Source organism: Nostoc parmelioides FACHB-3921 (assembly GCF_014696625.1).
Lineage (GTDB): Bacteria > Cyanobacteriota > Cyanobacteriia > Cyanobacteriales > Nostocaceae > Trichormus > Trichormus parmelioides.
This window is the reverse complement of record NZ_JACJQL010000045.1, coordinates 1-47,625: the sequence shown is the minus strand read 5'-3', so window position 1 is coordinate 47,625 and position 47,625 is coordinate 1. Positions and strand designations below refer to the sequence as shown.

The 47,625-nt window shown below is 41.0% G+C and carries 34 protein-coding genes; 21 read left to right on the top strand and 13 right to left on the bottom strand.

Annotated elements, in window-relative coordinates:
• Positions 1-793: 793 nt before the first annotated feature.
• Complete coding sequence (gene cas12k / locus H6G14_RS23300) at positions 794-2,707, bottom strand: type V CRISPR-associated protein Cas12k (protein WP_190570081.1); 1,914 nt, start codon at positions 2,705-2,707, stop codon at positions 794-796.
• Positions 2,708-2,776: 69 nt separating this feature from the next.
• Between cas12k and H6G14_RS23295 the strand changes: the two genes are divergently transcribed.
• The 6 genes from H6G14_RS23295 to darG all read left to right on the top strand — a co-directional run bounded on the left by H6G14_RS23295 (position 2,777) and on the right by darG (position 9,014).
• The gene (locus tag H6G14_RS23295) at positions 2,777-3,205 is read left to right on the top strand and encodes a MerR family transcriptional regulator (RefSeq protein ID WP_190570079.1); all 429 of its coding nucleotides are present in this window, start codon (positions 2,777-2,779) and stop codon (positions 3,203-3,205) included.
• 86 nt (positions 3,206-3,291) lie between these two features.
• Positions 3,292-4,827: a type I restriction-modification system subunit M gene (locus H6G14_RS23290; RefSeq protein WP_190570077.1), complete on the top strand. Its 1,536-nt coding sequence runs from the start codon at positions 3,292-3,294 to the stop codon at positions 4,825-4,827.
• Positions 4,827-5,891, top strand: a complete 1,065-nt coding sequence (locus H6G14_RS23285) for a hypothetical protein (protein WP_190570075.1) — start codon at positions 4,827-4,829, stop codon at positions 5,889-5,891. The genes H6G14_RS23290 and H6G14_RS23285 overlap by 1 nt, the downstream gene beginning before the upstream one ends.
• Positions 5,884-7,215 (top strand): restriction endonuclease subunit S, encoded by a 1,332-nt coding sequence (locus H6G14_RS23280; protein WP_190570073.1) that lies wholly within the window; start codon positions 5,884-5,886, stop codon positions 7,213-7,215. The genes H6G14_RS23285 and H6G14_RS23280 overlap by 8 nt, the downstream gene beginning before the upstream one ends.
• A 44-nt stretch (positions 7,216-7,259) precedes the next feature.
• On the top strand, positions 7,260-7,883 hold the full coding sequence (darT, locus tag H6G14_RS23275; protein ID WP_190570071.1) for a type II toxin-antitoxin system toxin DNA ADP-ribosyl transferase DarT: 624 nt from the start codon (positions 7,260-7,262) through the stop codon (positions 7,881-7,883).
• Positions 7,884-7,949: 66 nt separating this feature from the next.
• A complete protein-coding gene (gene darG / locus H6G14_RS23270; RefSeq protein WP_190570069.1) occupies positions 7,950-9,014 on the top strand; it encodes a type II toxin-antitoxin system antitoxin DNA ADP-ribosyl glycohydrolase DarG in 1,065 nt (354 codons plus the stop codon).
• Here darG and H6G14_RS23265 read toward each other — a convergent pair.
• Positions 9,007-10,512, bottom strand: coding sequence for a reverse transcriptase domain-containing protein (locus H6G14_RS23265; protein WP_190570067.1), 1,506 nt, complete (start codon positions 10,510-10,512; stop codon positions 9,007-9,009). The genes darG and H6G14_RS23265 overlap by 8 nt on opposite strands.
• Positions 10,513-10,935: 423 nt before the next feature.
• Here H6G14_RS23265 and H6G14_RS23260 point away from each other — a divergent pair, with 423 nt between their 5' ends.
• Positions 10,936-14,118, top strand: coding sequence for a type I restriction endonuclease subunit R (locus H6G14_RS23260; protein WP_190570065.1), 3,183 nt, complete (start codon positions 10,936-10,938; stop codon positions 14,116-14,118).
• Complete coding sequence (locus tag H6G14_RS23255; protein WP_190570063.1) at positions 14,115-14,813, top strand: M48 family metallopeptidase; 699 nt, start codon at positions 14,115-14,117, stop codon at positions 14,811-14,813. Before H6G14_RS23260 ends, H6G14_RS23255 begins: the two co-directional genes overlap by 4 nt.
• A gap of 558 nt (positions 14,814-15,371) precedes the next feature.
• Here H6G14_RS23255 and H6G14_RS23250 read toward each other — a convergent pair.
• From H6G14_RS23250 to H6G14_RS23230, 5 genes are all read right to left on the bottom strand, one after another.
• Positions 15,372-16,076 (bottom strand): integrase catalytic domain-containing protein, encoded by a 705-nt coding sequence (locus H6G14_RS23250; RefSeq protein WP_190570061.1) that lies wholly within the window; start codon positions 16,074-16,076, stop codon positions 15,372-15,374.
• Between the two features lie 171 nt (positions 16,077-16,247).
• Positions 16,248-16,787, bottom strand: a complete 540-nt coding sequence (locus H6G14_RS23245) for a TniQ family protein (RefSeq protein WP_190570059.1) — start codon at positions 16,785-16,787, stop codon at positions 16,248-16,250.
• Positions 16,787-17,623, bottom strand: coding sequence for a TniB family NTP-binding protein (locus tag H6G14_RS23240; protein WP_190570057.1), 837 nt, complete (start codon positions 17,621-17,623; stop codon positions 16,787-16,789). The genes H6G14_RS23245 and H6G14_RS23240 overlap by 1 nt, the downstream gene beginning before the upstream one ends.
• A gap of 3 nt (positions 17,624-17,626) precedes the next feature.
• Positions 17,627-19,309: a Mu transposase C-terminal domain-containing protein gene (locus tag H6G14_RS23235; RefSeq protein WP_190570055.1), complete on the bottom strand. Its 1,683-nt coding sequence runs from the start codon at positions 19,307-19,309 to the stop codon at positions 17,627-17,629.
• 652 nt (positions 19,310-19,961) lie between these two features.
• On the bottom strand, positions 19,962-20,312 hold the full coding sequence (locus H6G14_RS23230; RefSeq protein ID WP_190570052.1) for a YkgJ family cysteine cluster protein: 351 nt from the start codon (positions 20,310-20,312) through the stop codon (positions 19,962-19,964).
• A gap of 126 nt (positions 20,313-20,438) precedes the next feature.
• Here H6G14_RS23230 and psb30 point away from each other — a divergent pair, with 126 nt between their 5' ends.
• The gene (gene psb30, locus H6G14_RS23225; protein WP_010999254.1) at positions 20,439-20,561 is read left to right on the top strand and encodes a photosystem II reaction center protein Ycf12/Psb30; all 123 of its coding nucleotides are present in this window, start codon (positions 20,439-20,441) and stop codon (positions 20,559-20,561) included.
• Positions 20,562-20,601: 40 nt separating this feature from the next.
• On the opposite strand, the gene H6G14_RS23220 is transcribed toward psb30, so the two are convergent.
• From H6G14_RS23220 to H6G14_RS23210, 3 genes are all read right to left on the bottom strand, one after another.
• The gene (locus H6G14_RS23220) at positions 20,602-22,752 is read right to left on the bottom strand and encodes a single-stranded-DNA-specific exonuclease RecJ (protein WP_190570050.1); all 2,151 of its coding nucleotides are present in this window, start codon (positions 22,750-22,752) and stop codon (positions 20,602-20,604) included.
• Positions 22,753-22,885: 133 nt separating this feature from the next.
• Positions 22,886-23,749, bottom strand: coding sequence for a fructosamine kinase family protein (locus H6G14_RS23215; RefSeq protein ID WP_190570048.1), 864 nt, complete (start codon positions 23,747-23,749; stop codon positions 22,886-22,888).
• Between the two features lie 139 nt (positions 23,750-23,888).
• Positions 23,889-25,169: a M16 family metallopeptidase gene (locus H6G14_RS23210; RefSeq protein WP_190570046.1), complete on the bottom strand. Its 1,281-nt coding sequence runs from the start codon at positions 25,167-25,169 to the stop codon at positions 23,889-23,891.
• Between the two features lie 166 nt (positions 25,170-25,335).
• Between H6G14_RS23210 and crtD the strand changes: the two genes are divergently transcribed.
• The gene (gene crtD / locus H6G14_RS23205; RefSeq protein ID WP_190570044.1) at positions 25,336-26,841 is read left to right on the top strand and encodes a C-3',4' desaturase CrtD; all 1,506 of its coding nucleotides are present in this window, start codon (positions 25,336-25,338) and stop codon (positions 26,839-26,841) included.
• A gap of 187 nt (positions 26,842-27,028) precedes the next feature.
• Positions 27,029-27,388 (top strand): Dethiobiotin synthetase, encoded by a 360-nt coding sequence (locus tag H6G14_RS23200; protein ID WP_190570043.1) that lies wholly within the window; start codon positions 27,029-27,031, stop codon positions 27,386-27,388.
• Positions 27,389-27,448: 60 nt separating this feature from the next.
• On the opposite strand, the gene H6G14_RS23195 is transcribed toward H6G14_RS23200, so the two are convergent.
• On the bottom strand, positions 27,449-28,060 hold the full coding sequence (locus tag H6G14_RS23195) for a hypothetical protein (protein ID WP_190570041.1): 612 nt from the start codon (positions 28,058-28,060) through the stop codon (positions 27,449-27,451).
• Between the two features lie 119 nt (positions 28,061-28,179).
• A complete protein-coding gene (locus H6G14_RS23190) occupies positions 28,180-29,736 on the bottom strand; it encodes a glycosyltransferase family 39 protein (protein ID WP_190570039.1) in 1,557 nt (518 codons plus the stop codon).
• Between the two features lie 240 nt (positions 29,737-29,976).
• Here H6G14_RS23190 and H6G14_RS23185 point away from each other — a divergent pair, with 240 nt between their 5' ends.
• The 4 genes from H6G14_RS23185 to H6G14_RS23175 are packed head-to-tail and all read left to right on the top strand — an operon-like array spanning position 29,977 to position 33,771.
• Positions 29,977-31,941 carry an ArnT family glycosyltransferase gene (locus H6G14_RS23185; RefSeq protein ID WP_190570037.1) on the top strand — a complete coding sequence of 655 codons (1,965 nt, stop codon included), beginning with the start codon at positions 29,977-29,979 and terminating at the stop codon, positions 31,939-31,941.
• A 22-nt stretch (positions 31,942-31,963) separates the two neighbouring features.
• On the top strand, positions 31,964-32,086 hold the full coding sequence (locus H6G14_RS34070) for a hypothetical protein (RefSeq protein ID WP_277884325.1): 123 nt from the start codon (positions 31,964-31,966) through the stop codon (positions 32,084-32,086).
• Positions 32,087-32,106: 20 nt separating this feature from the next.
• A complete protein-coding gene (locus H6G14_RS23180) occupies positions 32,107-32,769 on the top strand; it encodes a TVP38/TMEM64 family protein (RefSeq protein WP_190570035.1) in 663 nt (220 codons plus the stop codon).
• 12 nt (positions 32,770-32,781) lie between these two features.
• Positions 32,782-33,771: a glycosyltransferase family 2 protein gene (locus H6G14_RS23175; protein WP_190570032.1), complete on the top strand. Its 990-nt coding sequence runs from the start codon at positions 32,782-32,784 to the stop codon at positions 33,769-33,771.
• Positions 33,772-33,810: 39 nt separating this feature from the next.
• Here the strand turns inward: H6G14_RS23175 and H6G14_RS23170 are convergent, their stop codons facing one another.
• Complete coding sequence (locus H6G14_RS23170; RefSeq protein WP_190570031.1) at positions 33,811-34,848, bottom strand: alcohol dehydrogenase catalytic domain-containing protein; 1,038 nt, start codon at positions 34,846-34,848, stop codon at positions 33,811-33,813.
• Positions 34,849-35,046: 198 nt separating this feature from the next.
• On the opposite strand from H6G14_RS23170, the gene H6G14_RS23165 reads away from it, so the two are divergent.
• From H6G14_RS23165 to H6G14_RS23140, 6 genes are all read left to right on the top strand, one after another.
• Positions 35,047-36,813, top strand: a complete 1,767-nt coding sequence (locus H6G14_RS23165) for a ShlB/FhaC/HecB family hemolysin secretion/activation protein (RefSeq protein ID WP_190570029.1) — start codon at positions 35,047-35,049, stop codon at positions 36,811-36,813.
• Positions 36,814-36,866: 53 nt separating this feature from the next.
• Positions 36,867-39,323 (top strand): two-partner secretion domain-containing protein, encoded by a 2,457-nt coding sequence (locus tag H6G14_RS23160; protein WP_190570027.1) that lies wholly within the window; start codon positions 36,867-36,869, stop codon positions 39,321-39,323.
• Positions 39,324-39,409: 86 nt separating this feature from the next.
• A complete protein-coding gene (locus H6G14_RS23155; RefSeq protein ID WP_190570025.1) occupies positions 39,410-42,154 on the top strand; it encodes a two-partner secretion domain-containing protein in 2,745 nt (914 codons plus the stop codon).
• Between the two features lie 63 nt (positions 42,155-42,217).
• The gene (locus tag H6G14_RS23150) at positions 42,218-44,734 is read left to right on the top strand and encodes a beta strand repeat-containing protein (protein WP_190570023.1); all 2,517 of its coding nucleotides are present in this window, start codon (positions 42,218-42,220) and stop codon (positions 44,732-44,734) included.
• Between the two features lie 65 nt (positions 44,735-44,799).
• On the top strand, positions 44,800-47,253 hold the full coding sequence (locus H6G14_RS23145) for a two-partner secretion domain-containing protein (protein ID WP_190570021.1): 2,454 nt from the start codon (positions 44,800-44,802) through the stop codon (positions 47,251-47,253).
• A 122-nt stretch (positions 47,254-47,375) separates the two neighbouring features.
• Complete coding sequence (locus tag H6G14_RS23140; protein ID WP_190570019.1) at positions 47,376-47,540, top strand: hypothetical protein; 165 nt, start codon at positions 47,376-47,378, stop codon at positions 47,538-47,540.
• Positions 47,541-47,625 lie beyond the last annotated feature (85 nt).

Genomic DNA, 47,625 nt, shown 5'->3' with positions numbered 1-47,625 from the left:
TGTGCTGTCGAGGGTTTGCTGATTTCTCTGATTGTTCGATACCTAGTGAGTAGATGATACTTTTTATCAATCCACTCTTTTGCCATTTTGTCAATGCGTAAGTCCTAAAAACTACAAAAGGTGAACTTGATAGATGCTATTCGTCAAGCTTTCAACCCGCCCCAAGCTGTGAGGGGTATTGAAACTCTCGCTTATTCATTGATTACCTATAATTAAATATATCTTTCAACCCGCCCCAAGCTGTGAGGGGTATTGAAACGCTGAAGCAACCCAATGTGTGGATGCTTGGGGCTTCTTTCAACCCGCCCCAAGCTGTGAGGGGTATTGAAACTCAGCGCCTCAAATCCTTCACTAGCAAAGACTTTCAGAAGCATTTTTGTCAGGTCTGCCAAAATCGCCTGTCTGTGAACACTTAAAAAAGTAAATTAACTGACATGATAAAAGCTACAAGCCTTAACCACTAAGCGATTTGAAAGTTTGGCAGCTTCCCAGGGAAATTGACCCCGCTTCGATTCGCCAAAAAAAATAATTAAGGTGGGTTCCTCCTTGATCGGAGGTGATTCGGTAGCCACCACTGCGGTAAACCCGCACCTCTATTACTGGGGGCGCACCTTATTCCTGTCCTCAAGGGACAGCAGCATCAAGGTGGGCAGCTACCAGGGTCAGAAAGCAAGACTGTTTTCCAACAGTCAAACTAACCCACATTTACACAGTACATTGGCTTTAAACAAAGCATGAACTGCGGCGCTATTAGTTATATCTATTCTATTTTCAAGGTTCTGCTTTTTGTCAATTAGGTTCTTTGGCGAGAATTATAAGCAGTGATCGCCAATTCTCTCGCTTTTTCCTGTGGGCTACCTCGAATGGGTTGTTTCGATTCCTCTATCACAATTCCGACTTTAGCTGCCTGACTTTGAATACTTGCAATCAATCGACCATAGCTCCACTGATGGACACTAACTCGGTACTGTTTGGCATATTTTTGTTGAACTTCTATCAAGTCCGATTTTTGTTCGGCTTTTGCTTGAATTTCACTTTGTACCTGTTCTCGCATATCGCCCAATTTAGGCAGGACAATAGAGCCAGCTTTATATGTTTGGGCGATCGCTACAATTTCTTTAGCTAGTAATCTGTCTACATACTGCCCTAACTCTGATTCCCCAAATTGATTAGGTGCAGCCTCTATTTGAGCTACTTGGCGTTGGTGGGATAAGGTGTGTTTTTGTTGTCGCTGTCTATTTAGCAGTCTGTAATTATCACCCAGTAATTGTTTAATGCTGCGGTAGGTAATGACTTTACTTGTAGTGCCGTCTACTACTGCTACTGTTGTAGGTTTCTCAAGACCAAGGCTGACACCAACCAGAATATGAGATTGACCTTTATATAATGGCTTGGTGGGACGGGGAAAGGGGTTATTAATTCTGGCTAGAGAAGAGTTTTTCCGTTTTATATGAGCTTGTTGTTTATCGTTGAGTTCGCCTTTGGCTTTTGTTTGGGTGATAGTTTTAGCAATTTCTTCTGCTTTTTCTTCTCTGACTAGATTTGTTCCTTCAGCCGTCCACAGGCGAGTATCTACAGAACAGTAAAGGATTAAGCGGTTAACTTTCCAAGGTTCGCTTTTACCTTCCTCTTCTTGCCAAGTAATACGTCCACTGCGGAGAGTGAATAGGCTGCTAGAGTGTTGGTTTTTGCTGTTGTGCTTAATTTGTTGGTCTTCTAAAAAGCGTTGAAACCAGTGTAAATGGCGAGTATCACAGTAGACTTGGAAGCTATGCTCACTTAATCCATTGAATTTCACACAAATACGTCCACGCTCGTTTTTAAACCAAGTCATGTCTTCGTTAGTTTCATAAGCAACTGGGAAAGGTATTTTGCTCGATTTTTTTAGAAGACTGTCTTGCCAAAATTTCGCCTCCACTTCATTTTCAGGAACATTATGAGTGGCAAGCAAAAGAGTTTCTAACCATTTGCCATCTGTTAAATCTCGACCTTTGGGAATTCGTGCCTCTAGCTGTTCTCTCAGGCGTTCAATCTGAATCTCAAGCTTACGACGGCGTTTAGCAAACTTTTGAGTGTCTTCCTCTTTATCATTCATTTTGCACCCATTCTTGAGAAGATAGCTAATTGCACAATAAGTCAAAATATCTTCTGTGTCGCGGTAAGACTCAAACAAAGTTTTAGAGATACTGCGATCGCGATCTGAATTTTTTGATTTTTTGGTTTTCTTACGCTTCTTTCCTTTCGCTGGTTGTGCCTCAACTGTATCTGTCTGGGGAGCAAATTGAGCCAGTATTTCAGCAGCTTTACGACGAAGACTCTCTAAAGTAACTCCACTAGCTTCTACTAATTCGGTATCGCTTTTGAGCATTTCCAACCAGCGCATTTTACCTTCTAGTTGGGATTGCGATCGCTTCATCAATGCAAACCAAGATTTGTAGATGTAATTCACTGTGGCAATCGCACTCGTGTAAAATCGCCCTGGTTGACCGATGAAACGAGGGTCAGTTTTCAAAGGCTGACATAGTTCTTTGACAATACCAGTCGGGTGTTTGCCCTTTTGTCGCCAAGTTTCAAACTCAGGATGTTGAGCTACTTGAACCAATAATTCATTAATCAGTGGCGTATTTAAATCTGCCATCAACTTCCATAGTTGATGACGTGATGGCTCAGAAGCTACAAGACGACACTGAATAGTGATTTGGCTCATAAATTCTCTAACATATATGTCTAATAATACCATAAATGTTTAATTAGCTGGTGTGCCTACAATGATTTCATGCAAGAAACGTTTTTTACGAGTAAACAAGCTGCTGAAATCACGGGCTGCACTCTGCGCCAGCTTCAATATTGGCGAGAAAAGGGTGTAGTTATGCCTGTTATCGGTGAGACTGGAACAGGGCGTAGTATTTATTACTCAAAGCCGAATTTAATAGAACTGGCAGCAATGTTGTATTTTTTGTCTATGGGGCTAAATTTTGATATTGCTAGCACTACGCTGAAAATATTGAAAGACAAGGAACCAGAATTATTTGAATCTGGTAAAGGTACACGATGGATGCTCAGAAGGGTCAATCACAAGCGATCGCTCGAACTTGTAGAGTTTGAATTAGAACAAGCGATCGCCCAAATAAAAGCAGGTCAACCTGTAATTCCAGTATGGTTAGATACGATATACGAGCGTATAGCCAGCAAATTGAAAAATTAGACTTCAGCAATTTGGAAGTGTGTTGGAGTGTCTCTCAACAAGAGATATACTGGCAAAGCATTAGTGTCGCAATCTCAGCATCTACTATGGGCAAACTCACGCTGCCGCAACTAGAACGTCATCTTTTTTCTGCTGCGGATATTCTGCGCGGCAAGATGGACGCTTCGGAGTTCAAAGAATACATCTTCGGGATGCTTTTTTTAAAACGCGCCTCAGATGTGTTTGAGCAGCAGTATGAGCAAATTTTGCAGCAGAATTTGCAAAGGGGACGGACACAAGAAGAAGCAAACATGAGGGCAGAAAATCCCACCACTTACAAAGAAACTTTTTTTGTACCAGAAAAAGCGCGGTGGAAATATATTCGTGATGAGCTACATAAAAATGTAGGTCAAGGGCTAAATGATGCTTTGACAGCATTTGAGGACAGTAACAAAACGCTGACAGGCGTATTAAAACATATTGATTTTAATCGTCAAGCCGGTAAAAATCGGATTCCTGATGTTAAGTTGCGGGAACTGATTAAACACTTCAGTAAATATCCTTTGCGAAATGAAGATTTTGTATTTCCTGATTTGTTGGGTGCTGCTTACGAATACCTAATTAAAGAGTTTGCAGATTCAGCCGGGAAGAAAGGGGGTGAGTTTTATACTCCCCGTGAAGTCGTGCAACTGATGGTGCGGTTGCTTAAACCCCAAGCCGGAATGTCAGTTTATGATCCCTGCTGTGGTTCAGGTGGAATGCTAATTCAGGCGAAGCAATATGTAGAAGAATGCGGTGGTGATGCCCGAAATTTAGCTTTATCTGGTCAGGATAATAACGGTGGCGTATGGGCAATTTGCAAAATTAATATGCTGCTGCACGGCATTCGAGATGCTGATATCCACAATGACGACACTCTATTTAATCCCCTGCATACTGCTAACGGTGAATTGACACGCTTTGATAGAGTAATCAGTAATCCGCCTTTTTCGCAAAACTATACCCGTGAGGGAATTGCATTCCCTGATCGCTTTACACATGGGTATTGTCCTGAGACGGGTAAAAAAGCAGATTTGATGTTTGCCCAGCATATGTTAGCTGTTCTCAAAACTGATGGGATGATGGCGACAGTAATGCCGCACGGGGTGCTGTTTCGCGGCGGAGAAGAAAAGAAAATTCGGGAGAGTTTTATTACAAATGATCAATTAGAGGCTGTGATAGGCTTACCACCCAATTTGTTTTATGGTACAGGTATCCCCGCCTGTATTTTGGTGATGTGTCCCCAAGGAGCGAAACCTGTAGAACGTCAGGGAAAAGTTTTGTTTATTAATGCTGATGCAGAATATTATGCAGGTCGCGCTCAAAATTATTTGCGTCCTGAGCATATTGAAAAGATTTGCTGGGTGTTTGAAAATTTTGTGGCTTTACCTGGGTATTCGGCTGTAGTCTCTCAAGAACAATTAAAAGACAACGATTACAACTGTAATATCCGCCGCTATGCTGATAATGCGCCGCCACCAGAACCACAAGATGTAAAAGCGCATTTATTTGGGGGAATACCCAAGGCTGAGGTCGAAGCGAAGCGCGAATTATTAGCAGCACATGGGTTTGACCCAAGTAGAATTTTAGCGGAGAGGAATTAGTGGATTATTTGGATTTTATTTCTGCAATTAGCGATAGAGGGCAGATTAAAAGTTTTATAAAATCTGATGCTGGTGTGAAGCAGCAAGAAAGCAAACTTTATAGTGTGTTTGCTGCATGGTGGCAAATACACGCACCTAGTTTGAGTGAGTTGCCTAAAACTAAAAAGGTGATGGAACTCCGCGCTGAATTTTTGACTTCTTTTGTGGATAGTTTGCTACCTGTGGGATTACTTGACCGCTTTAAAGTTACGGGTGTAGTTGCTAGTTGGTGGAATGAACAGAGGTATGAACTGAGAACTTTATCAGAGTCAGATTTTGGTGCTTTAGTTAATAGTTGGATAGATACAATTAAAGATGCTTTAGAGCAAGATGAGGATGAGAAGAAAAAGCAGGCAAAATTTGACCCTCTAAATCATAAATTGGTGGGTCGGTTGATGCCGGATTATCTACAAGATATTGCTGAGGCTGAGGCGAAAATTGCAGAATTGGAACAGCAAAAGGAAGCTTTTGAGCAGGGTGAGGAAGCTGAGGCGGATGCTGAAGAAGGGGAAGAATCAGAAGCAGTTAATATTGTCAAGGATTTAGAAACAAAGCTTAAATATCTTAAAAATTCGATTAAAGAGCCGAAGAAGGAACTCAAGATTTTAAAGAAGTCACCGTTATTAACTAAGGATAAAATTGCTGAACTTGAGGTTTTTATTCAAGAGAATGAAGCGGAAATTGCCGAGATAGAAGCTCAATTAGAACCCTATAAGGAAATTGCCAAGCAGTTGCGGGAAGCGAAGGCAGAATTAAAGATTTTAAAGGATGAATTAGTGAAGCGTTTGGAAGCTGCGCGGGCTGCTTTAAATGATGAAGATTGTCGAGATTTGGTGTTAGCAATTTTCAAAGATGGGTTAATTGCTGAATTGGAGCGATATGTCACCGCGCACCGTCAGCAGGTGATTACTGCGGTAGAAAATTGGTGGGATAAGTATCAGGTGACGTTGCAGGATATTGAGACGGAACGGGATGCAGCAGCGAAGAAGTTGAATAAGTTTTTGCAAGGGTTGGGTTATGCGTGAGGTTTTGGTTAAAAATGAGGAGTTTAAAGATTCGCCTCTGGGGATAATTCCAAAGGATTGGGATGTTGTTTCCATTGATGAAATTGCTGTTCATGTAGGTAGTGGTATAACTCCCAGAGGCGGAAGCAATGTATATACAAAAGAAGGAATATTATTTATTCGTAGCCAAAATGTCACCTTTAGTGGATTGTTATTAGATGAAGTTGCATATATAAATTTAAGAACACATGAAAGTATGAAACGCAGCGAGATATTCGCGCATGATGTTCTTATCAATATTACTGGTGCATCAATAGGTCGCTGCTGTCCTGTGCCTCAAGGACTTGGTACAACTAACGTTAATCAGCACGTTTGTGCAATTCGGCTATTTAATCCCAACCGTCAAGACGCAATTTTTTTGTCATCTGTACTTGCATCTCATATTGGACAATCTCAGATTGATCGACTAAATGCAGGTGGAAACCGTGAAGGTTTAAATTACCAGCAGCTTCGCTCTTTTATTATTCCTTTTCCTCCGCCAGAGGAGCGTGCTTGTATTGCTGAAATTTTGGATACGGTGGATGAAGCGATCGCCCGCACATCTTCCCTTATTATAAAACTTAAACAAACCAAAGCCGGACTACTGCAAGACTTACTCACACGCGGCTTAGATGAAGATGGCAAATTGAGAGATCCACAGGCGCATCCTGAACAGTTCAAAGACTCGCCACTAGGAAAAATTCCGAAGGATTGGCAAACTCCTACTTTCGAGGAAGTTACAGTTGATGATGCACCTATTTGTTACGGGATTGTTCAACCAGGAACTTATGTTGATTCGGGTGTACCTGTTATTGCAATTCAAAATTTAAATACTGACTATCAGAATAATATTCATAAAAGCGCACAAATAATTGAAAATCGCTATATTCGCAGTAGAGTTATTCATAATGATGTACTAATTTCTGTGAAAGGCACTATAGGACGTGTTGGTATTGTGCCTTTTTGGTTCAAAGGCAATATTAGCCGTGATGTTGCACGTATTAGATTAAAATCTTGTGCTTTACCAACTTATGTACGTCAAATGTTACTTGCTCCCAGTTCACAGAAATGGCTAGAGAAAGCTGTAGTTGGTACAACAAGAGCAGAAATATCTATTGGAATCTTAAAGAAACTTAGGTTATTACTTCCACCTAAATCAGAACAGGAACTCATAGCCGATATATTAGAGACTCATGACAACTGTATTCGCACAGAAGAAGCCTACCTTAACAAGCTCAAACTTCAAAAACAGGGGCTAATGCAAGATTTATTAACTGGCAAAGTGCGAGTTAAGAGCATTAAATAATCTGACTATAAAGTATTTACTACTCTTGATAACAAAATTAATCTATGCCTACGCCGATTTATCACATTACCCACATTGATAACTTGCCATCAATTCTAAAATCAGGTGGATTGGTTGCAAATAGTAGGCTCAAAAAAACTGATTATGTTGATATTGCTCATGGACACATCCAAGATAGAAGGCGCATAATCCGCGTTCCTTGTAGTGTTGGTGGATGTTTGCACGATTATATACCTTTTTATTTCGCTCCACGTTCTCCTATGCTATATGCAATTTCCAAAGGACAGGTACAAAAATATAAAGATGGGCAAAATAAAGTAATTTATTTAGTTTCTCAAGCAGAAATTATAGCGAGTAATAAATTAGATTTTGCGTTTACTGATGGTCATGCTGCGGTCGTGGCTTTATCAGAATTTTACGATAACCTAGATGATTTCTTTAAAATTGATTGGAACATAATGAAAGCAACTTACTGGGCAAATAATGAGGAAGATAATGATAGAACGCGCCGTAGACAAGCGGAGTTCTTAGTGCATCAATTTTGTCCTTGGTCACTGATTACAGAAATTGGTGTGATAGATAGCACTATAGAACAACAGCTTAGAAACATACTACAAAATTTTAATGTCCAAACTCCTGTTAAGATTAACCCTAGTTGGTACTACTAAACATTATTAAATAGTAAAATACTAAAGTTAGATAGTACATTTGTACGTCATGGGCGGCATTGGGAGATGATTGAGTTTAAGCAGGGCAACCTATTAGAAGAAAAAGCCGAAGCCTTAGTAAACACCGTTAATTGTGTCGGTGTCATGGGCAAAGGTATCGCCTTGCAATTTAAGCAAGCTTATCCTGAAAACTTCCGCCACTATGAGAAAGCCTGTAAAGCTAGTGAAGTCCAGCCAGGGCGGATGTTTACCATAGCAACAGGTAGTCTATTTAATCCCAGATACATAATTAACTTCCCCACTAAGCGTCACTGGAAAGGTAAGTCCAAAATAGAAGATATTAAAAGTGGACTGGTGGCTTTAGTTACAGAAGTGCAGAAATTAGGTATTACTTCAATTGCTATTCCACCTTTAGGATGCGGAAACGGTGGTTTAGATTGGTTTGAGGTCAAGCCTTTGATAGAATCAGCCTTTGCTCAACTGCCAAATGTCCAGGTAATTATCTTTGAACCCACAGGCGCACCAGCTGCCGAAAAAATGCCTGTTGCGACCGAAAAGCCGAAAATGACACGCGCTCGTGCTTTATTTATCCGTGTACTGGAACTGTACGGGCTTCCAGGTTATGAGTTGACTAAACTAGAAGTTCAAAAACTCCCCTATTTTTTACAAGAAGCCGGAGAGCCTTTAAGGCTGCGTTATGTTAGCCATAGATATGGCCCCTACGCTGATAACCTCAATCAAGTCTTGAAACGCCTAGAAGGGCATTACATTCGTGGCTATGGTGATGGTACTAGCAAAGCCGACAGTGCTGAAATATATGTATTGCCTGAAGGTAGAGAAACAGCACAAGCTTTTCTGGAAACAGAACCAGATGCCCAGGAGCGTTTAGAGCGAGTTGGCAACCTCATATATGGCTTTGAAACACCTTACGGTATGGAACTGCTAGCCACAGTTCATTGGGTTGCAACCAAAGAACCTAACCCAGCACAAGATAGTGAGCAGGCGATCGCCTTGGTGCATCAATGGAGCGATCGTAAACGCAAGCTATTTAAACCTGAACATATTCGCAAAGCTTGGCAGCGTTTGTATGAGCAAAACTGGCTAAACATCAAAGAGGAAATAACTATTTGAATATTTTCTTAAAAATATTCAAAATAAAATTCCAACATAGAGGTTGCCTTACCCCTGTATCCTGTACAGGGTTATTGTCATTTATTGCACCTGAAGAAGAATTACATTTTTCGCATGAACAGCTTTTTCGTTTATGAAGTCTGTAATACTCCTGCTCAAGAGTAATTAATCCTGCCTTTTTAAATTCCGATTTTTTTAGACGGAGTTTGTATTCTTTGTAAAAGTGTTGGCTGACTTCTTTACGAATCCATTTATCCAATTCACGTATTTGTTGGATGTCGGTAATAACCATAAAAAATCCCATCCAACTTTTTACTCTTTCTCCAACCACACCACCACATACATTACATATTTGCTCACCACGCCCAGTTACTTTTCTATTAATTACATATTTAATAAAAAATCTAAATCTACGCTTAGGAATTTCCCCAGTTTTATAAGAAGGCTCTTTATTAATTTTTTCTATAATCCTTTCTTGGAATCTTAAAATATTTGCTGGTTTAACTTTGATATGCTCAAGAGTAAATTGGAAACCAACAAATTCCAGAAAATCTTGAGCTATATCAACATATTTGGTTTTACTTTCATTCGTATGTAACTCCAGTTTTATATCTTGTAGCTTTTGAGCCACTTCTTGATGTACTAAGGCAATTAATTCTTGTTGTTTTAAAAGTATTACAAAATCATCTGCATAGCGGACGTATCTCAAAGGATATTTTTTCGACAAATCATTGATAACCCAACAATCAAATTCATGTAAATATAAATTTGCAAGCATTCCCGAAAGTACGCCACCTTGAGGAATACCCTGAGTTCTTATAATCCTTTGATTATTTAGAATAGGCTTGTGATGATGAAAAAAACGGTATCCGTATGTTTTGCCACGTTGATTTTTATGTGGAAGTCCACCAGCTTTGATAAACCGTTTCAATAATTTACTAGCTAGAGTATCCTGACCAAACTTTTTCTCTATAATTCTAAACAGATATTCATGAGACAACCTATCAAAAAATTTGACTATATCAGCATCTAAGGCAAATATAAAACCTTGTTTGATATAAACATGAATCAAGTTTGCTGCATAGGGTGCAGACTTTCCCTTTCTATATGCACAAGAAACTTTATCTAGTCTAGATGTCGCTTGAAAATCTTTTTCTATCTCTTTATAAATAGCATCATACAAGACTTTTTGAACGATAACATCACGTATAGTAGCAATCGATAAAATGCGCTTTCCACCAGATGGCTTAGGAATTTCTATTTCTCGGAAAGAATAAAACTGATATGTACCTTTAAGTAATCTACTTGATAGAAGCTGACAACGTAAATCAAGTTCCTTTTTAAAGGTTTGGTAAGAAATACCATCTACCCCCATCTGAACTTTTGGCTCACCCTGCTGCAAGAAATCAGTTTTTTGTCGTTCGTAAGCTTCAAAGGCAGCCTTTAGCTTCTCAGGCTGAAAATACTCAGTGAGTATATCGTCCAACAACTTGGACATATTTATTTTTACTATTTTAGTAATTATTGAATAATTTAAAAGTGCCTACTGCTAAGGCGGACAGGGAACGCAAGGCACTTTATCAACCTGTCTCCTCTACTCTGGTGTAGAGTATAACCATTACCTATTATTTCTAATAGGTATAAAGAAACTCCTGGTTAGGTGGATCTTTATTATTTCTTCCTCTGCTATAGTTTAGCATAGCTTGGAACAGCTACCCACTTGGGATAAGAGGCTTTTAAGCATCTCACGGCAGGTTCAAAGACCTAACCTAGCATTATTAGAGAGCATATCACGATATATTAATCAATTGATTATGACTACAATTTTCTATACCAGAAAAATATAAATTAAGTATGATCACGCTATGGCCAATAGAGTGGATTCATCAAAATCATACTAGAAGACTTGTCAAAATAATTTATGTCCCAACAAACTCCTGAGTATATTCATGTAGAACTGCCTACCATTCAACAACTCATCAGCATCGGTTGGCAGTACATTGAAGGAGATTGGGACAATGCCAAAGTTACCGAACGAGAAAACTTCAAGCAAGTTCTACTAACAGAACGCCTCAAAGCCGCCATCAAACGCATCAACTTAGACGAAAACGGCAACCCTTGGCTAGATGACATACAAGTTCAAACCGCAGTCAGTCAGTTAGAACGCCTGGGTGCAAATAGATTAATGGAAGCTAACCAAGCCGCCACAGAATTACTACTTAAAGGCACTACAGTTTTAGGGCAAGACGGTAAACAGCACACCGTGCATTTTATTGAATTTAATCCTGAACATTGCGATCGCAACGATTTTCTCGCCATCAATCAATACAGAGTAGACCCGCCTTGGGCAACAGGTAATCGAGGATTTATCGTCCCAGACATCGTACTACTTGTTAACGGCATCCCTTTAGTAGTGATTGAATGCAAAAGCCCCAATTTAGATAACCCAATAACCGAAGCAATTCAAGACTTATTAAAATACTCCAATCAACGAGGTAGCAGCCAACCAGAAGGCGCAGAAAAATTATTCCACTACAATTTGCTGATGATAGCAGCCTCTAGAGGACGGGCAGCAGCCGGAACCATCGGCGCAAATTATGAACATTATGTTGAGTGGAAAGATACCATTCCCAGCCCCCAAGCGGAAATTGCTGCACAATTACGCATTGCGGAATTAAATTCACGCCAAACCCTCATCGCCGGGATGTTGAACCCAGCTAATCTTATCGACATCCTGCATAATTTCACTTTATTTAAAACCAGTGGCGGACGCACTATCAAAATTGTCCCCCGTTACCAGCAATATCGGGCAGTTTATAAAGCCTTACACCGACTTCAACACAATCAAACCCGCGACCAACATGGCACAGATGACCAACGCGGCGGAATTATCTGGCATACCCAAGGTTCAGGTAAAAGCCTGACAATGGTTTACTTAATTCGGAAAATTCGTGCTATTCCAGAATTACGCCGCTTTAAAATTGTAGTCGTCACTGACCGCCGAGACTTAGAAAAACAACTTGCAGATACCGCAGTCCTCACAGGAGAACCATTACAAAAAGCGAAAAAAGTTAGAACACTAGAACAATACCTGCAACAACCAGGTGCTGGCTTAGTCTTCGGAATGATTCAAAAATTTAAAGGCGGGGAAGATTCTGAGGAAGAAGCAGAAATTGAACCAATTCCCAAAAACCTCAATCCTTCCGAAAATATCTTAGTGCTAATTGACGAAGCACACCGTTCTCACGCCAAAACTCTCCACACCAACTTATTAGAAGCATTACCTAACTGTGTCCGTATTGGCTTTACTGGTACACCCATCATCAAAGCTGCCAAAAAAACCACCCTGCAAATTTTTGGTTCATTTATCGACGAATACAATATTCGCAAATCCCAAGAAGATAAAGTCACTTTACCTATTATCTACGAAGGATTAGAAGCTAGAGGGACTATTACCCAAGGTGATGACCTCGACCAACTTTTTGAAATTATCTTTGCTGATAAAACCCCGGAAGAGCGATCGCAAATTAAAGCCAAATACGCAACTAAAACCCAAGTTGGCGAAGCACGGGAACTAATTAAAGCCAAAGCTAAAAGTATGTTGCGTCATTATATTGAGCGCATTTTAGCCGGAGGCTTTAAGGCGCAAGTTGTCGCCTCTACGCGTCTGGCCGCAGTCCGTTACCAAGAAGCATTTGTGGAAGCACAACGGGAAATAGTACAGCAACTAGAACAACGCGCCCCCATTCTGCAAAGTCTTGACGCAGAGGCTTTAGAATTGCGTGATGCCGAAACTCGTTTTTTTGCTCAAGCACTCCCACATCTTGAAATTATCCGCAAATTAGAATTTGCTACTGTGATTTCTGGTGATAAGGGAGACGATCCTAGTTGGAAAAAGTGGACAGATAAAAGTCAACAAGAAATTAATATTGAGAAATTTAAAAAACCTTTAGAGCAAGACAGTTTAGCGATTTTAATCGTAAAAAATATGCTCTTAACGGGATTTGATGCGCCGTTAGAACAAGTTTTATATTTAGATAGGTCATTAAAAGAATACGAATTGCTGCAAGCGATCGCTCGTGTTAACCGAGTGTATAATGACAAAAAAACAGAGGGCTTAGTAGTAGATTATTACGGTGTCGATATCGCTGCTGCTCTTTCAGTTTACGAGAATGTTGATACAGAATCTGCTTTGTTTGATATTCGTGCAGAATTGCCAAAATTGCGCGAGAGGCATCAGCGAGTTATTGCTCTATTCACTGAAAAGGGATACACAATTGATGATGTAGATGCTTGCGTAGACTTGCTCAGAGATGAACGGCTGAGAATCGAATTTAATGAGTGTTTTCAAGACTTTCTCAACACTCTCGATACAATATTGCCACGACCAGAAGCACGTCAACCTTACAATTTTGTTCGAGATGCCAAAAAACTTGGCTTTATTAAAAAAGCTGTTGCTGACCTCTACAGAGATGAAAAACTTAACATTGTTAGTGCCAAAGAGAAAGTTAGGGCATTAATAGACCAATATATTGAATCTCAAGGTATTGACCCGAAAGTGCCACCGATTGATATCATGTCCTTAGATTTTAAAACCCATGTCCAGCGCCATCGCTCGATTAAAGCACAAGCCGCAGAAATGGAATTCGCTGCACGTCACCATATCAGCGTAAATTATGAAGAAGACCCAGTTTACTACAAAAACTTAAGTGAAAAACTCACAGAAATTTTAGAAACTTTAGCTGATAACTGGGAAGAAAAAGTCGAGGCATTGCAGAAGTATATAGAACAAATCCAAGCTGGTCGTAGTCAAGATGAGACTGGATTAGATCCCAAAACTCAAATGCCGTTTCTCAATATTTTAGGTGAACATTCACAAAAACAACTCCCCAAACTTGCTCAAGCAACTGTAGAAATTGTTGAACACATCCGTCAACAAGTGCTGCGGGTAAATTGGAGTAGCCAAATTATCCAAGATGACTTAAGAAAGTGGATAGCAGGTTACTTGGATGATCATGATTTAGTAAGTTATGCCCAAATAGAAGAAGTCGCAGATAAACTAGTGCAACTAGCACGGAGAAATCGTGATAATTTAATGGCATGACAACTATCACCTTTGGCGAACTGAGTTTTGAAATTCGCCACAGTTCCAAACGCCGTACAGTAGGAATTACCGTCGAGCGTGACGGTAAATTAGTCTTGGCTTCTCCTCCAGAAGTACCAATAGAAACATTAGAAAAAATTGTTAGTGATAAACGTTATTGGATTTATAGTAAACTTCTAAAAAAAGAGTTATTTAACCCACAAGTTAAGCTTAAAGAATACGTCTCAGGTGAAGGTTTCTATTATTTAGGACGTAGTTATCGTCTCAAAATAGTCGATGAGGTTCAAACACAACCAATCTTAAGACTATATCAAAGCCGCTTTGAATTACAGAGACACTCACAATCTCAAGGTCGAGAAAACTTTATTCAGTGGTATCGCCAACATCTTCAGGCAATACTAGAACAACAAATTGCGACACTAATTAAACGAGTTAGTGCTTCACCTCGTTCTATCCAAGTACGCGAATTAGGTAATCATTGGGGTTCTTGCGGACACAAAGGAGATTTATATTTTCACTGGCGAGTGGCGATGCTACCGCGAACGATGATTGAGTATTTGGCAGTTCATGAGTTAGTGCATCTAATTGAACCAAATCACAGCAGTGCATTTTGGGAGAGAGTTGAACGAATTGTGCCAAATTATCAAGAACGTAAACAGTGGTTAGCAGAGAATGGAGCAATTTATAATCTATAGAAATCTTGGAATAATGGGAGCAATCGCATTTAGACACAGTTGAAATAATGCCTCAAATCATCCGTCTGCGCTTCTTTAATCGCCCATTTCAGCATTAAAATTGCCATTGGCGACAAAGAACTCACCTCTGCATCTGCTAGTTGTTGAAGAACGCTTTGCTAACGCATTTTAATCAAATATTATTTATTCAGACAACAAGCAATTGCCTCAAGGATGTTTTGAGTCCTTAATGTCTTATTTTCTCCTAACAGCATTAACTTCAAAACATATCCCCTCTTGATTTCTTAGAAAATAAAGGCTAGCAAGAGGGGAGAGGGGATTATATTTTGATGACACTGCCAAAAGCGTTATTGAATTGCGCTGTTTTGTTAGTCAACAATACTTCTGACAATCTACCATTTCATCAAAAGTCATAGCTGAATTAGTAAAACTATAAAAATCTCACAAAGGTACAAAGAGAAATCGTGAGTTCTCGTATTCTTTGTTCAGGATTAGGAATAAGTTATTACTCAAATTCAGCAATGTTTAATTGCACGAACTAATTATGCTTTTTAAAGCCTAATTCTGCAAGTAGATATCTAAGCCTTGCTCATTAAATATAACTGGTTGAGTAGATAGTCCTGATTCCCATCTTTGGAGCCTTGTCTGGGTTCCTTGTGTAGCATCAAGCTGTTGATTGTAAATATCAACAATGTAGCGAACTAGCCGTAAGTTTAGTTCCTGCAAAGTCAGATAAGCTTCTTCCTCTGCTATATTTAGGCTGGACTGGGCCTGAATGTTGGAATTTATATATCCAGGTAAAGCAGCCAGAAACTCCGTATTAATCCTCCGGAAAATACGTTCTGCAAATCCACCTTGACTGAGGTGATCATCGCGCAGACGATAATTAATACCTAACTGCAAACAAATCTGTCCTAAGCGTTGAGAGCGAAAATCTCTGCTAGCATCACCGCAAAGAATTTCAGGAACACCATATGTTACCCATTCGCCATTAAGTTGATATTCTTTTCCATACTGCTTTGGCAAAATAGCATGACGTAATGCTAAGAAAATGGAATGAGAACTAGGTCTATCAAAGCCTAGATGAAATCCCATAATACAGCGCGAATAACTGTCTATAATCAATGTTAAATAAGGAAGAGTTACAGATTCACCATGTTTGTCTACCAGTAGGATATCTAACTTACTATGGTCACATTGCCAAACTTGATTGCTATAGTCTACATTTACAGTCTGCCTTTCAAAAGTTTTATGGATCATCATTTTTCTCCATTCTAAATTACCTACGTTTATTCACCTTTAATCAGATGAAAATTACCGGCATTACAGTACAGAAATGCACTCTTTAGTACATAAATACTATAAAAGCATAACTTACCACTCTTGAAATCAAAAATCAATAATTACTTCATAAAAGAGCAAAAATTGATTATTTTATTTTTCATGCTTAGAAATAGGTTTTTGAAAGACAATCATCTCCTCAAAAGGCAGAAAACAACGCTGACACCAATTATCTGCCCACAAAGATGGAACTTTGAACCTTGCCCCACAGTTGGGGCATTCTGACAACAAAGTTCTTTTGTGCCTCGCGCACCCTTGCGTTACCTTAAGCTGCCATTCAATCTTGTGACAAGGGGACTGGGCATAGCAAGCAGCACATAACCGAATAGGCTCCATTTTCATCTCTACCCCAGTCGGTGGTAACATCTGCGCTAACCGATCAGCGTCAAAACCCACAACCCTAGCCAAAGCCTCCAACTGCTGGCGAGACGGTGGGGGATTAAACCGAAATTTTTCCCAACGGGCGATGGCTCCGCCCGCCGCAGGCATCGCACCCCCAAGTCCTACTGCTTTACCCAACCCAGTAGGCGTTAAATCATTTGCCCGTCGAAAGCGTCCTAAAAAGTGACTCAGACTTTCTCCATCTAAAGGTTTTATTTGAAATAACCAAGGTTGAATGTTTGGAACTTCCATTATTTGTACTCTGTTGCTACTTCCTTGAGAGTTGCCAAATCCACCTTCTGTAATCCTTTCTTCAATGCCCGGATGGCTGATTCTCTGAGTATCATGTCGAGCAAACCAATATAACCTCCCGTTGCCTCACCTAAAGTCTTCAGCATAGTCTTACTGGACAAATTGGAAGCAACTGGCAACTGCAAAACCTTCTTTTCCCAAATTTCTATAGTTCGCTTAAACTCTTCTCCTGAGAATTTACCAAATCTATGGCAAGCTCGAAAACGATTGTAAACCTGCTCATCCCTCTTAATTACTGCATCCAGGCGATCTGTTCCTACTAAGACAACAGATATCTCTAATTCTTCACCAATATCCCGAACATCTTTAAATGTATTCGGCTTCAAGCGGTCAGCCTCATCAATAATTAATGTCTCTACACCACAGCCTTTAAGAACCCGCCGAGTCCGCTCTCGAATTTCAGCTACTGTTCCCTTAGTCATTTGATACTTCAGATGCTCAATAATTAGCGTAAACAAATCCTTAGAACTACATTCTGGCGGAACTAAGATGTAAGCAACAGGAACTATTGGAGGTTTACCTTGCTGTTGTATTGGCTTATGTCTTAACCTGTAAGCATCACAAGCAATGGTTTTACCAGTGCGTGACTCTCCAACAATTCGACAGCATTGACGAGCTTGACGCTTGCCCTCTAGCCATTCATGGAGAATCTGCACTTGCTCCAAGGGGATAAAACTCTTTCGGTTCAATCGTTGAATTTCTGCTTGTAATTTTTCATTATTGTGTGGAATATTACCTAATTGTTGAGCAAATTCTTGGGCTTGTTTTGAAGTCATTTTCTACCACCCGTAATCTTCACGCATTTGTTCGTAATCAAATACTTCCGGCATCTGGTATTCTGGTTCATTGTCAACAGATGCCACTTCAATTTCTTCCTCTGGTTCAACAGGCACAGGTTTTTTAGCCTTTTGAACTACAACCTGTTCTGCTTTTTGGCGTTCCTTCTTGGTTTTCTTGTGGTTGACGAAGGTGTCGCGATCGCGTACCTCTGCCAAAATAGAACGATTGCTAATAGCCTTACCTGCTTGCCGAATCCGGCGACTCATAGCTTTTGCTTCATCCAAAGACAATTCCTCTGTCTCCAAATCTTGAGCATAAGCACGAGCTAGAAATTCTTCTTTATTACCCTTTTGGCGGTAAACCAACAAAGTGGTAATGTCTTTAGGGTCATAACGCAGTACAACATTTTCACCCGCATAACCTGCCAAATGTTCTCCCCGATAACTCAGATTTTCAAATTGCACATACCCACCCCTGTAAATTGAGCGTCGGGTTTGCTTCATCAAGCAGATACGTAATTCTTCTTCTGAGATTAAATTAGGCTCAACGATTAATCCTGCTTCCCAACGTTGATAACGAGTTTGGTCGCCTAATCGCGCATCAATACTTTGGTTGTATTTATCCACGATGTAACGTACCAGCAGACGTTCTAATTCCCTCAAAGTAATACAAGCTTCTTTCTCAGCTTGCTGTGGACGTTCCTGTACATTTGAGCCTGTGTATCCAGGCAAGGTAGAAAATAAATCGGTGTTAAAAGTGCCAAAAGGACGCTCAACAATACCACCTTCACTTGGGCGATCGCGTAAATGACAAACAAATCCCAACTGCACACCTATCTGTTGCAAATGGTTGGAGCGAAAATCTTTACCGCCATCCGTATAAAAATGCTCTGGTTTACCATAGGTTCCCCATTCTTCATGGAGTCCATATTCTGACCCATACTGCTTTGGCAAAATTGCATGACGTAGTGCTAATGCAACTACCTGAGAACTTGGAGCATCAAAACCCAAGTTGATTCCCATGATGCAACGAGAGTAAGTATCTACAACTGTTGTCAACCAAGGACGACCCAAAAGTTCGCCGTGCTGATCTACCAGCAATAGGTCTACAAGAGTATGGTCGCACTGCCAAACATGGTTGCTGTGTTCTACTGATAAGTCTTTGCCATCACGAGTTTTGACTGATAATCGAGAACCACTCCAACCCCGACTTCTGATATTGGCTTTTTGCTCTTGCTGCTCAATAATCGGCTGTAGGACTCGATACACAGTCCTATAACTGGGATATTTTTCTTGACCTAATTCAGCAGCCCTGGCTTGTACTCTAATCGCAACTTGTTGGGGAGTAATACGCTTACTCCCTTTATTACCTTCTTTATATGTATTGATAATGAACTGCTGCCAGTCAGAATCTATTCGATGTTTACCTTTATCGGCCCGTGCCGTAGTTTGAAGTGCGGGTAAACCTTGCTCTTCCCATTTTTTGACCAGCCGCCTTACTGTCCGCACAGACTTACCTAGTTTAGCTGCAACCTCCCTTTGTCTTTCTCCATAGGTGATGCGATCGCACGGTTCTAGAAGTTTCTGAATCATTTCCAACAAATGCCTATCATCTGCTGATATTTCAGTTACTATCTCATTCGTTTCTGGCTCTTGATCGCCCTTGTGAGGATCATCCAGCATATTTACATTTATGTTTAATACAAACGTAGTTGTATTGTACTATTAAGCAGACATTATTTTGTCAATTTTGGTAAAAATGTTAGCTTAAGCCATTTTTCAAACAAGGACAGATATTTTGGCAGTTTTTCAAAAGAGGACAGCTATTTTGGCAATAAATTTAAACTTGTGTATGTTGAGCCTAAAATAATAAAACCCTTGCCACGCAAGGGTTTTGAGAGAAATATTTTCAAAAACATTAATTTGTCAAGTGGTCAAATAATTTGGCAATCGACAGTTAACGAGTAGATGCTTTGTTTGTTTTTCCTCCGTTTGTGCTGTGTCTTCAGTCTCAAATCCTGAAAAAGGTTGACTGGTAGACTTTCTGGGCATAATCTGTACCTAAAAAATATGACATCATTTACTTTAAAATTTTAGAGTATTTATGACATCATTTGATTTAAAAGTAACCAGAGAATAATCATGGGCTGAAAATCGCCATAATCCTTCATACATAATGGTTATGGCGATTTAGATGTGGTTTGCAGAGATGACAATAATTCTTTAAAGTGGACAATAATTATTTAATGGACAAATGGTGTCCATTAAATAATTATTGTCAGTTTTAAAGAATTATTTAATAGACATCTCAGATTAAAACTAGCTTCACATAAATTTACATCCCCACAGCTTTATCAAAACGTAGCATTTCTAAACTTCTGTCACCATACACCCCCTCAATTTGTTGGCGACAGCACTCAATAGCAAAATCATTCAGTTCTTCTGATTCAATACCATACATATCCTGAAATATATCTGGCTCTACGCGGCAGAAGCGGGGACGCGTTGAGTAGATGCGACATTCTCTTGTGGTATGGTCAAAGTTAACGCACCATCCGCCTTCGCCTACCATGCTGAAGTAAAGTTCCAGTTCATCTGGTGTGAGATAGTCTTCTATTTCCGGGCGTTCTGCTGGGTCAAGATTGCAGCAGGCTCCACATTGTTTGACGCATTGCCAGTTTGCCATTTTATGTTTTTTCCTATACTTTTATTAAGTAAATTAAATATTGCAGGCGATCGCCGGATATGATCTAATACGGGTTTTGCAACTGCAACTGAGTAATTCTAAGACAATTGGGAGGAATAGAGACAAATGTTTGACGCTTTAGCCAACATCAATTGGGAAGTTATTTTCCAGCTAACCTCTGTTGCACTAATAATCATTGCTGGGCCTGCTGTGATTTTTGTGCTGGCATTCCGCAACGGCAACCTATAAGAGTAATGAGCGCTGAGTGATGGTGAAATTAATTTATTACTCAGCACTCAGTACTCAGCATTGATAATGCTTGTATAGCAGCTTGAATAATAGAATCGTATTGGGGTAAGGTTAGGTCAATTTCTAGGGCATCTTCACGACTAGTTCCTAGTAATCCAATTGTACTTCCTGGCTGCATCACTAGAACTTTGCCATCTGAATTTTTGATTCTTAGTTCGGTAAGAGAATTATTTTGATAAACCCCGCAAGTATATTGACGTTGATTGTGCTTGAAGGCGGTTTTTAAAGGTTTGGGAGAAGCTTGATAAAAAAGTTGTAACTGGTTGGACTGCGCCTCAAGTTGTTTCTGTGCCAGTCTTACACCTATTAATTCCAACTCCAGGCTAGTATTGCCATTAAAGTTATTTTCGCGCAATTTATAAGCTATATCTAATCTTGCTGGTAAGGGGTAATAATCACGCCAACGCCAAGCGATCGCTTTAAATTGATATTGTTGACCGTTTATAGTTTGGCTGAGTGTGACTTTAATATGGCCTTTGCCAACTATTTGCTGTTCTACAACTTGAACGTTGGGTGTCCAAAAAACCGGATCGGGGTTATCAATACCGCAAGGGTGGAGAGAATTTAGCTGTTGGTAAAGTTCCTGATGGATTTGATTAAAGTTAGCCTCAACATCAATTTGCAATAACGGCTTGAGGTGCTGGGGTTGCAAACATTGATTAGCAAACTCACACAGACGCGATCGCAACTTCTGTAAATTACTAGCTGGGAAAGAAAATCCACCTGCTGCTTTATGACCACCATATTTACCCAGCAAGTCGTGACAATATTCTAAAGCAGCAAATATATTAAATTCTGGGATACCCCTCGCTGAACCGCGAATTAGTTCTTCATCTTCATAAGTACCAATAAAGACGGGAACGCCGTAACGTTCCACCAAGCGGGAGGCGACAATACCTATTACACCATGATGCCAATGGGGTTGGATGACAACTAATACCCGGTCTTGCTGTAGAGATGTTGCGTACAAATCTTCTACGTGGGCGATCGCTTGTTGTTCGATTTCTTCGCACATTTGCTGACGACTAGTATTAGCCTGTTCGCACTGCATAGCGCGTTCCAACGCCAGCCCCTCATCATCCGTTGTCAGTAATTCGATGACTGTCAAAGGGTCGCCAATCCTCCCCACCGCATTGATACGCGGCCCCAAACGAAAGCCGATATCTTCTGGTTTGAGAGTTTTAGGGGTGGTAACTGGGGATTGGACGGGGAGTATTAGTTTGTCTTTCCCTACACCCTTAGACCCCTGCACCCCTACACCCTCACCTGTGGCTTGTACTCCCGCAACTTGAATTAACGCCTGTACCCCTGGTAATTGGGATTTAGGTAATAGCTTTAAACCGCGTTTTACCCAGCGACGGTTGACACCACTTAAGGGGGCTAAATCTGCGATCGTTCCTAAGGTGAACAGTGCTAACATCGGCTGAATTAAGCCTTTGGTTTTGTCTAGCTTTTGTGCCAAGGATACTGCCAAAATATAGGCAACACCAACACCAGCTACACCCCGATATGGTGAAGATTCAGCGATGAGTTTCGGGTTGAGGATTGCATCGGCTGGTGGTAGTTTTTGGGGAATGTCGTGATGGTCGGTGATAATCACATTTAAACCCAGTTCTTTGGCTCTAGCGATTGGTTCAAATGCAGAAATCCCATTATCAACAGTGAGAATTAATCTGACACCTTCACTATGAAATTCTTCTACAATCCGCTTATTGATGCCATAACCTTCGTGCATCCGGCTAGGAATAGCATAATCTACTTGAGCGCCTAAACTGCGAAGACTACGCAAGAGTAAAGCGGTGCTAGTCATCCCATCTGCATCATAATCACCGCAAATTGCTATTTTACTTTGGCAAGCGATCGCCTGTTGTAATAACTCCACACTCATCGCCAAGTCTGGAAATTCTGCTAATGGCGAGGGTAAATTTAAGGATTCAGGCTCTAAAAATGCTTGTGCTTGTTCTGGTGTTTCAATACCCCGATTAATCAATAACTGACAAACAATAGACGAAAGATTTGTTACATCTGCCAGTTTTTGAGCTAGGTCTGTTTTTTGTAAGTGAATTTGCCAACGCTGATTAGGTAAGCGCCGCCGAGGTTTTGATACTTCCGTAGGAAATCGGTCTAGCATTTAAATACTATAGCTGTTGACGGTTGACCGTTAACAGTCAACAGTTAACAGCCTTGATGAATAGTTATGGGATTTAGGGGCGCATTAGCTTACTAACGAAACCAAATATATCGTAATTGATGCGATCGCCAATTCAATGCAAAATCTGCTCAATCATTCGATTGGCTTGGGAAGCATAACCACCACCAAATAAATTGAAGTGATTGAGGATGTGATACAGGTTATAGAGTGTTTTCCGTTTTTCATAGCCAGCATCTAAAGGAAATACTTGGTTATAACCTTTGTAAAAAGCTGCGGGGAAACCGCCAAAAAGTTCTGTCATGGCAATATCAACTTCTCTATCCCCAAAATAAGTGGCTGGATCAAATATCACGGGTTCCCCTGAAACTGTACATCCAGCATTTCCACCCCATAAATCACCGTGTACTAAGGCTGGTTGTACTTGATGATCTGCCAATAGTTCTGGAAGCGCACCTAGTAACTCATCTTGTTTAGGAAAACTACCACCCCGTCGCCTAGCTAACTGAAATTGATAACCAAGGCGATGTTTGCTATAAAATTCCGTCCAATCTTCCGTCCAAGTGTTGATTTGGGGTGTGGAACCGATAGTGTTATTGATGTCCCAGCCGTATCCTTTCTGGCTGGTAGCTTGGTGCATTTTCGCCAAATTGCGTCCCATCTCTTCCCAGGAATTGGTGTTACCGCCTCCCATTTCTAGCCATTCCAAAACAATGTAGCCAGAGTTACCCGCAATCCCCCAACAAATCGGTTTGGGGACACGGATGCTATTGGTCGCCAACATTTGCTCTAACCCCAGGGCTTCCGCCTCAAACATGGCAACTTGAGATGCTTGGTTGAGTTTGACAAAGTACGTCAATTTACCATCAGAAACAGCATAGCCCTGGTTAATACATCCACCACTAACCGATCGCCTCTGCTGACTCTGAAACTTTTCGCCAGTCACCCTGCTAATTTGCGTATCTATTTCATTCCACATTGTTAATTAGGGGTATAGGGGTATAGGGGTATAGGGGTTAGGAGAAGAATAGTATTTATGAGGTATCTTGATTTAATTAAATTATCATCTGTTCCCTTAAACCCCTACACCCTTAAACCCTTAAACCCCTACACCCAATCTACGCTGGTTTCATGACAACTACACCATAAGCCTCTGGGCAAAGATACTGGTTAGCAGCCAAGAGTAAATCTGGTGCTTCTTGGGTTTGAATATGGGCTGGGTAGTTAAAGGCTGGTTCTAAATCTCCTACCAGTGATTGATAGAATCCATATAATCCAGCGCGATCGCTTGGTGTTTCGTTACCAAAAATAAATCTGTTGGCTACACGCTTACGGACACGAGCGATTTCTTTTTCTGTGACTAACTCTGTTTGTAGTTTACGGATATGTTGGGCGATCGCTTCCTCTACGGCTTGTAAATCTTCTATCGCACACTTAGCGGAAATATAAAACGTTCCTTGCAAACGATTACTCATATTGCTGACAGAAATCGAAGTCACAAGTCCTCGTTCTTCCCGTAAATCCTGCACTAACCTTGATGTTCTTCCATGTGCCAAAATACCCGCCAAAACATCTAAGCCATAAGTCTGTTCTAGTTGGTTCAACCCAGGAACTCGCCAAACCATGATTAGTCTTGCTTGCTGAAGACTTTCATCCACAAATTCCCGACGCACAATTTCTGTAAATGCAGGTTCGAGATTGAGGGGGCGGGGAGTAGGGAGTGGGGAGTGGGAAGTTTTTTCGAGTTGGTTAAATCCTTCGACAATAGTTTCAATTAACTGTTCTTCCGGTAAATTACCTACAGCCACAGCCGTGATTGACTGGGGTTGATACCAACTAGCGTGAAAATCTCGCATCTGTTGGGGTGTCAGTTGGGAAATCACCGATTCTGGCCCCAATACTGGACGACGGTAGGGTAACTCTGCAAATGCTGTTTCCATTGCCCGGCGGAAGGTGCGACGGCGGGGGTTATCTTCAGAACGTTTGATTTCTTCCAAGACTACAAAGCGCTCGCGTTCAAAGGCTTCATCAGGAATACTGGCATTTAAAACTACATCTATTTGTAATGGCGCTAATTTGGCAAAGTCTTGAGGAGCAGTATTTATATAGTAATGAGTATAGTCTTGGCTAGTAGCGGCATTAGTTACAGCGCCCCGCTCTTCTATGTGACGTTCAAACTCACCACTAGCCAGGCGCTCAGTTCCTTTGAAAATCATGTGTTCTAAGAAATGAGCCATGCCGTTAATGGCATCAGGTTCTACAGATGAGCCAACATCAATCCACAAGCTGAGATTCACGGCTTCAACTGGCATTTGCTCCACTATGATGGTCAAACCATTGGGTAGTGTATGTAGCTTTGGGGCATTAAGTCGGGGCAGTTTCCGCAGGGTTGAGGTCATGGGTAGTGGGGAGTTAACAGATCTGTTACTTCATATTATCCGCCACGAGATTAGGGTATGGGCATTTTCTTTGTCTCATAGAAAAACAACGGACAACTAACAACTGACCATTGACACCCATAGAGCATTAAAATTATGAGTAGTAATATTAATTTTTGTAAACTAAATGTCTAATATTGTTAAGCAAAATAAACCCCGTGTAGTTGTGATTGGTGCGGGAATTGGTGGGTTGACGGCTGGTGCATTATTAGCTCATCGTGGTTACAGCGTCCTGATCTTAGACCAAGCCCTCGTTCCTGGGGGTTGTGCTTCTACATTTAAACGCCAAGGATTCACCTTTGATGTGGGTGCAACTCAGGTTGCAGGGTTAGAACCGGGGGGAATCCATCACCGCATCTTTTCCGAACTGGAAATAGATTTACCAGATGCAACACCTTGTGACCCTGCTTGTGCAGTTTATTTACCTGGGGAAAATACACCTATCAATGTCTGGCGTGATCCTGAGAAGTGGCAAGAAGAACGCCAAAGACAATTTCCTGGGAGTGAACCATTTTGGCAATTGATGGCTACTTTATTTGATGCCAGTTGGGAGTTTCAAGGACGTGACCCAGTTTTACCGCCCCGTAATTTATGGGATTTGTGGCAGTTAACCCAGGCGGTACGTCCCAGTACCTTAGTTACTGTACCCTTCACATTATTTACCGTGGGTGATGCTTTAAGGTTGTGTGGGTTGGGAAATGACCACCGACTGAGGACGTTTTTGGATTTGCAACTCAAGCTATATTCTCAAGTCAACGCTGAAGAGACAGCTTTACTTTATGCTGCAACGGCGTTGAGTGTGTCCCAACTACCACAGGGATTATTTCACCTAGAAGGTAGTATGCAGGTATTGAGCGATCGCCTAGTCGAAGCCTTAGAAAGAGATGGCGGTAAATTATTGATGCGCCATACTGTTGAACAAATCAAGGTAGAAAACGGTAAAGCCTCTGCTGTCGTTATCAGAAACCAAAAAACCGGCGAAGTGTGGACAGAAACAGCAGACCATGTAGTTGCTAACGTGACTGTGCAGAACTTAGTGCAGCTATTAGGCGACAAGGTTCCATCAGGCTATAAACAACGCGTCAATAAACTTCCCCAAGCATCAGGGGCGTTTGTTGTGTATTTGGGTGTAGATGCTAGCGCTATCCCGCCCGAATGTCCCCCCCATTTGCAGTTTTTGTATGATGCTGATGGCCCCATTGGGGAGAATAACTCTTTGTTTGTGTCTGTCAGTCATGCTGGTGATGGACGCGCGCCAGCAGGACAAGCTACAATCATCGCCTCATCCTTTGTAGACCCCCAACAGTGGTGGAGTACTGAAGATTACCCAGGGTTGAAACAGAAATTTACCCAAGAAGCGATCGCCAAATTAGCTCAATACTTTTATCTCAAACCGGAAACGATTATTTATCAAGAAGCTGCTACACCGCGCACCTTCGCCCATTACACCGGACGCGATCGCGGTATAGTCGGCGGTATTGGTCAAAGAATCCCCACATTTGGCCCCTTTGGTTTTGCGAATCGTACACCCATTGACCATCTGTGGTTAGTTGGTGACTCCACCCACCCTGGAGAAGGGACAGCCGGTGTCAGCTACTCGGCCTTAACTGTAGTTAGGCAAATTAGTCATTAGTCCATAGTCCATAGTCCAAAATCTTGCAATGTTGACCGTTGACTGTTGACTCAATCAGCAATTTATGAAACCTGTGTAACTCCTAACAGATAAGGATATATTTATCCTAGACTTACACTTTAGATAGTAATAAATTTCGCGTAACATAAGTATCTAATTGTGTAAACATCTACACTAGGCTGGATAGATGAATTACGAGATAGCTCACAAACTCCTAGTAGGACAGACAATAGCAAGTGAGGAAAACCCTGATGCCTTGTTGATGCGAATGAGACATGGAAAACCGCCAGTGCCTGGTCAAATTACCTCAATTTTATTAGCGTTGAAAGTAGTATTTGAGGCGCTGAAAGATTCCCCTAGTCTGGACAAAGAATTAGTTTTTGCACTTTATCAGTTAACCGTTAAGGCTCAACAGCTATTTGTGGCAGGACGTAGAGCCGGTGTAGATTGGCCGCCACTACTCAAAGAAGATTTGCTACGAATAGCTTTAGCTACTGAAAGTATTTTCTCTGGTGTTTGGCAAACCCCACCCCCTGGAAGTTTTTAACAGAGATATCCCCGATTTTTCTAGAAAACCGGGGATATAGATATCACTGCCATATCCTAGCTAACGATTTCGCAGTTCTGCTTCTAACTTGTCTAAGTCATTCTTGAGTAAAACAGTCATTTGCCCGGTGAAGGCCTTGCCGTTTCTAGGTTGGGCGACTTCTACCCAATAAGCGTAGCGATCGCCTACCCGTAATTCTCCCTTCAAAGCTTCCCTGATAGGAGTTTTCGCCAACCGCGCTGAGTTAATGGCGCTTTCGTTGGGATATTCATAAAGCACTTGGGCGCGTTTAAAGTCTTGATAAATATCTAAACCATAAATCACCCGCAAGGATTCTTGTAAACGCTGCAAGCTCATACCGTTAATAGCATCATACATAGCAATGCGTTCAGTCCGAATTACGCTCCGGTCTTTGGTGAATCCTACTTTACCAGGAGGTAATACGGATGCTTGAAAAGTGAATCGTTGGGCTGCTGTATCACTCTTCTGAATCAATAATTTTTCTCCAGCCCTGGGACGGAGGGTGGGATGGGCTTGAATCCAAGTACCCACTTCTTCCGTACTTTGTCCTGGTAACGCATCAGCTTGGGAGTTAGTCAATATTCCTACACACAACCAGGAAATTAGAGAAAAGGGCAAAATCAAAAAGTTTAGCCGAAATTTTTTTACCATTGTCCTATTGGGAACTAAGAGAGAATTTCTCTACTGTGTGTCAACAACACAGTCAATATAGTTTTCCCATTTAGTAGAATAATTTATTCATTAAGTTTGAATTTATTTTTGATCAGATCCTATTTTCTTACCAGTTCCCACAGTATAGTTCTCGTACTGTTTACTGGTGATGTTTGTCGATACCAGATATATTTTTCTTTAATTTGGAGATCAGTTTGTGTTTCAAGCAATCTTTCTAGATTTCCCTGATTCTGATATAAAAACACATTACTAAAATCTTTACCAACTGACTTTACATCTTTTAGTAAACGTATTTCTTGTAAAGTTACATGAGGAGAAAATGAATGAGCAAGAGTGCGAATATCAAACCAATTAGCTATAACTAGAGGTTTTTTAGCTTGATTGACAACTGCCGCGACTTCAGAATGATAATATTCTCTTTGCTTACTCCACCAAGTATTTTCGTGAGTGATTAATCCACAAGATAATATTCCTACTGCAATTATTGTAAATGTTGTTATTTGCCAAAATTTCTGCCGCCAATCTTGTTTACTTTTAGCTAAGATGATTTTGCTAGATATCAAATAAGCCGCTACAATTTCAATAGCTAAACAAGCAGGTATAAAATAACGGATTGGAGTAGATCGTCTTCCTCCTAATATTATATCTGGTGTTGCTAATAAAATAAAAGGAATTATTATCATTAAACCGAGAAATAGCCAGGTTCGTTGTTGGCTATGACCTTTGAGGTGATATATAGCATAAATTATTAAACTTAAATTTAACAAATAAAAAAATAAATTCGTGGATTCAAAAGTTTGATTGAAATCCCAAAAAAGCCGACTAAAATTTAGCATCCAAGTCTTAATTAAAACTACTACAGAAGTAGGTTCTTTAGTCCAGCTTGGAGACTGGTCTTTATGGAAATTGACATTGGCAGCAACAACTAATAACCAAGGTGTAAAAAGCAAGAATGATATCACAGAAGATATTAAATAAGCTACTAATGTTTTACTTAAACGGAAACCTTCTTGAAGGAATATATAAATACTATATGTGAGTATAACTATCACAGAAAGCAAATGAGTATAAAGCATCAGAGTTAAGGTAACAATATAAAGTATCCAACTCCAGATGGTTTGAAAACGCATTGCTCGTAGCAAAGTTAAACTTGTCAGCAAAATGAGGGAGATCCAGAGAGTATATTGTCTAGCTTCTTGAGCATATAGTAAATGGAACGGAGAAACAGCTACCAACGTCATTGCCATCCATCCAACAACGGATGACTGGAATAATTCCACACAAAGCCAATAAATACAAGGAAATACTAAAAGACTAATCACTCCGGCTAAACTTCTAGCAGTCATTAAATCAGAACTCTGAAATCCCATCCACAATCGAGCCAACAAATAGAAAATTGGTGCGTGTTCATAATAGATTATTTGGTAGGTGTCGATTAAATTAGTACCAGGGTATGGACTTTGATAGCTTAGGACTTCTCTTACACTCATTTCTTGTCCCCGAAAAGCCAGGTCTTTAAAGTCTGCTCGACCAGAAATCCAACTCAAACTATCAACCTCATCTCCCCAGTATGGTTTCTGCTCGACATTGACAAATCGAAATAATATTCCAACAGTTAACAAGAGTATAGATATAAAGACTGTTGATTTTTTCATGATTAGCGATCTTGTGATAGAAAAGCGGTTACTTCGTGAGCTATTTGTTTTCCAAACATCGGTTGCATGGTTTAATCAGTGTGTGTATGCCTATGAAAAACTCTCAGGAAAGGATTTAGCTCTTTTAACAATACGTAAGTATTCACTGAAATATACACAAAATTCATTTATAAATATCCGAATTTTTACATAATTTTAGAAGTACAGGTATTAGCTTGGTAGATATGTGAGGTTTGTATTATGCTGGTTGGACTAGTCTTATTATCCTTAGTGACTCTTTGGCTGATTTTTCACAATTCTGAGCGAGATTGGCGTAGTGCTGTGTTATCAGCAGCAGTTTCCTGGGGTGTTCTAGTCACGATTTCTACGGAAGTTTTCAGCCTTTTGCGAATTATCACCTTTGCTTGGGTATTAGCTTTGTGGTTGTTGACTAATCTTGCTTTGGGATGGATTTACTACCGCCTTATTAAAACAGGAAAGCGTACGCTGTTTTCCCCAAAACTTCCCTCCATCACTCCCGTATCCTTAGTATTATTGGGTGGTGTAGCTTTTATTATTGCCACCATTACTATAATTGCGATCGCCTCTCCGCCAAATAATTGGGATTCCATGACTTATCACATGGCGCGGGTGGTGCATTGGATACAAAACCGTAGTCTGGCTCATTATCCTACTTACTACTCAGCCCAATTAGTTCATCCACCTTTTGCAGAGGTGGTGATTTTACATCTGCAAATTCTGAGTGGGGGCGATCGCTTTGCCAATTTAGTACAAGTGTTTAGTATGATTGGTAGCATCATCGGCGTATCATTAATTGCCCAGCAATTAGGAGCAGATAAGCGAGGACAGATTTTTGCTACGGTGTTTTGTGCTACTCTCCCGATGGGTATTTTGCAAAGTTCTAGCACTCAAAACGATTATGCAGTTTGTTTTTGGCTCGTTTGTTTAGCTCATTTTGTTTTGTTGACTTTACCTCATAAAAATCCTCCCACTCACTTAGTTTTAAGTATTGGTGCAAGTTGTGGATTGGCCGTGTATACCAAGAGTTCTGGTTATATCTTTGCTTTTCCCTTCATGGTTTGGTTATTTATCTGGTATGTCAACTCAATGCGCTGGAAAATGTGGAAATCAGGAGCCATCGTAGCTGCTATTTTCTTCACTTTAAATATCGGGCATTATTTACGTAATTTTGATTTATACGGTAATCCTATATCAGCAGCAGAATACTCCAAAGAATACAGAATAGAAATATATAGCTTACCTACATGGATTTCTAATATCATTCGTAATTTGTCTTTGCATACTGATATTGTTAGACACTTAGGTTTGCAAAAAATAATAGAACCATTAACAGGTAAATTAACTAAAATAATTACTATAATTCATAGCTTTTTAGGGGTGGATATGACCGACTCGCGAATAACTCATCCCCCCAACTCTTACAATGGTGTACCAGGGCTGTCTTTTGATGAAAATGTTGCGGGTAATCCTTTACATTTGCTACTGATTTTAATAGCTATAGCCATATTTATCTTTCATAAAAGATTGAGGAGCAATAAAGAATTACTAGCTTATGTCTTATCTTTGGTTGCTGGCTTTTTACTGTTATGTTGGATGCTAAAATTGCAGCCATATCAAAGTCGTCATCATCTTTCTTTATTCGTGCTGTTCTCTGCTTTTGTCGGCTTAGTTTTCTGTCAAGTCTGGAATCGTTATTTTGTCACATTCTTAGCAACGATTCTTTTAGTAACATCCATGCAGTTTGTATTTATCAATAAATTTAGACCTATAGCAGCAGAAAATAATATTTTTAATACTAGCAGAAACGAACTTTACTTTACTAATCGACCTCATCTGATCAATTCATATTTTGAGGCAACTAATTTTGTAAAAACTACACAATGTAAAAATATTGGACTTTCCTTAGGAACCGAACAAACTCCCTCTGCCCGTTATTGGGAATATCCATTTTGGGTTCTATTAAATAATCAACAGCAGCGAGTAATTAAGTTTGCACATATCTTAAACCCTACTAATTTTACTGCTGTGAAATCTCAAGTGTATCCACATAATAAATTTCAACCTTGTGGTATTATTGCCGTGAGAAGAGACGAAGAACCGCCAGTAGAGTCAATGATTTTTAAAAATGTAAAATATACGAAAAAACTATTTTCTAAACCAGTGACTGTGTTAATGAAAGACTAGAGGTAGTGATGTTATCGAATGAATGAATCAAAAATTTATGCAGCAGATTTTTCATGTTCTCAAAATCAAAACGGTATTAGCGATCGCCTTCCTTAGTCAAAAACAGATCGACGAACGGGACTCCGCTCATCAGATGTCAGGTTGAACAACTAGGAGTTTTAATTGATGCTGAATGCTAAAACCAGTTTCGCCTTATTGATGGCTGTGTGTCTCATAGCCACGGGAGTTACAGGATATCTTCTGGGGGGAATTAATCCAGAGTTAATTCAAGCTTGGTTAAAAGCTGCGGGAATTTGGGCCCCTGTTACTTATGTAGCTGTATACGTGGTGGCGACTATTTTGATTTTGCCATCAACGGCATTGAATTTAACTGGTGGAGCGATTTTCGGCCCCTGGATGGGGACATTCTGGACAAGTGTAGGCGCAATTATTGCGGCGATCGCTGCCTTTATTTTTGCACGGACGGTAGGACGGGAAATTGTGGCTCAAAGATTGGCTGGACGTTGGCAAGCTATCGATGCCGAAGTTAGACAAGGAGCCATTTTTTATATGTTTGCTATCCGGCTGATGCCCATCCTACCCTATGGATTAGTAAATTTTGCTGCCGGTTTGACATCAATCAGCTTTAAGGATTATCTAATTGGTACAGCCTTGGGAACAGTACCCGGAATTTTGCCGTTTGTCCTCTTGGGGAGTTCTGGCTTAAAAGCCATCCGTACTGGTGAAGTTCTACCATTATTTGGTGCTTTGGCATTGATTGGAATGCTAGTTGGTGGTTCCACTTGGTATCGTCGTCGTCGCTCTTTTCCCACTCGTAAAAAACCCTAACACATCTCAACTATGCCACCTAAATATTCTTTTATCGTCCCAATTTACAACGAAGAAGAAACCATCACAGAAATGTATCGCCGCATTTCCCAGGTAATGGATCAGATGGATGGTTCAGTCGAATTGTGTTTAGTTAATGACGGTAGCCGCGATCGCTCTCTAAAAATGATGCGAGAATTACATCAAAAAGATCCGCGTGTTGTCTACTTAAGTCTTGCCAGAAATTTTGGTCATCAAATCGCCGTCACCGCAGGTTTAAATTTTGCCCGTGGACAAGTAGTTGTCATTCTCGATGCCGATTTACAAGATCCACCAGAATTGATCGCGGAAATGGTGGAACTATGGCGGCAAGGATATCATATAGTTTATGCCCAAAGAATCAAACGCCGCCAAGAAGGCTGGTTTAAGCGCTTCACCGCCTACGCTTTTTATCGGATTCTCAAACAGTTGGCAGATGTTGATATTCCTACAGATACGGGAGACTTTTGTTTATTAGATAGGCAAGTTGTCGATGTACTCAATGCCATGCCAGAGCGAAATCGTTACATTCGCGGCTTGCGTTCTTGGGTAGGTTTTAACCAAACAGCCGTTAAATTTGAACGAGATCCGCGTTTTGCCGGCGATGTCAAATATACATTTCGTAAATCCTTCGCATTGGCAATTAATGGCATAGTTTCCTTTTCTAAGGTGCCATTAAGGCTTTCAACTTATTTAGGACTGTTTGCAGCAATAGCCTCATTATTAATGTGTCTGTTAGTTTTGTACTGGCGGATTTTCACACCCCATTCCCCCCTAACTGGAATCGCAATTATTCTTATAGCTATCTTCTTTTTGGGAGCAGTACAACTTGTCAGTATTGGTATTTTAGGTGAGTATGTGGGGCGGATTTATGAAGAGGTTAAACAAAGACCACTTTATACATTGTCAGAAGTTAGCGGTTTTGAGCAGCAATATCCTGAGGTGCAACAATCATTAGATACTTCCTCATCTTCATCAAATTAAAGGGTTTCAAGTCAACAGTCAACAGTCAACAATCAACCGTCAACAGTTAACGGTACTACAAACCATTGCCACCTTAATTACTTTCCGCGCTTTCATATCATTAAATACTTGCTCTAAATCTTTTAATAGACGCTGTTCACTGATTAATAATTCAAAAGGGATTTTACGGCTAGCTATGAGAGCCAGCGCCGCGCGGACATATTCAGGGGTGTTGTGAAAAACGCCTTTGAGCGTCAGTTCACTGTAGTGCAGTTGTTCTGTATTGACTGTAATTGTTGTATCTCGTGGGCAACCACCAAATAAATTAACAGTAGCACCAGGACGAGCGCAGGCGATCGCTGTTTCCCAAACGCTGGGTACACCAGTGGCTTCAATCACTACATCTGCACCCCAGCCTTGGGTAAGGTCTTTCACCGTACCAGGAATATCTGGATTTTGATGATAATTAAAGGTTTTCGTCGCTCCCAACTTTTGACCAATTTCTAGCCGTTGGTCGTTACCACCCCACAATAATACCTCAACCTTATCAGCCAAAGCTGCCACAAACATTAACCCAATTGCCCCATCCCCCAAGACAACAACCCTATCTTGAGGTTTTATCTGAGAACGAGCTACCCCATGCAGGACGCAAGCTAAGGGTTCAGTCATAGCTGCTAATGGTAACGGCAACTCATCAGGAACCTGCAATAAATTATGCTGTACTATGAGTGCGGGAATTTTTAAGTATTCGGCAAATGTGCCATTATTCCAAATCAAATTGGGACATAGGGAATATTCTTGACGTTGACAAAAAAAACATTTCATGCAGGGTGCAGAATTATTGGCAACTACGCGATCGCCTATTTGCCAACCAGTAACACCCGCACCCACTGCCACAATTTCCCCGGCGGCTTCATGACCAAATAAAGTAGGCAATTTTAACATCTTGGCATGACCACCACGCCGCCAGACTTTTAAATCTGTGCCACAAGTTGTTGCTGCTCCCACTTTAATTACCACTTCTCCAACATCTGGAGATGGGTCAGCAACTTGTTCTAAGCGTAAATCTTCCTGACCATAAAGCAAGGCTGCTAACACAGCTTTAACCCATAAAACTTAGTTTTCCATGATTGTATCAGGAGAAGTAGACATCGGTGAGAGGTGAAAGTAATCACACTTTTGTCATGGACTATCTTGGCAGAAAAGCAGTATTTATTCTGATGTTCAATGTAAAAAATATAGACATGATTTGTAATTAAACATACCCGTTAAGCCAAAGTATCGGGATTTAAATATATGAATGTCAAGTCAGAATTATTAGTTCAATATACAGAAAATTTCATTATTAAACTTAAATTTATAAAATATGCTTTTGTGATAGGAGCAGTGTTGTGCGATTATCATCAGGCGATCGCCCAAACTCCTGACCCTAGCTCCTTGCCAAAGGATCGTTTAGAAGATATTCCTACTAGGACTTTACCGTCGGAAGTATTACAAAAACCATCAGATCAAGAGCAATTGCCTGCTCCCACGGATCTACTAGAACAGGAAAATCCAGTACAAAATGATACTAATGCCAAATTTAGAGTTGATCGTATTGAAGTTGTTGGTAGTAAAGTTTTCCCACCAGAAAAATTTGCCTCTATTACAGATGCCTATGTGGGTCGAGAAGTATCATTTGCAGAACTGTTGCAAGTTAGAGATGCTATCACCAAACTCTACACTGATAACGGCTATGTAACGACAGGGGCTGTAATTACACCCCAGACAGTAGAAGCTGGAGTGATTCAAATTCAGATAGTAGAAGGCGGTTTGCAGGAAATTAAAATTGTCGGCAATCGGCGACTGCGTAGTCAATACATTCGCGATCGCATCCAACTAGGTGCTAGTAAACCCCTGAACGTACCACGCTTAATAGAAAAGCTGCAACTACTGCGCCTCGATCCGCGTATTCAAAATTTGTCCGCCGAGTTGCAAATGGGTGTAGAACCCGGAACTAACATCTTGCAAGTTGAGGTACAAGAAGCCGATACCTCCTCATTGACAGCAACTTTAGATAATGGGCGATCGCCAAGTGTGGGTAGTTTTCGCCGGGGGATAAATCTGCAAGAGGGAAATTTACTAGGTTTAGGCGACACTCTTAGCGTAGGGTATAACAATACAGATGGCAGTAATGCCATTAATTTAAATTACCAACTGCCAATTAATGCTCACAATGGTACTGTATCCTTCGGTTTTAACCAGGGATGGAATCGTGTAATTGAAGACCCATTCAGCGTCCTAGATATTCAATCAAATACGACCTCTTATGAATTCGGTTATCGACAACCACTAATCCAAAAGCCAACCCAGGAATTAGCCGTGGGGCTATCCTTCTCGCGCCAAGAAAGCCAAACTGAATTAGGGCTGGATAATATTGGTGGGTTTCCTTTATCACCTGGTGCAGATGCAGAAGGAAGAACTAAGATTTCTGCCTTCCGCTTTACCCAGGAGTACACCCAACGCAGTAATGAGCAAGTTTTTGCAGCGCGATCGCAATTTAGCTTGGGCGTAAATTGGTTCGATGCTAATGTGAATCAGGATGAACCAGATAGCCGCTTTTTTGCCTGGCGGGGACAGGCGCAGTGGGTGAGACAGTTAGCACCAGACACTCTATTTTTAGCCAGAGGCGATATCCAACTAGCCTCAACCTCCCTAGTACCCTTGGAACAATTTGGTCTTGGTGGTCAGCAAAGTGTCCGGGGTTATCGCCAAGATACATTACTTACAGATAATGGTTTATTGTTGTCTGGAGAATTGAGGTTACCAATTTTCCGTGCTGCCAAATTGGGAGGTGTGCTACAACTAACACCATTTATTGACGTAGGTACAGGCTGGAATACCCAAAGTAATAATCCATCACCAAGTACCTTTGTGGGTACTGGGTTAGGACTACTTTGGAAACAAGGGGATACTTTCTCAGCCAGGCTAGATTGGGGTATTCCTCTAACATCTGTAGATGGTGAAAAGCGCAGTCTGCAAGAAAATGGTTTGTACTTTTCATTACAGTATTCGCCGTTTTAATCACCTGCCTTTGCGTGAAATCCACATCTTGAGGAAAAATTACAGATAAGTTGATGAAATTAACTATTGTTGGCTTGGTCTTCATCGGCGCAATTCTGACATCTGCTATTGACAACACTGATGTTCACGCTCAGGTAATTCCTGATGGATCTCTCAAAACTGCTGTGACTGGCAGTAATCATTACAGAATCACTGAAGGTAGCCGTGTCGGCAATAATTTATTTCATAGCTTTAGCCAATTTTCTATTCCCAGCAATGGCTCGGCAGTTTTTAATAATGTCGCAGAAATCCAAAATATATTTAGTCGTGTAACTGGCGGCCATATTTCCCATATTGATGGTTTAATTCAAGCTAATGGGAATGCCAACTTCTTCTTACTTAACCCCGCAGGGATTATTTTTGGGCAAAGTGCCAGCTTAAATATTGGTGGTTCATTTGTCGGCACAACTGCCAACAGCATCAAATTCAGTGATGGTAAAGAATTTAGTCTTACCAGTCCCAACGATTCAAATCTTTTGAGTATTAATGTCCCTATAGGCTTGCAGTTTGGCTCAAATCCCAGAGAAATCCAGGTACAGGGAACAGGAAACAATCTCACATCCAGTAATCTCGTATTTGGATTTTATCGGTCATCATCACCTACTGGGGGTTTACAAGTAGGAACTCCAGCAACCTTGGCACTCATTGGAGGAGACATCATCATTCCAGGGGGTATACTCACCGCGCCACAGGGATCAATTACCTTGGGAAGCATTGGACAAAATAACACATCGGCAGTTGTGGGGATGCAAACTACACCCCAAGGTTGGAAATTTAATTATGAGCAGATTTCAGTATTTGGTGATATCAATCTTAGTCAAGCAGCTTTGCTCGATGCTAGTAGTGGCGGTGCAATTACCCTCACAGGTCGAAATATTTCCCTAGCCAATGGCTCTCTAGCACTGATTCAAAATAGAGGTAGTAATACTGCTGGTGACATTCAAGTCAATGCCTCTGGATTACTATCACTGATTGGTCTATCAGCAAATAGGCAAGTCCGCAGTGGTTTAGAAAATCAAACACTCAGTAATGGTAACGCGGGAAATATTCAGATAAAGGCGGCTGATATTCAAATTATAGGTAGTGCGGGTATTCTCTCCCGCAGTTTCAGCACTGGTATTACAGGTAAAATTGACATCAATGTCACTAATCATATTCAATTAAGGGAAGTTGCAGAAAACGTTAATGGTAGTAGTATTATTGGGACTTTAGTATTTGGCTCTGGAAATGCAGGTGATATCCAAGTCAAAGCCAATCAAATCACGCTTTTATCAGGCGGTAATATTAATTCTTCTTCTTTGGGTCTAGGTAATGGCGGCAATTTAATGGTGGATGTAGCCGATACCATTAGCATCGCTGGTGTTAACCCACTTACTCAAAGTGCATCTTCCATTGGTTCTGTGAGTTTTAGTAGAGGTAACTCCGGTTCAGTGGTTGTCAATGCCAGTCAATTGCGACTGCGCGATCGCGGACGGGTGACTACAGGTGGTTTTGCTCAAGGAAATGCTGGTAGTGTTGTCGTCAATACCACAGAATCCATTGATATTTCTGATGCTTTGAGTGTGATAGACTCTTCTATTGACATTCTCCCCGCCGTCACTAGAGCCAATTTTCGTCTCCCTGATGTTCCCAGTGGCAATGCAGGAAGCGTCACAATTGATACTAAAAATCTCAGAATTAGTAACCAAGGGCAAGTTTCTGTCAGGAACGATGGATTAGAAAATGCAGGAGTTCTCAAAATCCGTGCTAACAATATCCAACTATTTAACAATGGTAGTATTGCAGCCCTGACTAAAGCAGGTGAAGGCGGAAATATCAACCTCCAGACACAAAACCTCACACTCCAGCAAGACAGCTTTATTTCCGCCACCTCTGGGGGCAAAGGAAATAGTGGTAATATCACCATTGATTCTGCAATCATTTTAGGCAGGGGCAACAGTGATATTATTGCCAACGCTTCCCAAGGCCGTGGTGGCAATATCAATATCATCACCCAAGGGATAATTGGTTTAGAGTTCCGCAATACCCTTTCTCCCAGAACCGACTCTACAAACGACATCACAGCCAGTTCTGAGTTTAACGTCAATGGTCAAGTGGAAATCAATAATATTGGTGTTGATCCCAATTCCGCTTTAGTGGAACTAGCCGCAAATCTCGCTGATTCATCTCAGCAAATAGCCAGTGGTTGTACTGACAATAGTGGTAGCAGTTTTGTTGCAACAGGAAGAGGTGGAATACCGCAAAATCCCAATCAGGAAGTGAGGAGCGATCGCTCTTGGTCAGACATCCGCGATATCTCTGCGTTCCACGCCAAACAACCAGCACAAGCACTAATACCAAAATCTCCACAAACTCTTGTGCAAGCAACTGGTTGGCATCGTCATGCTCAAGGTAAAGTGGAACTAGTTGCCATCTCATCTATCACATCCAACCCATTACCATTAAACTGTACTGCTATTTCTCAAAGGTAATTTGCTTACGCATATTTTCTCATCACAAATGTTCAAAATTACAGGAGCCTGGGAATAATAAACTGGGTATAAATAGAGACTATGTAATGAAACAACTATCTGTTTGCTTAGATTTTGTGACTCGAATCTCAACAGGAATCATGCTATTACCATCGGTATTCATCTTGCTGTGGAATGGTTGTGCTAGCGCTCAAATCGCTCCAGATGGCAGCTTCCAGACCAATGTCACCCAAGATGGGAATCAATTTACCATTACTCATGGTAGTCAAGCAGGCAGTAATTTATTTCACAGTTTTAGTCAATTTTCCATTCTTACCAATGGTTTAGCAAAATTTGACTTAACCAATACAACAAATATTACCACTATATTTAGTCGAGTTACTGGTGGTAACATTTCTCATATTGATGGCAAAATTCAAATTATTCCAGCAGGCAGCAACGCTGTTAGTCTGTTTCTTCTCAATCCTAGTGGGATAGTTTTTGGATCTCAAGCCAGTCTCAATATAAGCGGGTCATTTGTGGCTACTACTGCCGACAGTATTAGATTCGCTGACGGCTTTAAGTTTGATGCTACCCAAACTACCACACCACCCTTATTAACCATGAGTGTGCCTGTAGGGCTACAATTAGGCAGTAATGCTGGCACAATTCGTACCCAAGGCACACCAGCATTCAATTTCTTAGCTCGCACCCCACAAAATTTTCAGGCTCAAACAGTGGCCTTAGTGGGTAGTGAAATTGATATGAATCAAAGCAGCATTAATAATCCCGATGGCAGAGTGGAATTATGGGCATTGCGGAATGCAGAGGTGGGATTGAATAATCAAACAGGATTGCAACTAATTAGCCCTGCAACAGCCGACTGGGGACTAATTTCCCTCAGACAAGCCTCATATATCGATACCAGTGGAGTAAATGGGGGAGCTATTAATATCCGTGGCCGCGGTTTAACATTAAAGGAAGGTTCGGGGATTACTTCGGCTACAGGAGCATTTGGGCAAGGACAAGGAATCACCGTTAAAACCACGGAATTTATTGATTTGTTAGGGGTGTCAGATCCACAAAATTATGACACCCCTGGATTATTCACTACTGTATCTGGAAGTGGTGCCAAGGCGGGAGATATTACCATCGAGACAGAAAGTTTACGGATTCAGAATGGAGCATGGTTGCAATCTATCAACAATGGTTTTGCCTTCGATTCCTCAACTTTCACAGCTGCTCCCATCAACGATACTACTACAGGCAACATTACCGTTCTTGCTAAGGATGTGGAAGTGAGTGGGTATAACCCATTTCCCAATCCTTTTACTGGAGTTGCTAATTTTAGACCTAGTGCTATTACCACCTTAGTTAATAGTGGCAAAAGAAATAATAGTGGCACTATCACCATTGAAGCTAATCAAGTTCGTCTGCTGAACGGTGGACGTATTAGTGCCAGTATAATAGGTTTCCCATTTGCTGGTTTAGACTCAATCACTGTTGGTAATTCTGGAGATATCTTTATTCAAGCTAGGGAGTCTCTAGAAATTAATGGAACTACGGCTGGGGGATTAACTGGTGCTATCACAAGTTCAATTCAAGCTTTTGCTCAAGGTGAAGCTGGCAATATTACTATTAACACAGGAAATTTGCGCGTCACAGATGGTGGAGCGATCGCTAGTGAGCTATCAGGTACTGGCAATGCTGGGAATATAGCGATTCAAGCTCAAAATGTAGAAGTCAGTAAACCAAAGCTCGATAGTTTTAGTAATACAGTTAGTGGTATTACTGTGGCAGTGAATAAAAATGCGGTTGGTAATGGTGGCAATATTAGTCTACAAGCTGAACGCCTACGCGTGTTCCAAGGAGGTCAGATCACTTCATCTAGCTTAGGTCAAGGATCTGCTGGTAGTGTGAATTTACGGGTTAATGATATTGATGTGCAGGGTTTTTCTGAACCTTTACGCGATGGTCGCATATTGCCTAGTAGTATCACAGCATCCGCAGCCAATAACTTTACTGCTCGGTCAGTTAATATTAATGCTAGCCAATTGAGTGTGCGGGATGGGGCAGAAATTACCGTGAGCAATCTTGGTTCTGGGGATGCAGGTAACTTAAATATTAATGCTAGCCAGATATTTTTAGATAATGGCGGTAGCTTACGAGCCGAAGTGAATGGAGGTAGTCGCGGTAACATCCGACTCAATGCCAGTGACTTTGTTCTCCTCAGAAATGGTAGTAGTATTGTCACCAATGCTCGTGGTACTTCCACAGGGGGCAATATTAACATTAGTGCAGAGTCAATTATTGCTGTCCCCGCAGAAAACAGTGATATTGCTGCTAATGCCGTTTTAGGACAAGGTGGTAACATTCAAATTACCACTCAAGGCCTTTTAGGGTTGCAGTTCGGAGACCAACCCACACCCGATAGTGATATTACTGCCAGTTCCCAGTTTGGGCTAAGTGGTACGGTGCAAGTCAATACAGTTGGTGTTGCTCCTAATGCAGGTTTAGTAGAATTACCTGCCAATGTCACCGATCCATCCAAACAAATAGCTAGTGGATGTACAGATACTAGTGGTAGTAGTTTTGTCGCTACAGGACGGGGTGGAATACCGCAAAATCCCACACAGGAGATAAGGAGCGATCGCCCTTGGTCAGACATCCGCAATATATCTGCATTCCACAAAATACAACCAGCACCAGCCCAAACATCACAATCACCAAAAACGCTTGTCTCGGCTACTTCTTGGCGACGTAACGCCCAGGGGAAAGTTGAACTGATTGCCAATAACTATTCTCATCAGATGCAAGCATCACTAACCTGTACTGCTGTTAATCAAATTTAATTATGTTATCTTTCATACCTTTACGGGAACTCTAAATTTAATGAATTTAATCATGTATTAGCAATGGAGATATTTGACGAGTTTAATCATGTCTTAGCAAGAAAAAGTAATTACAAACTATTAAATCTGGGGTGTCGATTATTGTTAACAGCACTGACACCTGGATTTTTGATTTCAGGTATATCGTCACCAGTCTTAGCTCAGGTGATATCCGATGGTACTACTCTCACTCATGTCGAGAGCCAAGGTGATAATTTCCAGATTATCAATGGCAGTATTGAAGGTAGTAATTTATTTCATAGCTTCAGTAAATTTTCTATTCCCAACAACGGTTCTGCTAACTTCAGCAGTCCTTCTGGTATCCACAACATTTTTAGTCGGGTGACTGGTGGTGATGTTTCTTATATTCATGGTTCCATCAAAACTAATAGTGGCGTGAATCTATTTTTGCTCAACCCCGCCGGGATAATATTTGGTGCTGATGCTCGCTTAAATTTGGGTGGTTCCTTTGTAGCGACGACCGCCAATAGTATTCAATTTGCTGATGGTAGAGAGTTTAGTGCAACCAAGCTCAGTCAATTGCCATTGTTCACTATGAGTGTACCCATTGGCTTACAGTTTGGTCAAAACACGGGAAAGATTGCCTTACAAGGAACTGGACATCATCTCACTTCTCAAAATCCACTGATTACTCCCTATGCTCCTACGGTATTAGAGGCTAATTTGGCTGTGACACCGGGACAGACATTAGCGCTTTTGGGTTCTTCTATTGACCTGAATGGTGGGATTTTGCTTGCTCCCCAGGGACGAGTTGAACTCGGTGGTGTAGTTGAAGGTGAAGTTACACTCAATAAAGTTGGTCAAGGATTTAACCTGGATTATCAAAACATTTCTACATTTGGTGATATTAATCTTGCAGGGCGATCGCTGGTAAACGTCAATGGTATTAATGCAGGTTCTATTCAAGTACAAGGTCGCACAGTTAGCCTTACAGATGGCTCTGTATTATGGGTGCAAAACCGAGGAATTCAAAAAGCTGGAGATATTTATGTTTTCGCCTCTGATACTCTGAAATTGTCTGGTGCAACCACTGATCTGAAAATTCGTAGCAGTATTATCAACGAGACCGTCAACAGTGGTAGGAGTGGTAATATTAGCGTTATCACACCAAATTTAAGCGTTAGCAACGGTGCGGTAGTGGGTAACCGTAATTATAGATCTGCCGATAGTGGTTATATCAACATCATAACCTCTAATTTGAATGTTAATGGTTACATTTCTAGCGACCCTTCAGCTTATGCAGCAATCGGAACACTCACATCCTCCACAGGAAAGGCTGGTGATGTGAAAGTCACAACACAGAATTTATCTGTGTTAGATGGTGCTTATCTCGGTTCTACAACCTTTGGACTGGGTACGAGTGGTGCAGTTACAATTGATGCCGATAGCATTAACGTCATTGGCGCAACTCCCATAAGTATTGCTAGCGTCATTGCTAATACGACTATTGGTCATGGTGGTAATGCTGGGAAACTGAGACTGAATACTCGCACACTCACAATCAAGGAAAGTGGTAGTGTAACAACTGCGAGTCTTGGGGTAGGTAATGCTGGTGATTTGACTGTGAATGCGACGGAATCAATTAATTTAAGTGGACGATCGCCAAATATTACCTATGGTAGTAATATTTCTTCAACTGTTAGCTTTTTGAGCGCTGATTATTATACCCAATTATTAAATTTGAGCGAAATTCCTAGAGGTTCTTCGGGACAGGTGAGTGTTAATACTCCTATCCTTAAAATTAGCGACGAAGCCAGAATTAATACTGGTAACTATGGGATTGGGAATGCAGGCGCACTGAACATTAATACGGAAATGGTGGAGTTAAATAAGGGCTTTTTAGCGAGTTTTACAGCTTCAGGACAAGGTGGTGATATGAATATCCACACAAACGCGCTCATTCTTCGAGATCAGAGCTTGATTATAGGAACTGCTTTAGGTTCAGGAGATGGCGGCAATATTATGATTAATTCGCCAGTTATCGTCGGATTTAACAACAGTGACGTTATGGCTAACGCAGTCACAGGTCGCGGTGGTAACATTCAAATCACAACTCAAGGTATGTTTGGACTGAAGTTTCGCCCCCAACTTACTCCAGAAAATGACATTACAGCCAGTTCTCAATTTGGTGTTAACGGTACAGTACAAATCAATCATGTTGGTGTTGACCCCAACTCTGGTTTAGTTGAACTACCTGCAAATATTACTGACCCGTCACAGCAAATTGCTACAGGATGTGCAGATACTAGTGGTAGTAGTTTTGTCGCTACTGGTAGAGGTGGAATACCACAAAATCCCATGCAGGAAGTGAGGAGCGATCGCACTTGGTCAGACATCCGCGATATCTCTGCATTCCACACAACGAAACCAACACAAGTGCAAATACCAGAATTACCTAAAACACTTGTCCAAGCAACTAGCTGGCGACGTAACCCTCAAGGCAAAATTGAATTAATTGTCGCTAGATCTTCTTCGCAGATGTCACAAGCCTTAACCTGTGCAGCCGCAGTTGAAAATTAACTACCGTTAAACAATTTATTGTCTTGGGAAAGATAAATATGGAATAGAACACAAGAAATAGATTCATGAAATTAACTTTTGCTAGTTTGGGCTTAATAGGTGTAATTTTGATGTTTGCTATTTACCATAGTGATGTTCATGCTCAGGTAACTCCTGATGGAACTCTCGACACTGATGTGAGTGGTAGTAATAATTACACCATTACTAATGGTAGCCGTGTTGGTAATAATTTATTTCATAGTTTCAGCCAATTTTCTGTTCCTAGCAATGGTTCCGTGGCCTTTAATAATGACGCAGACATCCAAAATATTTTTAGTCGAGTGACTGGGGGTAATATTTCTCATATAGATGGTGCCATTAATGCCAAGGGTAGCGCCAACTTATTCTTACTCAACCCATCTGGGATTATTTTTGGGAAAGATGCTAGCTTAAATATTGGTGGTTCATTTGTAGCAACAACAGCCAATAGCATTAGATTTGTCGAGGGAGCAGAATTTAGTGCGGTAAATCCCACCGCTAAACCCCTATTAACAATGACTGTACCCATCGGCTTGCAAATGGGTAATTATCCTGCATCGATACAAGTCCAAGGGACAGGACATAGCCTCAATACCAACAATACTTTTTCTCCTATAATTCGCAATCCTAGCCTAACCAAACTACAAGTACAGTCAGGAAAAACCTTAGCATTGGTGGGTGGAAATATCACTTTGGATGGTGCTACCCTGAGTGCAGCAACGGGTCACATAGAATTAGGGAGTCTGGGAGGCGCAGGATTAGTTAGTTTAGTAACGACTACTCAGGGTTATCAATTGCAGTATGAGCAGGGACAAAGCTTTGCTGATATTCAACTAGCACAAAAGTCACTATTAGATGTAAGTGGGTTTAACTCAGGCGCAGTCCAGATCCAGGGAAGAAATATAGAATTTACTGATGGTTCGTTAATTTTCTCCCAGAATTACGGCACTCTTCCCAGTGGAAATATTAATGTGCAAGCATCGGAGGCGATCGCACTTATTGGTACTACACCCGATGCGAAAATTCGCAGTTGGATTCGTTCAGAAGCCTTGGGAGCAGGATCTGGTGCCAATATCAGTATTATTACTCCCCGTTTAACACTCAAAGAAGGTTCAGGAATTAATACTTTAACTTACGGAACTGCTAATAGTGGCAATCTTCAGATTAAAGCAACAGATATTGAGTTATCAGGTTTTTCACCCCTGAATCCTATTGGAGTGACAGCTATTACCACTAGCACCTATGGAAAAGGTTCCACTGGTGATATCTTGATTAATGGGAATAATTTACTAATTTCTGGCGGAGCTTCATTATCATCAGTGACATTTGGTAGTGGTTCTAGTGGTCGTGTGATCATTCACAATCAAAATACCACCGTCATGGGTGAAAATCCTTCTGGACTGTATAGCAATATTAGTATCACTAAATTCGCTGATGGCAATGCCCAAGATTTGACATTAGATACTGGGACTCTGCAAATATTGAATGGTGGAACAATTGGTTCATCTGCATTCCTTGTCGGTAATGGCGGCAATGTGCAAGTCAAGGCTAGCGAAGCGATCGCCATTAGTGGCAGCAGTAGTAACAATAACAGTAATATCAACTCTTCTACTATCCGTTTAAGTCCACAGTTACGCCAGCTATTCAACTTACCAGATATACTGACGGCAAATGCGGGTAATGTGAACATTCATACACCCAAACTCACGCTCACAGATGGTGGAACAGTCAGTGTTACTAGTCAAGGTACTGGGAACGCAGGAAATCTGCAAATTATTGCCAATCAGATCCAATTAAAAAATCAAGCTTTAATTCAGGCGCAAACAGAATCAGGTAATGGTGGTGATATTAGCTTGCAAGTAAAAGATTCGCTCTTAATGCGCGATCGCAGTAAAATTACGACTACAGCAGGCGTTACGGGTAATGGCGGGAATATTAACATTAATTCACCCACGATTGTCGGCTTAGAAAACAGCGACATCACGGCTAATGCTGTTCGAGGTCAAGGTGGTAATATTAACATCACCACTCAGGGAATTATCGGTTTAGAATATGCCTCGCAACTGACATCAGAAAATAATATTACAGCCAGTTCAGAGTTTGGGGTAAATGGTACAGTACAAGTCAATACCATCGGTGTAGATCCGAATTCGGGTTTAGTGGCATTGCCAACAAATTTTACCAATTCATCCCAAAAAATTGCTAGTGGCTGTGCAGATACCAGTGGTAGTAGTTTTGTCGCCACAGGGCGAGGTGGAATACCGCAAAATCCTACTCAGGAAACGAGGAGCGATCGCACATGGTCTGATATCCGCAATCTTGCAGCATTCCGCAAAACACCAGCTTTACAAGCCCAACTATCAAAATCTCCACCAGCGCTTCTCCATGCTACTGCTTGGCATCGTCGCCCTGATGGCAAAGTGGAGTTAATCGCTACTCAACCCAGGTATATGCAACCATCTTTAACCTGCGCTAATGTCGCTGCGGGGAGTAGTAAGTAGGTCGGCGTAAATAATTATTGTTTTGATTGCACTGACTTACTTAACTTGTTTGAAAATAATGTCATATATGTTACTGTTACATTAACGGTGGGCATCCTAATACTATTGCATACAATGTAAGGATGAACGCTGTGAGATTGATGTGCAAAGCTACCAGCAAGAAGTTGAATGCTAGTCTGGCAAGGGTAGCTACAGGGTTATACGCCTTAGGATTTGGCTTACCTTGCTTTGCCCAGGTGACATCAGATGGCACTACTAGCACCATTAGACTTGTCTACAAAAGATAAAAAGCTTACTGTGAAGGGATTATAGGAGATATAACTGAGATAAGATAGTTATCATTGCTGAACGTAAAAATCACGGTTTAAGGAT

What these genes read in the sequence shown, in the direction of transcription:
- cas12k (WP_190570081.1), bottom strand. Translation starts at nt 2,707, where the DNA reads ATGAGCCAAATCACTATTCAGTGTCGTCTTGTAGCTTCTGAGCCATCA.
- H6G14_RS23295 (WP_190570079.1), top strand. Translation starts at nt 2,777, where the DNA reads ATGCAAGAAACGTTTTTTACGAGTAAACAAGCTGCTGAAATCACGGGC.
- H6G14_RS23290 (WP_190570077.1), top strand. Translation starts at nt 3,292, where the DNA reads ATGGGCAAACTCACGCTGCCGCAACTAGAACGTCATCTTTTTTCTGCT.
- H6G14_RS23280 (WP_190570073.1), top strand. Translation starts at nt 5,884, where the DNA reads ATGCGTGAGGTTTTGGTTAAAAATGAGGAGTTTAAAGATTCGCCTCTG.
- darT (WP_190570071.1), top strand. Translation starts at nt 7,260, where the DNA reads ATGCCTACGCCGATTTATCACATTACCCACATTGATAACTTGCCATCA.
- darG (WP_190570069.1), top strand. Translation starts at nt 7,950, where the DNA reads ATGATTGAGTTTAAGCAGGGCAACCTATTAGAAGAAAAAGCCGAAGCC.
- H6G14_RS23265 (WP_190570067.1), bottom strand. Translation starts at nt 10,512, where the DNA reads ATGTCCAAGTTGTTGGACGATATACTCACTGAGTATTTTCAGCCTGAG.
- H6G14_RS23260 (WP_190570065.1), top strand. Translation starts at nt 10,936, where the DNA reads ATGTCCCAACAAACTCCTGAGTATATTCATGTAGAACTGCCTACCATT.
- H6G14_RS23255 (WP_190570063.1), top strand. Translation starts at nt 14,115, where the DNA reads ATGACAACTATCACCTTTGGCGAACTGAGTTTTGAAATTCGCCACAGT.
- H6G14_RS23250 (WP_190570061.1), bottom strand. Translation starts at nt 16,076, where the DNA reads ATGATGATCCATAAAACTTTTGAAAGGCAGACTGTAAATGTAGACTAT.
- H6G14_RS23245 (WP_190570059.1), bottom strand. Translation starts at nt 16,787, where the DNA reads ATGGAAGTTCCAAACATTCAACCTTGGTTATTTCAAATAAAACCTTTA.
- H6G14_RS23240 (WP_190570057.1), bottom strand. Translation starts at nt 17,623, where the DNA reads ATGACTTCAAAACAAGCCCAAGAATTTGCTCAACAATTAGGTAATATT.
- H6G14_RS23235 (WP_190570055.1), bottom strand. Translation starts at nt 19,309, where the DNA reads ATGCTGGATGATCCTCACAAGGGCGATCAAGAGCCAGAAACGAATGAG.
- H6G14_RS23230 (WP_190570052.1), bottom strand. Translation starts at nt 20,312, where the DNA reads ATGGCAAACTGGCAATGCGTCAAACAATGTGGAGCCTGCTGCAATCTT.
- psb30 (WP_010999254.1), top strand. Translation starts at nt 20,439, where the DNA reads ATGTTTGACGCTTTAGCCAACATCAATTGGGAAGTTATTTTCCAGCTA.
- H6G14_RS23220 (WP_190570050.1), bottom strand. Translation starts at nt 22,752, where the DNA reads ATGCTAGACCGATTTCCTACGGAAGTATCAAAACCTCGGCGGCGCTTA.
- H6G14_RS23215 (WP_190570048.1), bottom strand. Translation starts at nt 23,749, where the DNA reads ATGTGGAATGAAATAGATACGCAAATTAGCAGGGTGACTGGCGAAAAG.
- H6G14_RS23210 (WP_190570046.1), bottom strand. Translation starts at nt 25,169, where the DNA reads ATGACCTCAACCCTGCGGAAACTGCCCCGACTTAATGCCCCAAAGCTA.
- crtD (WP_190570044.1), top strand. Translation starts at nt 25,336, where the DNA reads ATGTCTAATATTGTTAAGCAAAATAAACCCCGTGTAGTTGTGATTGGT.
- H6G14_RS23200 (WP_190570043.1), top strand. Translation starts at nt 27,029, where the DNA reads ATGAATTACGAGATAGCTCACAAACTCCTAGTAGGACAGACAATAGCA.
- H6G14_RS23195 (WP_190570041.1), bottom strand. Translation starts at nt 28,060, where the DNA reads ATGGTAAAAAAATTTCGGCTAAACTTTTTGATTTTGCCCTTTTCTCTA.
- H6G14_RS23190 (WP_190570039.1), bottom strand. Translation starts at nt 29,736, where the DNA reads ATGAAAAAATCAACAGTCTTTATATCTATACTCTTGTTAACTGTTGGA.
- H6G14_RS23185 (WP_190570037.1), top strand. Translation starts at nt 29,977, where the DNA reads ATGCTGGTTGGACTAGTCTTATTATCCTTAGTGACTCTTTGGCTGATT.
- H6G14_RS34070 (WP_277884325.1), top strand. Translation starts at nt 31,964, where the DNA reads ATGAATCAAAAATTTATGCAGCAGATTTTTCATGTTCTCAAAATCAAA.
- H6G14_RS23180 (WP_190570035.1), top strand. Translation starts at nt 32,107, where the DNA reads ATGCTGAATGCTAAAACCAGTTTCGCCTTATTGATGGCTGTGTGTCTC.
- H6G14_RS23175 (WP_190570032.1), top strand. Translation starts at nt 32,782, where the DNA reads ATGCCACCTAAATATTCTTTTATCGTCCCAATTTACAACGAAGAAGAA.
- H6G14_RS23165 (WP_190570029.1), top strand. Translation starts at nt 35,047, where the DNA reads ATGAATGTCAAGTCAGAATTATTAGTTCAATATACAGAAAATTTCATT.
- H6G14_RS23160 (WP_190570027.1), top strand. Translation starts at nt 36,867, where the DNA reads ATGAAATTAACTATTGTTGGCTTGGTCTTCATCGGCGCAATTCTGACA.
- H6G14_RS23155 (WP_190570025.1), top strand. Translation starts at nt 39,410, where the DNA reads ATGAAACAACTATCTGTTTGCTTAGATTTTGTGACTCGAATCTCAACA.
- H6G14_RS23150 (WP_190570023.1), top strand. Translation starts at nt 42,218, where the DNA reads ATGGAGATATTTGACGAGTTTAATCATGTCTTAGCAAGAAAAAGTAAT.
- H6G14_RS23145 (WP_190570021.1), top strand. Translation starts at nt 44,800, where the DNA reads ATGAAATTAACTTTTGCTAGTTTGGGCTTAATAGGTGTAATTTTGATG.
- H6G14_RS23140 (WP_190570019.1), top strand. Translation starts at nt 47,376, where the DNA reads ATGAACGCTGTGAGATTGATGTGCAAAGCTACCAGCAAGAAGTTGAAT.